Origin of the sequence: Streptomyces sp. NPDC004111 (genome assembly GCF_042874215.1) — a bacterium.
Classification (GTDB): Bacteria; Actinomycetota; Actinomycetes; order Streptomycetales; family Streptomycetaceae; genus Streptomyces.
In genome coordinates, this window is the sequence record NZ_JBIAMU010000011.1 from 280549 (window position 1) to 335926 (window position 55378).

At 72.4% G+C, this 55378-nt stretch carries 38 protein-coding genes (1 of these 38 cut by a window edge); 19 read left to right on the plus strand and 19 right to left on the minus strand.

Translation table 11 applies throughout. The annotated features are described in order from the left end of the window. The 3 genes from prfB to ACFYVL_RS22900 all read right to left on the minus strand — a co-directional run. Positions 1 to 632, minus strand: partial view of a peptide chain release factor 2 gene (prfB, locus tag ACFYVL_RS22890; protein WP_389247594.1) — the 5' portion only. Its footprint begins 475 nt before the window's first position; the window shows 632 of its 1107 coding nt (coding positions 1-632); the start codon lies at positions 630 to 632; its stop codon lies beyond the left edge, outside the window. A gap of 145 nt (positions 633 to 777) precedes the next feature. After that, the gene (locus ACFYVL_RS22895) at positions 778 to 2028 is read right to left on the minus strand and encodes a serine/threonine-protein kinase (protein WP_389247596.1); all 1251 of its coding nucleotides are present in this window, start codon (positions 2026 to 2028) and stop codon (positions 778 to 780) included. 155 nt (positions 2029 to 2183) lie between these two features. Further along, positions 2184 to 3863: a protein kinase gene (locus tag ACFYVL_RS22900; protein WP_389247598.1), complete on the minus strand. Its 1680-nt coding sequence runs from the start codon at positions 3861 to 3863 to the stop codon at positions 2184 to 2186. A gap of 454 nt (positions 3864 to 4317) precedes the next feature. Between ACFYVL_RS22900 and ACFYVL_RS22905 the strand changes: the two genes are divergently transcribed. From ACFYVL_RS22905 to ACFYVL_RS22925, 5 genes are all read left to right on the plus strand, one after another. Then, positions 4318 to 7980 (plus strand): FHA domain-containing protein, encoded by a 3663-nt coding sequence (locus ACFYVL_RS22905; RefSeq protein WP_389247600.1) that lies wholly within the window; start codon positions 4318 to 4320, stop codon positions 7978 to 7980. 239 nt (positions 7981 to 8219) lie between these two features. Continuing rightward, positions 8220 to 9638, plus strand: a complete 1419-nt coding sequence (locus ACFYVL_RS22910) for an ABC transporter substrate-binding protein (RefSeq protein WP_389247602.1) — start codon at positions 8220 to 8222, stop codon at positions 9636 to 9638. A gap of 4 nt (positions 9639 to 9642) precedes the next feature. Then, on the plus strand, positions 9643 to 10998 hold the full coding sequence (locus ACFYVL_RS22915; RefSeq protein WP_389247604.1) for a carbohydrate ABC transporter permease: 1356 nt from the start codon (positions 9643 to 9645) through the stop codon (positions 10996 to 10998). Next, positions 10995 to 11876 carry a carbohydrate ABC transporter permease gene (locus ACFYVL_RS22920; protein ID WP_389247606.1) on the plus strand — a complete coding sequence of 294 codons (882 nt, stop codon included), beginning with the start codon at positions 10995 to 10997 and terminating at the stop codon, positions 11874 to 11876. The genes ACFYVL_RS22915 and ACFYVL_RS22920 overlap by 4 nt, the downstream gene beginning before the upstream one ends. A gap of 303 nt (positions 11877 to 12179) precedes the next feature. Further along, on the plus strand, positions 12180 to 14786 hold the full coding sequence (locus ACFYVL_RS22925) for a CDP-glycerol glycerophosphotransferase family protein (RefSeq protein ID WP_389247608.1): 2607 nt from the start codon (positions 12180 to 12182) through the stop codon (positions 14784 to 14786). Positions 14787 to 14988: 202 nt separating this feature from the next. Here ACFYVL_RS22925 and ACFYVL_RS22930 read toward each other — a convergent pair whose 3' ends face one another. From ACFYVL_RS22930 to ACFYVL_RS22945, 4 genes are all read right to left on the minus strand, one after another. Beyond that, entirely contained in the window at positions 14989 to 15819 is an 831-nt protein-coding gene (locus tag ACFYVL_RS22930) for a TylF/MycF/NovP-related O-methyltransferase (protein WP_389247610.1), read from the minus strand. A gap of 74 nt (positions 15820 to 15893) precedes the next feature. Continuing rightward, on the minus strand, positions 15894 to 17345 hold the full coding sequence (locus ACFYVL_RS22935) for a hypothetical protein (protein ID WP_389247612.1): 1452 nt from the start codon (positions 17343 to 17345) through the stop codon (positions 15894 to 15896). 531 nt (positions 17346 to 17876) lie between these two features. Beyond that, entirely contained in the window at positions 17877 to 18602 is a 726-nt protein-coding gene (locus ACFYVL_RS22940; protein ID WP_389247614.1) for a methyltransferase domain-containing protein, read from the minus strand. Positions 18603 to 18750: 148 nt separating this feature from the next. Next, positions 18751 to 19452, minus strand: coding sequence for a TetR/AcrR family transcriptional regulator (locus ACFYVL_RS22945; protein WP_389247616.1), 702 nt, complete (start codon positions 19450 to 19452; stop codon positions 18751 to 18753). 158 nt (positions 19453 to 19610) lie between these two features. Here ACFYVL_RS22945 and ACFYVL_RS22950 point away from each other — a divergent pair, with 158 nt between their 5' ends. The 5 genes from ACFYVL_RS22950 (at position 19611) to ACFYVL_RS22970 (ending at position 26020) form a co-directional block, all read left to right on the plus strand. Further along, a complete protein-coding gene (locus ACFYVL_RS22950) occupies positions 19611 to 20501 on the plus strand; it encodes an ABC transporter permease (protein ID WP_389247618.1) in 891 nt (296 codons plus the stop codon). Continuing rightward, the gene (locus ACFYVL_RS22955) at positions 20494 to 21282 is read left to right on the plus strand and encodes an ABC transporter ATP-binding protein (RefSeq protein WP_389247620.1); all 789 of its coding nucleotides are present in this window, start codon (positions 20494 to 20496) and stop codon (positions 21280 to 21282) included. The genes ACFYVL_RS22950 and ACFYVL_RS22955 overlap by 8 nt, the downstream gene beginning before the upstream one ends. A 152-nt stretch (positions 21283 to 21434) precedes the next feature. Then, positions 21435 to 22778: a glycosyltransferase 87 family protein gene (locus ACFYVL_RS22960; RefSeq protein WP_389247622.1), complete on the plus strand. Its 1344-nt coding sequence runs from the start codon at positions 21435 to 21437 to the stop codon at positions 22776 to 22778. Positions 22779 to 22821: 43 nt separating this feature from the next. After that, positions 22822 to 23931, plus strand: a complete 1110-nt coding sequence (locus ACFYVL_RS22965) for a serine/threonine-protein kinase (protein ID WP_389247624.1) — start codon at positions 22822 to 22824, stop codon at positions 23929 to 23931. 121 nt (positions 23932 to 24052) lie between these two features. Next, entirely contained in the window at positions 24053 to 26020 is a 1968-nt protein-coding gene (locus ACFYVL_RS22970) for a serine/threonine-protein kinase (RefSeq protein ID WP_389247702.1), read from the plus strand. 77 nt (positions 26021 to 26097) lie between these two features. Here the strand turns inward: ACFYVL_RS22970 and ACFYVL_RS22975 are convergent, their stop codons facing one another. After that, positions 26098 to 31038, minus strand: a complete 4941-nt coding sequence (locus ACFYVL_RS22975) for an NAD-glutamate dehydrogenase (RefSeq protein ID WP_389247626.1) — start codon at positions 31036 to 31038, stop codon at positions 26098 to 26100. 468 nt (positions 31039 to 31506) lie between these two features. Between ACFYVL_RS22975 and ACFYVL_RS22980 the strand changes: the two genes are divergently transcribed. After that, positions 31507 to 32073 carry a DJ-1/PfpI family protein gene (locus tag ACFYVL_RS22980; RefSeq protein WP_389247628.1) on the plus strand — a complete coding sequence of 189 codons (567 nt, stop codon included), beginning with the start codon at positions 31507 to 31509 and terminating at the stop codon, positions 32071 to 32073. Between the two features lie 130 nt (positions 32074 to 32203). On the opposite strand, the gene ACFYVL_RS22985 is transcribed toward ACFYVL_RS22980, so the two are convergent. From ACFYVL_RS22985 to ACFYVL_RS22995, 3 genes are all read right to left on the minus strand, one after another. Beyond that, a complete protein-coding gene (locus ACFYVL_RS22985) occupies positions 32204 to 33022 on the minus strand; it encodes a LuxR C-terminal-related transcriptional regulator (protein ID WP_389247630.1) in 819 nt (272 codons plus the stop codon). A 229-nt stretch (positions 33023 to 33251) separates the two neighbouring features. Further along, positions 33252 to 33905, minus strand: a complete 654-nt coding sequence (locus tag ACFYVL_RS22990) for an HAD family hydrolase (RefSeq protein ID WP_389247632.1) — start codon at positions 33903 to 33905, stop codon at positions 33252 to 33254. A 143-nt stretch (positions 33906 to 34048) separates the two neighbouring features. Continuing rightward, on the minus strand, positions 34049 to 34558 hold the full coding sequence (locus ACFYVL_RS22995) for a DUF6912 family protein (protein ID WP_389247634.1): 510 nt from the start codon (positions 34556 to 34558) through the stop codon (positions 34049 to 34051). A 343-nt stretch (positions 34559 to 34901) separates the two neighbouring features. On the opposite strand from ACFYVL_RS22995, the gene ACFYVL_RS23000 reads away from it, so the two are divergent. After that, a complete protein-coding gene (locus ACFYVL_RS23000) occupies positions 34902 to 35420 on the plus strand; it encodes an Rv3235 family protein (RefSeq protein WP_389247636.1) in 519 nt (172 codons plus the stop codon). A gap of 304 nt (positions 35421 to 35724) precedes the next feature. On the opposite strand, the gene secA is transcribed toward ACFYVL_RS23000, so the two are convergent. Next, complete coding sequence (gene secA / locus ACFYVL_RS23005) at positions 35725 to 38541, minus strand: preprotein translocase subunit SecA (protein WP_389247638.1); 2817 nt, start codon at positions 38539 to 38541, stop codon at positions 35725 to 35727. 256 nt (positions 38542 to 38797) lie between these two features. Between secA and ACFYVL_RS23010 the strand changes: the two genes are divergently transcribed. Together ACFYVL_RS23010 and ACFYVL_RS23015 are read left to right on the plus strand one after the other, a co-directional pair. After that, positions 38798 to 39475: a GNAT family N-acetyltransferase gene (locus ACFYVL_RS23010; RefSeq protein ID WP_389247640.1), complete on the plus strand. Its 678-nt coding sequence runs from the start codon at positions 38798 to 38800 to the stop codon at positions 39473 to 39475. Between the two features lie 9 nt (positions 39476 to 39484). Further along, positions 39485 to 40663, plus strand: a complete 1179-nt coding sequence (locus ACFYVL_RS23015; RefSeq protein ID WP_389247642.1) for a winged helix-turn-helix domain-containing protein — start codon at positions 39485 to 39487, stop codon at positions 40661 to 40663. 15 nt (positions 40664 to 40678) lie between these two features. Here the strand turns inward: ACFYVL_RS23015 and ACFYVL_RS23020 are convergent, their stop codons facing one another. The 7 genes from ACFYVL_RS23020 to mtnA all read right to left on the minus strand — a co-directional run bounded on the left by ACFYVL_RS23020 (position 40679) and on the right by mtnA (position 49577). Next, the gene (locus ACFYVL_RS23020; RefSeq protein WP_389247644.1) at positions 40679 to 41440 is read right to left on the minus strand and encodes a response regulator; all 762 of its coding nucleotides are present in this window, start codon (positions 41438 to 41440) and stop codon (positions 40679 to 40681) included. A gap of 209 nt (positions 41441 to 41649) precedes the next feature. Beyond that, complete coding sequence (gene hpf / locus ACFYVL_RS23025) at positions 41650 to 42345, minus strand: ribosome hibernation-promoting factor, HPF/YfiA family (protein ID WP_389247646.1); 696 nt, start codon at positions 42343 to 42345, stop codon at positions 41650 to 41652. A 312-nt stretch (positions 42346 to 42657) separates the two neighbouring features. After that, a complete protein-coding gene (locus tag ACFYVL_RS23030; RefSeq protein WP_389247648.1) occupies positions 42658 to 43476 on the minus strand; it encodes a ComF family protein in 819 nt (272 codons plus the stop codon). Between the two features lie 219 nt (positions 43477 to 43695). Then, on the minus strand, positions 43696 to 45477 hold the full coding sequence (locus tag ACFYVL_RS23035) for an LpqB family beta-propeller domain-containing protein (protein ID WP_389247704.1): 1782 nt from the start codon (positions 45475 to 45477) through the stop codon (positions 43696 to 43698). 145 nt (positions 45478 to 45622) lie between these two features. Further along, positions 45623 to 47737: an MtrAB system histidine kinase MtrB gene (gene mtrB, locus ACFYVL_RS23040; RefSeq protein ID WP_389247650.1), complete on the minus strand. Its 2115-nt coding sequence runs from the start codon at positions 47735 to 47737 to the stop codon at positions 45623 to 45625. 1 nt (position 47738) lies between these two features. Next, complete coding sequence (gene mtrA, locus ACFYVL_RS23045; protein ID WP_005486885.1) at positions 47739 to 48416, minus strand: two-component system response regulator MtrA; 678 nt, start codon at positions 48414 to 48416, stop codon at positions 47739 to 47741. Between the two features lie 15 nt (positions 48417 to 48431). After that, positions 48432 to 49577 (minus strand): S-methyl-5-thioribose-1-phosphate isomerase, encoded by a 1146-nt coding sequence (mtnA, locus tag ACFYVL_RS23050; RefSeq protein WP_389247652.1) that lies wholly within the window; start codon positions 49575 to 49577, stop codon positions 48432 to 48434. Positions 49578 to 49726: 149 nt separating this feature from the next. Between mtnA and ACFYVL_RS23055 the strand changes: the two genes are divergently transcribed. The 5 genes from ACFYVL_RS23055 to ACFYVL_RS23075 are packed head-to-tail and all read left to right on the plus strand — an operon-like array spanning position 49727 to position 55201. After that, positions 49727 to 50974 carry a glycerophosphoryl diester phosphodiesterase membrane domain-containing protein gene (locus ACFYVL_RS23055; RefSeq protein ID WP_389247654.1) on the plus strand — a complete coding sequence of 416 codons (1248 nt, stop codon included), beginning with the start codon at positions 49727 to 49729 and terminating at the stop codon, positions 50972 to 50974. Between the two features lie 7 nt (positions 50975 to 50981). Beyond that, on the plus strand, positions 50982 to 51677 hold the full coding sequence (locus ACFYVL_RS23060) for a DUF4129 domain-containing protein (RefSeq protein WP_389247656.1): 696 nt from the start codon (positions 50982 to 50984) through the stop codon (positions 51675 to 51677). Then, complete coding sequence (locus ACFYVL_RS23065) at positions 51674 to 52885, plus strand: DUF4350 domain-containing protein (RefSeq protein WP_389247658.1); 1212 nt, start codon at positions 51674 to 51676, stop codon at positions 52883 to 52885. Before ACFYVL_RS23060 ends, ACFYVL_RS23065 begins: the two co-directional genes overlap by 4 nt. Continuing rightward, entirely contained in the window at positions 52882 to 53880 is a 999-nt protein-coding gene (locus tag ACFYVL_RS23070; protein WP_389247660.1) for an AAA family ATPase, read from the plus strand. The genes ACFYVL_RS23065 and ACFYVL_RS23070 overlap by 4 nt, the downstream gene beginning before the upstream one ends. Before the next feature lie 10 nt (positions 53881 to 53890). Further along, on the plus strand, positions 53891 to 55201 hold the full coding sequence (locus tag ACFYVL_RS23075) for a DUF58 domain-containing protein (protein WP_389247662.1): 1311 nt from the start codon (positions 53891 to 53893) through the stop codon (positions 55199 to 55201). Positions 55202 to 55378: the final 177 nt, after the last annotated feature.

A 55378-nucleotide genomic window follows, 5' to 3' on the forward strand; every position in this document is an offset into this window, starting at 1 on the left:
CGGCCCTGGTTGTCGAACGGCGAGATGCGCACGAGGCGGTGGGTGCCCTGCTCGACGGAGAGCGTGCCGTAGGCGTACGGCGCCTTGACGACGAAGGTGGTCGACTTGATGCCGGCCTCCTCCGCGTACGACGTCTCGTAGACCTCGGTGGAGTAGTTGTGCCGCTCGGCCCAGCGCAGGTACATGCGCTGGAGGCGCTCGGCGAAGTCGGAGGCGTCCACGCCGCCGGCCTCGGCGCGGATGTTGACCAGCGCCTCGCGCTCGTCGTACTCGCCGGAGAGGAGGGTGCGGACCTCCATCTCCTCCAGCGCCTTGCGCACGGAGACCAGCTCGGTCTCGGCCTCGGCGAGCGCGTCCTCGTCGTCCTCGTCGGCGGCCAGCTCGAACATCACCGCGACGTCGTCGATCCGGCCGCGGAGCGTCTCGGTCTTGCGGAGCTCGGCCTGGAGGTGCGACAGCTTGCTGGTGATCTTCTGCGCGGCGTCCGGGTCGTCCCACAGGGACGGGGCCGCGGCCTGCTCTTCGAGCACGGCGATGTCGGCCCTCATCTTTTCGAGGTCCAGGACGGCCTCGATCGACCCCATGGTCGAGGAGAGGGACTTCAGCTCTTCGGATACATCGACGACTGCCACGGGACCAGCGTAACCGGTACGGGGTGGGGGCCGGGCCGGGAGGCCTTTTCCACCCGCCGGACGGCCCGGCCGGGCCCGGGGCCCGCCCGGCGCCGGGCGCTCGGGGGCCGGGCGCTCCGGGCCCGGCCCCGCGGGGTGCGGCGGGTCAGGGCCTGACCGGGGACGACTGGCTGGTGTCCGGGGCGGGCGGCTTCTCGTCCTCCGAGGAGGTGGCGGCCAGCCAGCCGCCCACGCCCACCGCGGCCAGCAGGGCGACCCCGGCCGTCGTCATGATCAGCCGGCGCCGGCGCAGCTCGGAGCGGTGGCGGGCGGAGCCGGGCCGCCGGTCCCCGGCGGTGCGGGGCACCCGGGCGGTGCCCAGCGGGCCGCCCGCCAGCTCGTCCGGTGCGGGCACCCGCATCGAGGTGTGCGTGTCCCGGTTGGAGTCGGCGGTGGAGCCGGGCACCAGCGGGACCGCGCCCCGGCGGGGCCGCGCGGGCTCGGCGCCCTGCCCGGCCTCCGTCTCGTACCCCGCCTGCTCGCCTGCGGCCGGGCTCTCGGCCTCGGGCTCGTCGACGTCCAGCGGCGGCATCCCGGCCAGCAGCGGCAGCTGTTCGCGCAGTCCGGCCGCGAGCTCGGAGGCCCGCAGCCGGGAGGCGGGCGCCTTCGCCAGGCATTGCACTATCAGCTGCCAGAGCTCCTCGGGGATCCCGGGCAGCGGGACGACGGTCTCGGTCACGTGGCGCCGCAGCACCGCGCCCGGGTGTCCGCCGCCGAACGGGGTGAAGCCCGCCAGCAGCTCGTACAGGACGGTGGCCAGCGCGTAGATGTCGACGGCGGCGCGCGGCGGCAGGCCCTCGACGATCTCGGGGGCCAGGTAGTCCGGGGTGCCGATGATCTTCGTGGCCTTGGTGCGGCGCGGGGTGTCGATCAGCTTGGCGACGCCGAAGTCGGTGAGCAGGGCGGGGTGCGCGCCGCCGGGGCCGAGCGGGCCCTGCATGTCGAGCAGGACGTTCTCGGGCTTGACGTCGCGGTGCACGATCTGGGCGGCGTGCGCGGCGGCGAGGCCGTCGGCGATGTCGATGGCGATGGCGACGGCCGCCTCGGGGGCCAGGCGGCGCTCGCGGTCGAGGCGGGTGCGCAGGTCGGTGCCCCGGACGAGGTCCATGACGAGCGCGAGGTCGTTGCCGTCGACGACCAGGTCGCGGACGGCGACCACGTGCGGGTGGTCCAGCTTGAGCAGGGCCGCGCGCTCCTGCACGAAGCGGCCGACGAGTTCCTGGTCGGAGGCCAGGTCCTCGCGCAGCATCTTGATGGCGACGGGCCCCTCGGGTCCCTCGCCGAGCCACACCGTGCCCGCGCTGCCGCGCCCCAGGATCTGGTGGGCGGTGTACCGGCTGCCGATTTTCCGTGCCAAGACTGCTCCCTCAGCGGCTGGCGTCGGCCCTCAAAGTACGCCGCCGACGGGGCGTTGCATGCCCAGGATGGCCCGTGCACGGCGTCATTCCGTACTTCTGGGGGCGAAATCCGTGTGGATTTCGCCCCCAGAAGTCGACATGTCTATGTGATCGCCTACGGTTTCGAGCCGCCGAGGTCCGCGAAGAAGTCCTTGATGCTGGTGAACACGTCGCCGATCTGGTCGAAGAAGCCCTTCGTGGTGCCGATCCACTCCTGAAGCGGGGTCAGCTCCCAGATCAGCCACGCTCCGACGAACAGCAGGAGCAGGGTGAACAGGCAGCCCTTGAGGCAGCCGAGGCCGGGGATCCGCATCGGGTTGGCGCTGCGGCGGCGCGGCTCGCGGGGCGGCCTGGGCTCGCGCGGGGCGGGCGCCTGCGGCTGCTGGGGCTGCTGCGGCGGCGGGGGCGCGTACCGCTGCTGGGGCTGGTGCTGCTGGTGCTGCGGCGCGTACTGCTGCTGCGGCGGCTGCTGACGCTGCGGCTGGTACTGCTGGCGCTGCGGCTGCGGGGGCTGCTGCTGACGCTGGGGCTGCTGGCGCTGCGGACGGCGGCGCAGCGGGTCCTGGCTCGGGTCCAGGTACTGCACGGAGGTCTGTTCGTTGCGGTCGCGGGCGGCGCGCAGCTGGTTCTGCCAGGGGTGCGGGTCCTCGGGGCCGGGGCCGGAGGGCGAGCCCGCGGGGGCGCCCGCCGGGTGCGGGGGCACCGGCGGCATCACGGCGGTCGGGTCGGCGGCGCCGCGCGGGCCACCGCCCTGGCCGTGCCCGCCGGGGGCGCCGGTGGAGGGCAGCACGCTGGTCGCGGCGGCCGGGTCGTACGATCCCGCGTTGCTCGGCAGCACCTGGGTCGGGTCGGCCGCGCCGGGGGTGTCGGGCACCGGCGCGGGCGACGGGTCGGGGGCGAGCAGCGCGCCGACCCCGAGCGCGGCCTCGACCTGCGCGGACGAGGAGTGCACGCCGATGCCGGCGGCGACCGTGCGCAGGGCGCGGGCCAGGTTCTCGGCGCTGGGGCGCTCGTCGGGCTCCTTGCGCAGGCAGCGCTCTATGACCGTCCACAGCGGCTCGGGGACGGTGGAGGGGCGGCGCGGCTCCTCGCTGAGGTGGCGGTGCAGCACCTCCAGCGCCGTGCCGCCGGCGAACGGGGGCCGTCCGGTGACAAGTTCGTACAGCAGGATGCCCGCGCCGTAGATGTCGACGGCGGAGGTCTGCGGGCGGCCCTCGGCGGACTCCGGCGCCACGTAGGCGGGCGTGCCGACGAACTCGTGGGTGCGGGTGAGGCCCGGGGAGTCCGCGAGGCGGGCGATGCCGAAGTCGGTGAGCATCGGCTTCATCGCGCCGTCGCGCTCGTCGACGAGTACGTTCGCGGGCTTGAGGTCGCGGTGCACCACGCCGTCCGCGTGGCTGGCCGCGAGCGCGTCGGCGATCTGCGCGGTGAGCAGGGCGGCGGCGACCGGGGTGAAGGGGCCGTTGTCGCGCAGGTAGCGGTGCAGGTCGGGGCCGTCGATCAGGTCCATGACGAGGGCGAGGAGATCGCCCTCGACGACGAGGTCGCGGGTGCGCACGATGTTGGGGTGCGTGAGGCGCAGGAGGACGGAGCGCTCGCGCAGGAAGCGCATCACCACGTCCGCGTCGTTCGCCAGCTCCTCCTTGAGGACCTTGATCGCGACGGTCTCCCCGGGCTGGCCCGCGACGGCCGCCTCGGCCCCCGCCGTCTCCCGCTGGCGGGCACGCCAGACGGTGCCGGTGGCGCCGCGTCCGAGCGGCTGCTCAAGGAGGTACTTACTGCCTACCGGCCGCACGTCATGACTCCCTGCTGGTCGGTGACTGACCCTGATCGGTGGTTCGTGGTTCCGGGTGCCCAACTGTAGTGCCGCCGAACGGGGCACAGGCCGGACGCGCTTCCGGGGGAAGACGCCGTGTTCGGACGGATGGTTGCCGCACGCGCGTGCGTGGTGCGTCACCGTTGTCCGACCATGCCCCAAGCAGGCACTTTTACGCCCACAGCCGACCATTCAAGATCACTTGGCAATGGGTGGCGGGCGGGTTGTCAGTGGCAGGTGCGAGGATGCCATCAGCACAGACCTCTGGGGTGGGCGAGGGCGGGTCAGTCCCTCAACACCCCACGGTGGGTGCCGACCTGTACCGGACGACGCGTCCGCGCCGGGTGGGGGGACATCGCGGGGCGGCAGCAGGACGGCTCCTCCCGGCGGCCCCTCCGCCGGGTTGCCGCGCGCAGAAGGGACCGCTGACGCGATGCAGATCCGGCTGACCGTCCTCGCGCCGCGCGGCGGCCAGAGCCGAGCGACGACACCGGGCGCCCCGGCACCGGGGGCTCCCGGCGCCGCCGCTGCCTGTGACGTGCTCGTCACCGCCCCGGCCGGGACCGCGCTGGCCGCGGTCGCCTCCGGGCTGGCCGCCGCCGTCCAGGGCCCCGGCCCGGAGACCACCGGCGCGGTGGTGGTGTACGCCGGGCGCGAGCGCCTGGACGCGCAGCGGTGCGCCCTCGGCGAGCCGCCGCTGGTGGACGGGGCGGTGCTCTCGCTCCAGTACCCGGCCGACGAGGACGCCCCCGAGCTGTCCGACCTGGCCCAGCTCCAGGTGGTCGCGGGTCCGGACGCGGGCGGGGTGCACCTGTTGCACGGCGGGCAGATCCGGGTCGGCCGCTCCGCCGACGCGGACGTGCCGCTGGACGACCCCGACGTGTCCCGGCTGCACTGCACGGTGACGCTCACCGAGGACGGCCGGGTCACCGTCGCCGACCTCGGCTCGACCAACGGCACCACGCTGGACGGCCGGGAGGTGGGCCCCCGCGAGGTGCGGCTGGCGCCGGGCGCGCTGCTGCGGGTCGGCGAGTCCGCCCTGCGCCTCGCGCAGCCGGGCGCCCAGGAGAGCGCGCTCGCCACCGCCGCGGACGGCGAGGGGCATCTGCGGGTGGCCCGTGCGGCGGCCGTGCCCGCGCCGGGACGCTTCGGGGGCAGCGCACCGCACCACAAGGTGAGCGGCCGGGCGGCGGGCGGCGCCGCGGGCCCGCAGAGCGCGTACGGGACGGTGCCCGCGCAGGGCTCGCCGCCGGACCTCCGCGACGGGACGCCCGCCGCCGGACCCGCGGGGGCCGCCCCGTACACGGGCACGCGGGTCGAGTCCGGCGCGGCTCCCGGGTACGGCGCCACCGGCCACGCCCCGCCCGCGCCGCATCCGGCCGCGCCCGGACCCGGCGCGGACCGGAGCCCCTTCGCCGGGGCCGCGGACCGCACGCACGGGGCGGGCCGGGTCGTCGACACGGGCGGCCGGGGCGCCGGGCCGGACGGCCGGGACGCGGGCGGCGCGCCCGGGACGGCCGGTGGCCGGGACGCCGAGCGCCGGGAGGAGCCCCGGCGGCGCGGCGGCATAGGGGGCTGGGCCCGTCGGCTCACCGGAGGGCGCGGCGAGAGCACCCACGCGTACGCGGGCGAGGACACGACCGCGTCGCCGCACGGCGGACCGGACCACTCCGCTTCCCCGTCCGGGTCCGGGCCTTCCGGCGCGTGGCCCCCGGCGGGCGGGGCAGCCGGTGCCGCGTCCGGGGCAGGCCCGCTGGGCGACATCGCCCGCGGCGCTCCGGCCGGTCCCTCCGACCCCTGGCCCGACGCGGCGGCGCTGCTGCTCACCGCGCTCCAGCCGGGCCCCCGGCTGTGGGAGCGCGGTCCCTCGCACCCCGAGTCGCTGGTGCTGCGGCTGGGCACCGCGGACCGGACCGCGCCCGACGGCGTGGGGCTGCTGCCCGCGGTGCCGGTGACGGTGGGACTGCGCGAGGCGGGTTCGCTGGGGCTCGCCGGGCCGCGCGCCCGGCTGGCCGGACTGGCGCGTTCCGTGGTGGCGCAGCTCGCCGCCCTGCACTCCCCCACCGATCTCGAAATCGTGCTGATCAGCGCGGACCGCGCGCGCCCCGCCGAGGAGCGGACCCGGGAGTGGGGCTGGCTCGGCTGGCTGCCGCACCTGCGGCCCGCGCACGGCCAGGACTGCCGGCTGCTGCTCGCCTACGACCGCGACCAGGCGTCCGCGCGGGTGGCCGAGCTGCTGCGGCGCACCGAGGAGGGGCTGCTGGAGGCGGACGCCCCGCGCACCGTGGTGATCGTCGACGGCGATCCGGGTTCGGCGAGCCTGCGCGAGGCGACCGCCCGGCTCGCCGCGCACGGCTCGGCGCACGGCATCCATCTGCTCGTTCTGGCCGAGACGGCCGCCGCCTCCCCGCTCTCCCCGGTGGAGGCGACGTACGGCGCGGCCTGTTCGGTGGCGCCCGCCTTCCGGGAGTGCGGGGCGGCGGCGCTGCTGAGCGGCGATGTCGCCACGGCGGTGCGGGTGCTGCGCACGGCGGGCGGGCAGAGCGCCGGGCACGGCACGCTGGCCTCGGTGGACGCGGTGTCGGCGGCGTGGGCCGAGCGGTTCGCGCGGGCGCTGGCCCCGCTGCGCACGGACGCCGCCGAGAGCGGGGGCGGCTCGGGCCCCGGTGGTACGCCGCTGGCGGGCCGGCCGGGTCGGCTGTCCGCCGCCGCGCTGCCCACCGTGTCGCGGCTGCTGGACGAGCTGGGGCTGGCCAGGGCGACCCCGGCGTCCCTGATGGCCCGTTGGGCCGCCGCCGCGGACGACGACCAGGCACCCGGCGCCACGCGCGCCTGGGCGGTGCTCGGGGCGGGTCCGCGCGGCCCGGTCTGCGCGGACCTGGCGACCGACGGGCCGCATCTGCTGATCGAGGGCCCCGCGGGCAGCGGTCGTACGGAACTGCTGCGCTCGGCGGCGGCCTCGCTGTCGGCGGCGGCCCGCCCGGACCGGCTCGGCCTGATCCTGCTCGACGGGGCGGGCGGCGAGCGCGGCGAGGGGCTGCGCGCCTGTACCGAGCTGCCGCACGTGTCGACCCATCTGGTGGCCTCGGACCCGGTGCGGATGCGCGAGTTCGCGCAGGCGCTGGGCGCGGAGCTGAAGCGCCGCGACGAACTGCTGGGCACGCTGGACTTCGCGGACTGGCACGCGGGCCGGGCCGGAAGCACCGCAGTCGCGGTGTCCGACGGGCCCGGGTCCGCCGGCTCCGCCGACGAGGTCGCCGAGCGGCTGGTGGCCCAGCGCCGCGCCCCGGCGCCGGAGTCCCGCCGGGCGGACATCCCCGGCAGCCGGAGCGCGAGTGTCCCCACGGGCGGCGGCACCGGCTCGGCGGGTGCCGCGCCCGCCGTGCCCGGCAGCGAGCACGGCGGGTACGCCGGTACCCACGCCACCGTCCCCGGCGCCCGCGGCGAGACCCGCTCCGACGTCGAGGCCCCCGGCACCGGCACCCTGCGGCTGCGCCCCGCCGCGGCCCGGGAGCGGGAGCGGCAGGCGGCGGCCCAGTCGGCCGGCGGGCCCTCGCCGCTGCCCCGGCTGGTGGTCCTCGTGGACGACCTGGACGCCCTGGTCGCCCCCGCGCTCGGCAGCCCGGGGCGGCCCTCGGCGGGTTCCGTCGTACGGGCGCTGGAGGCGGTGGCCCGGCACGGCGAGCGGCTCGGGGTGCATCTGGTGGCGTCCACGGCCCGCCCCGACCGGACCGCCGACACCGAACTGGCGAGGGGGGAGCGGCTGCTGCGGGTGGTGCTGGACCCGCCGCCCGCCGCGCCCGCGCCGGAGGAGCCCGCTCCGGGGCGTGGCCGGCTGCTGCACCCGGACGGTTCGGTGACCCCGTTCCAGGGCGGCCGGGTCACCGGGCGCATCCCGCGCACGGCCACCCAGCGGCCCACCGTGGTGCCGCTGGAGTGGGAGCGGATGGGTGATCCGCCGACCCGCCGCCCGGTGCGCGAGCTGGGCAACGGGCCGACCGACCTCGCCCTGCTGGCGAGCGCCCTCGACCGGGCCGCCCGCACCGTCAACGCCGTACCGCTGACGCCGCTGAACACGCCGCAGGAGGCCCGCTGAGACGGGCCCCCGCCGTGTGCCGGACCGCCGCACACACCCGTACATGTCCTGACTCGACGTCACGAGGCCATCACAAAAGCCGAGTTGACAGCGAAGGCACTATTGCGAGCCTTCAGCGCCGGGCGTAGGACTGACCCCAGTGAGGTCAACGGGCAAGTAGGAAGCGGCGGTCGGGCCGGTCGGTGCGCGCACGGATGGCGGGTCCGTGTCCGTCCGCGCACGGGAGAGACGGGGCAGACATGCACACAACTCTTCGACGGCGGAGGAAGACCGGCCCGGACGGCAGGGGCAGCGGCCGGGCGGCCGCCGGGGGCGGCCGGGTTCTCCTCGCCGTCGCCGCGGCGGGGGCACTGGTCCTCACCGGCTGCGGCGGCAACGACAAGCCGGACGCCAAGACCTCGGGATCGGCCCCGGGCACCCAGTCGCCCGCCGAGTCCCTCCAACTGCCCAAGCTGGACGGTGAGAAGCTCCAGGTCATCGCGGTGTGGACGGGGGCCGAGGCGGAGAACTTCAAGAAGGCGCTCAAGGAGTTCGAGAGCCGTACCGGGGCGACGGTGACGTACGTGCCGACGCAGGACGCCATGCTCACCTACCTCGGCTCGAAGATATCCGGCGGCACTCCCCCGGACGTCGCGCTCCTCCAGCAGCCGGGGGCGCTCAAGCAGGCCGTGGCGAACAAGTGGCTCAAACCGGTCGACGCCGCCACCCAGGCCCAGCTGGACAAGAACTACACCAAGGGCTGGAAGGACATCGCGGCGGTCGGCGGAACCCAGTACGGCGTGTACTACAAGGCCGCCAACAAGTCGCTGGTCTGGTACAACACCAAGATCTTCGAGAACGCGGGCGCGAGCGAGGCGAAGACCTGGAAGGACTTCCTCGGCACCGCCGAACTGATCTCCCAGTCGGGCACCACCCCGGTCTCGGTGGGCGGCGCGGACGGCTGGACGCTCACCGACTGGTTCGAGAACGTCTATCTCTCGCAGGCGGGACCGGAGAAGTACGACAAGCTCGCCAAGCACGAGATCAAGTGGACGGACCCGTCGGTGACGGCCGCCCTGACCACCCTGGCCCAGCTGTTCGGCAAGGAGAACTACCTGGTCGGCGGCACGAAGGGCGCGGTCAGCACCCCGTTCACCAAGTCCGTCGAACAGACCTTCACCGGCGGTGAGTCGGCGAAGGGCGCGATGGTCTTCGAGGGCGACTTCGTGGCGGTCAACATCGAGCAGACGAAGGCGAAGCTGGGCACGGACGCCAAGGTGTTCCCGTTCCCGGTGGTCGGCGCGACGACCCCGGTGGTGACCGGCGGCGACGTCGCGGTGGCGCTGAAGGACACCAAGGCGGCGAAGGCGCTGATGACCTTCCTGGCCTCCACCGACGCCGCGAAGATCTCGGCGGGCGCGGGCGGCTTCATCTCGCCGAACAAGTCCGTGGACTTGTCGGCGTACCCCAACGACACGATGCGCGGCATCGCGAAGGCCCTGATCGGTGCAGGCGACAACTTCCGCTTCGACATGTCGGACCAGGCGCCGCAGTCGTTCGGCGGCACGCCGGGCAAGGGCGAGTGGAAGATCCTTCAGGACTTCGTCCGCAACCCGAAGGACATCGCGGGCACGCAGGCCAAGCTGGAGGCCGCGGCTGCCGCGGCGTACCAGAACTGACGCCGTGAGCCCTGCGACGACGGGGGGTGCGGCCGGCGTGGCGCCGCCCCCCGGCACCCCGGAAAAACACAAGAGCGTGACAGGCACACGCAAAGTCATCGCGATCGGCTTCCTGCTGCCCGCGCTGATCCTGCTGGGCGCGCTCGTGGTCTACCCGATCGGGTTCTCCGTCTACCGGAGTCTGTTCGACAAGGCCGGCACGGGATTCGCCGGCCTCGACAACTACGTCAGCCTCTTCACCAGCGACACCATCCTCACCGCGATCAAGAACAACCTGATCTGGGTGGTGGTCGCACCGACCGTGGCGACCGCGCTCGGCCTGATCTTCGCGGTGCTCACCGAACGCGTCCGCTGGGGCACCGCCTTCAAGCTGATCGTGTTCATGCCGATGGCGATCTCGATGCTCGCCTCGGGCATCATCTTCCGGCTGGTGTACGAGCAGGACCCGGACCGCGGGGTCGCCAACGCCGTGTGGGTCGGGGTGCACGACACCTTCGCCGAGTCCTCCGGCTTCCCGAAGGCCCGCCCGCTGCCGGTCCACCCGCTGAAGGCGGCGGGCGGCGGCGCGTACATCACCAAGCAGCCGGTACGGGCCGGGCAGCAGACGAATCTGCCGCTGATCGGGGTCGCCCCGGCCCAGATGCCCAAGGACGCACAGCCCGCGAAGGCCCCGGCGACCTCGCCGGACAAGGTCACCGGGACGGCGTGGCTGGACTTCACCAAGGGCGGCGGCGGAAAGCCGAACACCATCGACAGCAAGGAACTGGGTCTCAAGGGCCTCCGGATCGAAGCCGTCAAGGACGGCCGGGTCGTCGAATCCACCAACGCCGCGGCGGACGGCTCCTTCGCCCTGTCCTCGAAGGCCGACGGCGCCGAACTGCGGCTGCCCGCGAGCAACTTCCGCGAGCAGTACAACGGCGTCGACTGGCTCGGGCCGAACGTGGTGACCCCCGCCATCATCGGCTCCTACGTGTGGATGTGGGCGGGCTTCGCGATGGTGCTGATCGCGGCGGGCCTGGCCGGACTGCCGAGGGAACTGCTGGAGGCGGCCCGGGTGGACGGGGCCAACGAGTGGCAGGTGTTCCGGCGGATCACGGTGCCGCTGCTCGCACCGGTGCTCGCGGTGGTCGCGGTCACCCTGATGATCAACGTTCTGAAGATCTTCGACCTGGTGTTCATCATCGCGCCCGGCAACTCGCTGGACGACGCGAACGTCCTCGCCCTCCAGCTCTACCAGTCGTCCTTCGGCGACGACGCCAATCTGGGCATCGGCAGCGCCATCGCCGTGTTCCTGCTGCTGCTGGTGATTCCGGTGATGCTCGTCAATATCCGGCGGATGCGGAAGGAGCAGGGCCGATGACACTCTCCGGTGATGTCGTCAAGGCGAAGCGGTCCCTTCCCGCGCGGATCGCGGCCGGGGCGGGCGGCGGGCTGATGCGGGTCTTCCTGATCGTGGTCGCGCTGTTCTGGCTGATGCCGACGATCGGGCTGCTGCTCTCCTCGCTGCGCGACTCCGCGGACATCGCGGCCAGCGGGTGGTGGAAGGTCTTCACCGCCCCCGCCGAGCTGACCGTGAAGAACTACTCGGCGATCCTGGACAACGACACCGTCCTCAACTCCCTGCTCAGCACGGCGCTGATCACCGTGCCGGCGACGGTGCTGGTGGTGGTGATCGGCTCGCTGGCCGGGTACGCCTTCGCGTGGATGGAGTTCCCCGGCCGGGACTGGCTGTTCATCGTGGTCGTGGGGCTGCTGGTGGTGCCGGTGCAGGTGGCGCTGGTGCCGGTGGCGAAGCTGTTCGGCGTCGTCGGGATCTTCGAGACGACGCTGGGCGTGGTGCTCTTCCACGTGGCGTTCGGGCTGCCCTTCGCGATCTTCCTGCTGCGCAACTTCTTCGCGGAGATCCCGCGCGAGCTGCTGGAGGCGGCGCGGCTGGACGGGGCGGGCGAGATCAGGCTGTTCACCCGGGTGGTCATGCCGCTGGGCGGCCCGGCCATCGCCTCGCTGGCCATCTTCCAGTTCCTGTGGGTGTGGAACGACATGCTGATCGCACTGATCTTCGCGGACGCCACCAACCCGCCCATCACGGTGGCGCTCCAGCAGCAGGTCAGGCAGTTCGGCAACAACATCGACGTGCTGGCGCCCGGCGCCTTCGTGTCGATGGTGATCCCGCTGATCGTCTTCTTCGCGTTCCAGAAGCAGTTCGTCTCGGGCGTGATGGCGGGCGCGGTGAAGTAGCGCGCCGGACCGGGACTCCGGGGCCGCCGGGCAGCGGCTCCGGGGGCGCCGAGCAGGGGCTCCGGGGCCGTCGGGCAGGGGCTCCGGGGGTGCCGGGCGGGCTTCACGTCAACTCTGCTTTACGACAAGGGTGGTTCGGTCACTCGCGACCGAACCACCCTTCCGTGTGCGTCACTTGGCGAACTTCCCCCGTATGCCGCATCCCGCGTAACCCGCCCGGCCCGTGGCGCGTTCCCGGGCATACGGACCGCCCGGCTGCCGGGCGCAGGCCGTCACTGCCCGCGTCGACCCCATGGATGTGCCGTGCCCCGGTTCAGCGTGATCGTGCCCGCTTACCAGGTCCAGGAGTACCTGGAGGAGTGCCTTGACTCGGTGCTGACCCAGTCGTACGACGACTTCGAACTGATCGCGGTGGACGACTGCTCGCCGGACGCCTGCGGCGACCTGATCGACGAGTACGCGGCCCGGGACCCCCGGGTGCGCCCGGTGCACCTGACGGAGAACGGCGGTCTGGGCAACGCCCGCAACGTGGGCATCGAGCAGGCCCGCGGCGACTACCTCCTCTTCCTGGACAGCGACGACACCCTGGCCCCCGGCGCCCTCCGGTCGATCTCCGACCGGCTCAAGGAGTCCGACTCGCCGGACGTCCTGGTCTTCGACTACGCCCGTACGTTCTGGAACGGCGAGCTGGAGCGCAACCGGTTCAGCGGCGAGCTGCACGAGGAGGGTCCCGCCTCCTTCACCCTCGCCGACCGCCCCGGGCTGCTGCGGGTCCTGATGGTCGCCTGGAACAAGGCGTACAGCCGGGAGTTCATCGACCGCCAGGGCTTCACCTTCCCGCCCGGGTTCTACGAGGACACCCCCTGGACCTACCCGGTGCTGCTGTCGGCCGACTCGATCTCCACCCTCGACGAGGTCTGCGTCCACTACCGCCAGCGCCGCCAGGGCAACATCCTCTCCACCACCTCCACCCGGCACTTCGACCTGTTCGACCAGTACGACCGGGTCTTCTCCTTCCTGGACTCCCGCCCGGAGCTGTCCGGCTGGCGGCCGGTGCTCTACCGCCGGATGCTCGACCACTTCGGCACCGTCCTCACCCGGCCCGGCCGTCTCCCGCGCGGCAGCCGCGCCGAGTTCTTCCGCCGTGCCCGCGCCCACTGCCGCCGCCACCGCGTCGTGGACCCGACGGTGCGTGACGCTCCCCGCCCGCGCGGCATCGCCGCCCGCAGTGCCGCCGCCCGCAACGCCGCCGCCCACAAGAACGCCGCGGCCCGCGACGCCGCCTCCCGGAGCGGGGCCACCGGCCGGGACGGGGCGAACCCGTCGTCCGCCACCACCGCGGAAGCGGCAGCCGCCGACGCGGCGGCCCTGCGCGCCGGCACCGTCCACGCCCGGATCCTGGACACGCCGGACACCGCCGACGCCCCGGACGGCTCCGCCACCGACTCCCCCGGCCTCGCGGCCGTCCCGCTCGTCCCGCGGATCGGCGCCCCCTCGCTCCGCACCCGGCTGCGGCACGCCCTCGTCCTGCTCGGCAGCCACCGCACGTACCGCACGCTGGCGCTCGTGCAGGCCGTGCGCCGCGGCGTCGCCGGCAGGGTCCGCGCCGTGGCACGCACCGTGCGCGCCGCGGCCATGCAGGTCCACTACCGCGTCCAGCTGCGGCTGCCCGTCCGCAAGGACCAGGCCGTGTTCGCCGCGTACTGGAACCGCGGGTACGGCTGCAACCCGGCGGCCATCGAGGCGAAGGTCCGCGAACTCGCCCCGCACGTACGCACGGCGTGGATCGCCTCCCCCGCCCACCACCACACCGTCCCCGCCGGGACGCGCCGGCTGCGCCCCGGCTCGGCCGCGTACTGGAGCGCGCTGGCCCGTGCCAAGTACCTGGTGAACAACGTCAACTTCGACCACCGGCTGGCCAAGCGCCCCGGTCAGGTCCTCCTGCAGACCCAGCACGGCACTCCGCTCAAGTCGATGGGCCTCGACCTCCAAGACCGCCCCGCCGCGGACATGGACTTCGTGAAGCTGCTCGCGAACACCGACAAGTGGGACTACCTGCTCTCCGCCAACCGCCACTCCTCCCTCGTCTGGGGGCGGGCCTATCCCTCCCCGTACACCACTCTGGAAACCGGCTATCCGCGCAACGACGTCTTCCAGTCCGCCACCGCCGACGACGTCGCCCGCATCCGCGAGTCGCTGCGCATCCCCGAAGGCTCCACCGCCGTCCTCTACGCCCCGACGCACCGCGACTACCGGCGGACCCAGCGCCTGACGCTCGACCTCGAACGCATCGCCCGGTCCCTCGGGCCGCGGCACGTGATCCTCACCCGTGCCCACTACTTCGCCAACGGACCGCTGCACCGGGCCGGTTCCCACAGCAGCGCCCGAATCGTCGATGTGAGCGAACATCACTCGATCGAGTCACTCTGTCTGGCCTCGGACGCCCTGGTCACCGACTACTCGTCGCTGATGTTCGACTACGCCAACCTCGACCGCCCGATCGTCCTGCACATCGACGACTGGGAGGCATACGAGGCGGCCCGCGGCAGCTACTTCGACATCCGGGAGTTCCCGCCCGGCGCGATCGCCCGCAACGAGGACGAGCTGATCGACATCTTCCGCACCGGTCACTGGCGCGGCTCGCGCTCCGCACAGCTGCGCGCGGCCTTCCGGGCCCGGTTCTGCCCGTACGACGACGGGCGGGCCGCCGAGCGGGTGGTGCGCCGGGTCTTCCTCGGCCAGACCGAGGGCCTGCCCCGCTTCGTACCGCTGGAGGAGCGCACGCCCGCCCCGGCCGCGGGGCCCCACCGGGCCGAGACCGCGGACTCCCCCTCCGCAATGCCCACGCAGCAGGACGTGCGGGCGACGCCGCAGCCGGGGTCCGACCTGCTGCCGGCCGAGCTGCGCTGACCCGGCGCCCCGGACGGCAGCCCACGGGCACGCCGAAGGGGCCCGGCGGACAGCCGCCGGACCCCTTCGGACACACACCACCGGGACGCACGCGACCTGCTCAAGGGCGCGCGGTTCCCCGGGCGCCGCTCAAGAACTCACGCGTGCACGGCCCCTCAAGGCTTGATCGCCGTACGTCCTACGGCTTGATCGCCGTCAGTCCCTACGGCTTGATCGCGATACGTCCCTCGTCCATGCGCAGCAGCAGCAGCTGCTCACCGGTCTCCTCCAGGAACTCGTCCACGGCCTGGCGCGAACCCTGCCAGTACCCGTAGTCGTCGATGAGCAGCACGCCGCCGCTCACCAGGCGCGAGTACAGGTGCTCCAGCTCGTGCTTGGTCGACGCGTACCAGTCGGTGTCCAGGCGCAGGATCGAGATCTGCTCCGGGGCCTCGCCGGGGACGGTGTCCTCGACCTTGCCCTGCACGTAGTGGATGCGCTCGGCCGGGTAAGGGACCTTCTCGAAGCCGGACTTGACGTCGTCCAGGGTGGCGACGGCCCAGATCGGCCGGTCCTTGCCCTGGATGTCGAGGAGTTCCTGCGCGGACCTGCCGTCCAGGCGCTTGTCCTCGTCGGTGGGCGGCGTCATGCCCTCGAAGGTGTCGAACAGGTACAGCTCGCGGTCCTCGACCCCTTCGGCGAGCAGGGTCTTCGCACAGGCCTGCATGGAGCCGCCGCGCCAGACGCCGCACTCGACGATCGCGCCGGGAATGTTGTGCTTGACGATGTGCCGGGTGGCGAGGATGAAGGCGTTGAGCCGCTCCGGGGAAGTCATCGAGAACGGCTTGACGGCGCGGATGATGTCCTTGGCGCCGTCGTCGTAGTCGGCGGGGAACTTGATCCCGGGGTTGGGCTTGGGCTTGGGCGCGGGGACGTGCGCCGCAGGAGCGGGCCGGGGCGCCTGACGGGGGCGTTGGCCTGGAACAGGGACGCGTCGCAGCTGGTAACCGGTCAGTTGCTGAAGGACGCCATTCACGGCGTTACGCCATACCATGCGCACGGACAGTACGCGGTAATACGCCTTCCCGCCTATATCTCGTCAACATTCGATGACCCGGTTTAACGAATTCAGCAGCGGAGAGCCACCCGAACGAGGCGAATTTTGTCCCGTTCTGTTGCGATTACCTGGAATCCCGGCCCCCTGGGGGTGGGCTGGTCGGCGTCAAGAATCAGCCAATCCGTTCCCCACTGGCACACCAGTGCGTGCCGCTCCCGGGGCCCGGTCGCCGGACTGACCGCCCGTACCGTGTCACGCCATCTCCGTACCGCCTCCGACCTGGGGATTTCCGGCTGCGGCCAGGCCGGGAACACCGTGTAGACCCCGTACGCGGGAAGCACCCGCTGCCACTTGTAATGAGTGGTCATCACGACCTCCCCGTAGGCCAGATGGGAGGTGAAGGCGCCGAATCCTCCCCACGGTGGCGTGAATTGGACCAGACCCGTGACCGTGGGTCGCTTCCGCAGGTCGGGCAGCACGTACAGCAGTGCACCCGACTGGGCCCACAGGCCGACGCACAGGGCCGCCGCGATCCCCGCCCGCACGGGCCGGCGCAGCCGCGGAGCCAGTTGCGCCCAGGGGCGCGGCGCGGCGAGTTCCACGGCCAGCGCGCACTGCGCGGCGAGCGCCGTGAAGGCGAGCACCCGCCCCCAGGTGTAGTGCCCGGTGAACCAGCCTGCCGCGGCGACCGCCAGGGTGCCCGCGCACAGCAGCACCAGCGGGTCCCGCCGGTCGCGCCGCAGCCTGAGCAGCAGCGCGGGCGCCCCGGCGAGCAGCAGTCCGTAGCGCAACGGCTTGCGGCGGTAGGCGGCCTCGTGGAAGAAGTCCAGGGCGGAGGTGTCCCGGACCGACAGCACGTCGCCGTACGGCCAGCACAGGAGCAGCAGCAGTGCGGCGGCCGTCCCCGTCGCCCAGTGGACGAGGGTGCGGCGGGTGATCCGGGGCGTGGTCGCGGCGAGGACCGCGGCGCAGCCGATCAGCACCCCCAGCGACACGACCGGGTTGATCAGCACGACGCAGCCCAGCAGCAGCCCCGTCAGCACCCAGTGCGCCCCGCCCCGCTCGGCCCCGTGCAGGCGCGCCCAGACGCAGAGCCCGAGGCCGAAGGCGAAGGTGCTCGGGTACGACAGGGACAGGCACAGCCCGGACAGCGACAGGAAGCTGCTCCACAGGAACGGCTCCGGCCCCCACAGGAGTGCCAGGCAGCAGAACGCGAGGAAGGGCGCCCAGGGCCGGTGGGTCAGGGTCCGTACGAAGGCCCGCAGCCCGAGGAGCAGGACCACGGCGTTGACGGCCGCGCAGACGCGCATCACGGTCAGGGTCGCGGTTCCGGTCACGCGCGCGTGGAGCGCCGCGGCGACGGTGTACGGCGTGTAGTACGGGCTGTCGCTGCCGGGGCGGGCGACGAGGGGGCTGCCGGGGTCGGTCAGGTCGTGCCGGAGCCGTTCGACGGCGGCGGCGTGCTGGCCGAGGTCGCCGAGCCAGGGAAGCCGCAGCGCGACGAGCCACAGGAGGCCGAGCACGGCCCAGAGCGCCAGCGCGGGGAGCAGCTCGGAGCGCGGACGGGGGCGTGGACGCAGGCGTGGGCGGACGCGCAGCCGAGGGCGCGGACCGGAAGGCCCCCGTCCACCGCCGTGAGAGGTCCGTGGGGGCGCTTTTACGGGGTTGGTGGGGCTGGTGTGGTCAGTGGGAGTGGTGGGGCTTCTGAGACCGACGAGGCTACTGAGATGAGCGGAGCGGAGGGCACGGACGGCGTGAGGAGCGCGGACGGTGCGGGCGAGGCGGTGGACTGCCATGTCGGTCTGCCTCCGGGACGGGCTGCGATCCGCTGATCGGGTTGCGCTGATCAGATTGCAGTGCCGCTCCCCGCGGACCGCTGCTGCGACCTGCGGGCGTTCGGGTGGGAGGAGACCGGAGGTGCTGCGGGAGGGTACGGGGCCGCAGAGCAACGGCGGCGGCACGGGAGCCTTGGCCCCCGTACCGCCGCCCGGGTCCGACGCCGCGTCGCGGCTGCCGTCGCGTCGCGACGGTGCGTCGTGGTTACTTCGTCATGCCTACTTCTGTGCCGCCGCCGGGGTCGGCACCTGCTTGGGGCGGCCCGCCAGTTCGCGGCCCGCGATCGCGCCGGGCACCGGGATGCCCTCGACGCCGCCGATGTGGTTCGCCCAGCGGATCGTCACCTCGCGGACGACGGCGCGGCTGATGCGGTACGGCAGGTGCGGGGCGCGGCGCGGCTTGCGGAAGACTCCGACCGAGTCGCCCCAGTAGGCGTGCTTGGCGTCGATGGCCTGGTAGTCGTGCCGGATGCCCTTCATGGGCGGGAAGTCGGTGAACGCCTCGCGCAGTTCGAGCCCGCAGTAGGCGGCCATCGCCCGGAAGCCGTCCGGGTAGTAGCGCCAGCAGTCCTGGGCGTCGTGCGCGTTGCCGCGGGAGGGCGCGGTGATGAAGGCGTGCCCGCCGGGGCGCAGCACCCGGCCGATCTCCATGATCGAGGCCCAGAAGAACGGGATGTGCTCGAATGCCTGGCCGGAGAGGACGATGTCGGCGGAGCGCGACTTGAGCGGGATCCGGTACGGGTCGCTCATGACACGGTCCACGTTCGGACCGTCGAGTACGTCCACACCCACGTAGTCGATCTTGTGGTTGGCCAGCAGGGCGCGGTGCGTAAGGCTTTGACCAGGAGAGATGCGCGAACCGAGGTCGACAACGCGGTGTCGCTTCGATACGGGCATGTACTCCTTCACGCAGAGGGCCATCTGGTCGTAAGCGGACTGGTGCATGGTTCCTTCTCCCTGTGACGTCAGCTCAAGGAGGATCTCTCAACACCGCCGCTTTCTCACCCCCCTTGGCAACATTGAAACCCGAGTGGACGGGGTGAAACCGGATCCGCACCGTCCAGACATTTCACTCGGACGGTGCGCCGGCATCTCAAGAGCGCGCGGTGAGGGCGGCGACGGCCGAGGCCGCGAGATCGTCCAGGTAGGCGGCGTGCCCGGCGGGCGGCTCGGTACGGACGACCACCAGCCGCCAGTACAGCGGGCCGACGACCAGGTCCAGGGCACGCTCCGGGTCGGCCCCCGCGGGCAGTTCACCGCGTGCGACGGCATCCCGTACGACCTGGGCGGCGACCCCGTGCTGGGGGTCGAGCAGGGCCGCCCTGATGGCGCCGGCGATCTCCGGGTTGCGCACGGCCTCGACCAGCAGGTCCGGGATGACCTGCGAGGCGACGGGGTGCCGCAGCGCGTGCGAGACGACCTCCAGGAGGGCGCGTACGTCGCCGTGCAGCGAGCCCGTGTCGGGCGCGGGCAGCCCTTCCGCGGCGAAGGCGGAGACCAGGTCGAGCACGAGGTGCAGCTTGGAGCGCCAGCGCCGGTAGACGGCCGTCTTGCCGACGCCCGCGCGGCGGGCGATGCCCTCGATGGACATCCGGGCGTAGCCGACGGCCGCCAGCTCGGCGAAGACGGCGGCACGGATGGCGTCGGTGACGTCCTCCCGGAGCACCGCCGCCCCGGCGGGCGCCCGTCGGGGCGTGGGGGCGGCGGAATCGGCGGGTCCGGCCGATTCGGCGGGGGCGGCGGGGGCCCCGGGCGTCGGGTCGGAAGCGGCCGCGGGCGTCGGGTCGGTCGTCATGCCGGAAATCCTAACGTCACGACGGGACGGTTGCGTTTCGACATCGATGCGTCCTACTGTCGGCGTCACGACGATACGGTTCCGTTCCGACGTGTCGGCGTGAGGCCCGGCATGCCCGCGACCCCGTCCCGCTCCCGCACCCGGCGAAAGCAGCCCGCATGAGCAGCCCCACCGCTCTTCCTCCCGACCTCGGCGCGTACGCCGCCCGGCACGGACTCACCGTGAGCGGCGCCCGGCCGCGGCTCCCCGAGTACGCACGCCGGCTGTGGTCCCGCCGGCACTTCGTCACCGCCTTCGCCACCGCCCGGCTGACCTCGCAGTACAGCGAGGCGAAACTGGGCCAGCTCTGGCAGGTGCTGACGCCGCTGCTGAACGCGGCCGTCTACTACGTGATCTTCGGCGTGCTGATGAACACCAAGGACGGGGTCGCGGACTACCTCCCGTTCCTGGTCACCGGCGTCTTCGTCTGGTCGTTCACGCAGAGCACGCTGATGGCGGGCGCCCGGTCCGTCAGCGGCAACCTCGGCCTGGTGCGCGCGCTGCACTTCCCCCGGGCCGCGCTGCCCGTCTCCTACGCCCTGCTCCAGCTCCAGCAACTGCTGGTCTCGCTCGGCGTGCTGGCCGCGGTGCTGGTCTGCTGCGGGCAGTTCCCGCGGCCCTCCTGGCTGCTCGTCGTGCCCGCGTTCGGTCTCCAGGCGCTGTTCAGCACCGGGCTGGCACTGGTGCTCGCCAGGCTGACTGCCCGCACCCCGGACCTGGCCCAGCTGCTGCCGTTCCTGCTGCGCACCTGGATGTACGCGTCGGGGGTGATGTGGAGCACGGCCCACGTACTGAAGGACGGCAGCGTTCCCGACGCCGTACGCCTGCTCCTCGAATGCAATCCGGCGGCCGTCTACCTCGACCTGGCACGGTTCGCCCTCATCGACAGCTACGGCGCCGCGGGGCTCCCGCCGCACGTGTGGGCCCTGGCCGTCGGCTGGGCGCTCGTCGCGGGCATCGGCGGCTTCGTGTACTTCTGGCAGGCGGAGGAGCGGTACGGACGTGGCTGATCACCGAGAACCGGAGTCCGACTCCCCCACCGTCGTCGTCGATGACCTGCATCTCACCTACCGGGTGCACACCGCGGGCTCGGGGCGTGGCAGCGCCGTCGCCGCGCTCCGCCGGCTCGTCTCCCGCGCCCCGTCGGCCTCGGTGCGGGAGGTGCACGCCGTCAAGGGCGTCAGTTTCGTCGCGCACAAGGGCGAGGCGATCGGCCTGATCGGTTCCAACGGCTCCGGCAAGTCCACGCTGCTGAAGGCGGTGGCGGGGCTTCTTCCGGCGGACCGGGGACGGGTCTTCACGAGGGGGCAGCCCTCGTTGCTCGGGGTGAACGCCGCATTGTTGAACGATCTGACGGGTGAACGAAACGTCGTTCTGGGTGCTCTCGCGATGGGCATGTCCCGTGCGGAGATCAGGGAACGCTACGACTCCATCGTGGACTTCTCCGGAATCAACGAGAAGGACGACTTCGTCTCGCTGCCCATGCGGACGTACTCCTCCGGCATGGCCGCCCGCCTCAAGTTCGCCATCGCCGCGGCGAAGTCCCACGAGGTGCTCCTGATCGACGAGGCCCTCTCCACCGGGGACGCCCGTTTCCAGCGGCGCAGCCAGGAACGCATCGCCGAACTCCGCAAGGAGGCCGGCACCGTCTTCCTGGTCAGTCACCACCACAGGACGATCACCGAGACCTGCGACCGCGCCCTGTGGCTCGAATCGGGAACGCTGCGGATGGACGGTCCCGCCGCCGAAGTGGTGGCGGCGTACGAGGAGTCGACGAAATCGCGCCGCTGAGCACGGGCGGACGCAGGCAGTCGCGGGAGGGCCCGGACTCGGCGCCTTCGCCCCCCGCAGGCCCCGGTGCACGCGTCTGACGTGCCGGAACGCGGAACGCACCGCACGGCGCTCACCCGGAAAAGCGGGGGCGACACCTTAGTATCCGGGCGATGACGCCCCCGCAGCTCGCCCCCCGCTCCCCGGCCGCAGGTACCGCCCCCGTGGCCCCCCGCCGCCCGTTCCTCCGGCGTCCCCCGGTCCACCTCGCCGCCGCCTGGTGCGCCAGCCGGCTCCTCCAGGTCGCGCTGGTCGCCGGAGTTTTCGGAACGGTCGGGGAGGAGATCAACGGGGAGGTCCACCGGATTTACTTCACCTGGTACGAGCAGCTGGTCACCGGTGCCTTCCCGCTCGGCGACGTCATGTGGCAGTACCCGCCCGGCGCCGCCCTGGTGATCCTCTCCCCCGCGCTGCTGCCCGGCCTCAGCTACTTCCAGGCGTTCGTCGCCCTGACCCTCCTGGTCGACGCCGGTGTCACCTGGGCCCTGGCCCGCGCCGCCCGCGGCACCGAAGCGTGCGGCACGAACACCGACACCAGCACCAGCACCAGCACCAGCACCAGCACCACGCGTACGCGCGCGGGCGCGTGGGTGTGGATCGGTGGGCTGCCCCTGCTGCTGCACGTCCCGCTGGTGCGTTACGACGTCCAGGTCACGGCCCTCGCCGTGCTGTCGCTGCTGTCTCTGCTCGCCGCACGCCACCACCCGCGCGCGGCGGTACGGGGCGGCGCGCTCGCCGCGGCCGGTGCCCTGGTGAAGGTGTGGCCGGCGCTGGCCCTGCTCGGCACGCCCCGGGGACGTACCACCCGGGCCGCCTGGGGGTCCGCCGTCGCCACCGCTGCCGTCCTGCTGGGCGTGCTGGCGCTGGCCTTCTCGCACACCTTCGACTTCCTGCGCCAGCAGGGCAACCGGGGGGTGCAGATCGAGTCCCTGGGCGGGACGCTGCTGTCACTGGCGCGGCTCGCGGAACTCCCGAGCAGCGACGCCTACCGGGTCGAATACCGCTACGGAGCCATGGAGTTCGTGGGGCCCTACGTCTCCTCCGTCGCCCACGCCTCGCTGCTGCTGACGGCCGCCGCGTTCTGCTGGCTGCTGATCTGGCGGGTCAGGGCGCGCAGTTGGAACACGGCGACGGTGTGCGACGCGGCACTGTGCGCCGTGCTGCTCTTCGTCGTCACCAGCCGCGTCATCAGCCCGCAGTACATGATCTGGCTGATCGGCCTGGCCGCCGTGTGCGCCAGCGTACGCGCGACCTGCCAACGCCCGGTGATCGTCATGGTGTTGGCCGCGGCGGCCGTCAGCACCCTCGCCTATCCGCTCGCATACGGACAAGTGACCGCCGGTACTCCGTACGGCTGCCTGCTCATGCTGGTCCGCAACGGACTCCTGCTGGCCGCTGCGGTGTTGTCCTGCCGCCGACTTCGGGCCTCCTCGGTAACCCCGTCCGTCACGCGGTAGGCTCCCCACGCGCCGACCACGGGGGCAGCAGGGGGAATTGGGCATGAACGGGGAGAGCGGCAGCGCGGCACGGGCGGCCGACGGCACGGCACTGGCGCCACTGCGCGCGGACGACCCGCGCGAGATCGCCGGATACGCCCTGGAGGCACGCATCGGCGAGGGCGGCATGGGCACCGTCTATCTGACCCGCACCCGCGGCAACCAGCCGGTGGCCCTCAAGCTGATCCGCCGCGAGTACGCCGACAGCGTCCAGTTCCGCCGGCGCTTCGCGCGCGAGGTGGCGGTCTCCCGGCAGGTGCACGGCTACCACATCGTGCCGGTCGTCGACCACGACAGCGGCGACGTCGGTGCGGGCGAGGGCGGTACGCCGCCCTGGCTGGCCACCCGCTTCGTCCCCGGCGTCCCGCTGGACGACGCCCTCGAAGCCCACGGGCCGCTGCCGGTCACGACCGTCCTGCAACTGCTGTGCTGCGCCGCCCGCGCCCTGGACGCGATCCACACCGCGGGGGTCATCCACCGCGACGTGAAGCCGGGCAATCTGCTGCTGGCCTCGGACGGGCCCTGGATGCTCGACTTCGGCATCGCGCGGGCCGCGGGCGCGACCACCCTCACCACGGTGGGGCGCCTGGTCGGCACCCCGAAGTACATGTCGCCGGAACACGCCCTCGGCCGCCCGCTCACCCCCGCCGCCGACGTGTTCGCGCTCGGTCTGATCGGCGCGCTGGCCGCCACCGGGAAGCACCCCTACGGGCGCGGCAACGGCCTGGCCGTCGCGGCCCGGATCGCCGGCACCGACCGCGAGCCGCCGGACCTCACCGCCTGCCCGGAGCCGCTGCGCGACGTCGTGCGCCGGTGCCTGTCCGCCGCGGCCGAGGACCGCCCGTCCGCCGCGGAGCTGGCCGAGCGCTGCCGCTCCGCCGCCGGGCGCGACGTACGGGACTTCACGGGGTGGCTGCCCGCGCCCGTGGCCGCCGACGTACGGGCCCGGGAGGCGGCGGTGTCCCCGGACCGCCGGACCGCCCTCGCGAACGCCCCCACCGTGACCGCGCCCCGGACGGCGCCCCCGCTGCCCGCGCTGCCGCCGACGGCGCCGATGACCGTGCGGGACCCCAAGGCCGGCGAGTGGTCGCGCCGGGTCCGCCGTACGCCCTGAGCCGTCCTACGGCCGGGCCCCCGAACTCGCTCCACGCGCGCGTACCCCGAGCGCGGCACCACCGCTCACGTCCCCACCCTTTCGACCCGGGAGGCTCCCCATCAGCAACTCCGTCGGCGACATCCTCAGTCCGCTCGGGCCCGAGGACCCGCGCGAGACCGCCGGATACCACCTCCTCGCCCGCATCGGCGAGGGCGGCATGGGCACCGTCTACCTCTCGCACACCCGCGGCAACCAGCCCGTCGCCCTCAAGGTCATCCGCCGCGAGTACGGCCAGAACCCTGACTTCCGGCGCCGTTTCGAACAGGAGGTACAGGCCGCCCGCCGGGTGCAGGGCTACCACATCGTGCCCGTGGTCGACCACGACACGAGCGGTACGCAGCCCTGGCTGGCCAGCAGTTTCGTCCCCGGCCTCGCCCTGCACGAGGTACTCGGGCACTTCGGTCCGCTGCCCGAGACCGCGGTGTTCCAGCTGGTCGGCTGCACGGCGCTCGCGCTGTCCTCGATCCATGCCGCGGGCGTCGTGCACCGCGACCTCAAGCCGTCGAACATCCTTATCGGTTCGGGCGGCCCGTTCGTCATCGACTTCGGCATCGCGCGGGCCGCCGACGCCACCCAGTTGACCGCCAGCGGCGGCCTCATCGGCACCCCGCAGTACATGTCGCCGGAACACGCGCTGGGCGAGCAGGTCGGCCCGGCCAGCGACATCTTCTCGCTCGGGCTCATCGCCGCGGTCGCCGCCACCGGACGGCACCCCTTCGGCGACGGCGGGGCCATCACGGTCGCCGCGCAGATCGCCAACACCAGCCACCGGCCGCCGGACCTGAGCGGCTACCCGGACACGCTGCGTCCGCTGCTGGAGCGGTGTCTGACGGCGGACGCGGCGGACCGCGTCACGCCGGGCGAACTGATGGCGCTGTGCGAGCAGTCGGCGGGCCGTTCCCTGCGCGAGTTCACCGGCTGGCTGCCCGAGCCGGTCGCCGAGGAGATCGTCCGCAGGGAGCAGACGGCCCAGTACGCGGCGAAGCAGGCGCAGACGGCACAGGCCGCACAGGCGGCCCAGGCCGCGCAGGCGACCGCGCAGCCGCCGCTCCCGCAGCAGCCCCCGCAGGCCCACCAGGGACCGCCCACCCAGCCGCCGACGCAGCCGCCGTACGCCGCGCCGACGCACACCCAGGCGCCGGGAACGCAGGTGCCGGGGACCCAGGTGCCGGGGACGCAGCTGCCGCCGCAGACCGGCCAGACCGCCGGGTTCGGGGCGGTGGGGCACCCGCCGACGTACCAGAACACCCAGGGGCCGCAGGGCGCCCACCCTCCGCAGGGACCCGCGACCTTCGCGCCGGGCACGCACCAGCCGACGGCGCCCGGCGGCCTGCCCGGCACCCCGCACCCCGCCCCGCCGGCCGGGAAGAAGCCGGGGAAGGCGAAGAAGATCGTGCTCGCCGCCGCCTTGGTGGTCGCGGTCGGGGCGGGCGCGGGCGCCGCCGTGTACTTCCTCGGCGGGAAGGACAAGGACGACAGGTCGAACACGGCGAACGCCGCGAACGCCAAGCCGTCCGGCTCGCCCGGCACCAGCGCGCCGACCCCCGTGCAGGACCCCACCACGCCCGCCGCGCAAGAGCCCACCGCCGACCCCAACGGCACGCCCACCCCGGCGCCGCCGGAGACGGCCACGTACACCGAGATCTTCAAGAACAAGCCGCTGACGCTGCGCACGCCGAACTCGCTGTCCAGCACCTATGTGGACTTCGACCTGCCCAAGACCGTCGTGGAGGGCGACATGACGTCCGACGTGCGGGACCTGACGGTCAGCGACTCGGACTGGGACTTCGGGGCCACCATGGGCAAGAGCGCGGGGATCACCCCGCAGGAGTGCCGCACCGGGGCGGAGACGAACGCGCTGCCCGACTCGGTGGGCCCGCGCGCGTTCGGCGAGCGCGGCTCGATCCCCAAGGGCACCCGGCTGTGCATGGTCACCGGGGACGGCAACCTCGCCATGTACGAGATCACCCAGATCACCGCCGCCAGCAGCGCCTCCGACGTGCCGAGCGTGGTCGGCGACCTGACCCTCTGGAAGATCAGCCAGTAGCGCGGGGCCCCGGGGTCCCGGCAGCGCGAAGGGGCGCCCGCCGCACGTGCGGCGGGCGCCCCTTCGGGGTCCGGGTGTCAGACCCGGTTGCGCAGCAGGGTGCGCATCGTCCGCATCGCGACCGACAGGTTCGCCAGGTCGAAGTCGTCCGAGCCCTGGATCTCCTCCAGGGTGGTGCGGGCACGGCCGAGGAGAGCCGCGTTCTTCTCCTCCCACGCCTTGTAGCGCTGCTCCGGGGTGGAGCTGCCGTTCCCGGCGGACAGCACGTCCTGGGTCAGACCGGCGTGGGCGGCGTACAGGTCCTCGCGGATCGAGGCACGCGCCATGGACTGCCAGCGGTCGGCGCGCGGCAGGTCGATGATGCGGTCCATCAGCTGCGTGATGCCGAGCCGGTCACCGAGGTCGTAGTACACCTCGGCGACGTCCATCGGCTCCTTGTCGATGCGGTCCGCGATGGCGACCACGTCGAGGATCGGGAAGGCCGACGAGAAGCCCGCCACCCGCAGTGCCAGGTCCTCGGGGACGCCCGCCGCGCCCAGCTCGTCCAGGATGCCCTGGTACCACTCCAGGTCGGCGCCGCGCAGCAGCCTCGGCAGGTCCTGCCAGACCGTCGCCACGCCCGCGCTGAAGAACTCGACGGTCTCGCCGATCTCCAGCGGCTGCGGACGGTTGCCGAGCAGCCAGCGGGTGCCGCGCTCGACCAGCCGGCGCGAGTGCAGCCGGATGCGGGTCTGGACGTCCGCGGCGACCTTGTTGTCGAGAGCCTCGACCGCGTCCCAGACCTCGCTGAGGCCGAAGATCGCGCGGGCCGCGAACTGGGCCCGTACGACTTCCTCGATGGACGCCCCGGTCTCCTCGCGCAGCCGGTGCAGGAAGGTCGAGCCGCCGGTGTTCACGGTGTCGTTGACCAGCACGGTCGTGACGATCTCGCGGCGCAGCGCGTGTGCGTCGATCTGCTCGCCGAACTTCTCCCGCAGGGCCTGCGGGAAGTAGTCGTGCAGCAGCGTCCGCAGGTGCGGGTCGTCGGGGAGGCCGGTGGAGATCAGCTCGTCGGCGACGGTGATCTTCGTGTAGGCCAGGAGGACGGCCAGCTCGGGCTGCGAAAGTCCCTTGGAATTGTTCAACAATTCCCTGATCTGACGATCGTTGGGCAGGAACTCCAGCGCCCTGTCCAGGTGCCCGTCACGGCCGAGCCTGCGCATGAAGCGCTGGTGCGCGTGGAGCAGCGAGGACGACTGGGCGACCGCGTTGGCCAGGGCGGTGTTCTGCGCGTAGTTGTTGCGCAGCACCAGCGTGCCGACCTCGTCGGTCATCTCCGCCAGCAGCTTGTTGCGCTGCTTGACGGTCATGTCCCCGTCGGACACCAGGGCGTTGAGCAGGATCTTGATGTTCACCTCGTGGTCGGAGGTGTCCACACCGGCGCTGTTGTCGATGGCGTCGGTGTTGATCCGGCCGCCCGTGCGGGCGAACTCGATGCGGCCGAGCTGGGTGGCGCCCAGGTTGCCGCCCTCGCCGACGACCTTGACCCGCAGGTCCTCGCCGTTGACACGGATCGCGTCGTTGGCCTTGTCGCCGACGTCCGCGTTGGTCTCGGCGGTCGACTTCACGTAGGTGCCGATGCCGCCGTTCCACAGCAGGTCGACGGGCGACTTGAGGATGGCCTGCATCAGGTCGGCGGGCGTCATCTTGGAGACACCGGCCGCCAGCCCGAGCGCCTCGCGCATCGCGGCGTTCACCGGGATGGACTTGGCGCTGCGCGGGTGGATGCCGCCACCGCTGGACAGCAGGTCCTTGTTGTAGTCGGCCCACGAGCTGCGCGGCAGCTCGAAGAGGCGGCGGCGCTCGGCGTAGGAGAGGGCCGCGTCCGGGTTCGGGTCGATGAAGATGTGCCGGTGGTCGAAGGCGGCGACCAGCCGGATGTGCTCGGAGAGCAGCATGCCGTTGCCGAAGACGTCACCGGACATGTCGCCGACGCCGACGACCGTGAAGTCCTCGGTCTGGGTGTCGTGGCCGAGCTCCCGGAAGTGCCGCTTCACGGACTCCCAGGCGCCGCGGGCGGTGATGCCCATGCCCTTGTGGTCGTACCCGACGGAGCCGCCGGACGCGAAGGCGTCGCCGAGCCAGAAGCCGTAGGCGACGGCGATCTCGTTGGCGATGTCGGAGAAGGTCGCGGTGCCCTTGTCGGCGGCGACCACGAGGTACGTGTCGTCCTCGTCGTGCCGTACGACGTCCTTGGGCGGCACGACCTCGCCCGCCACCATGTTGTCGGTGATGTCGAGCAGCGCCGAGATGAAGGTGCGGTACGAGGCGATGCCCTCGGCCAGCCACGCGTCGCGGTCCACCGACGGGTCGGGGAGGTTCTTCGCGACGAAGCCGCCCTTGGCGCCCACCGGCACGATGACGGTGTTCTTCACCATCTGCGCCTTGACCAGGCCGAGCACCTCGGTGCGGAAGTCCTCGCGCCGGTCCGACCAGCGCAGACCGCCGCGCGCGACCTTGCCGAAGCGCAGGTGCACGCCCTCGACCCGGGGCGAGTACACCCAGATCTCGAACGCCGGGCGCGGTGCGGGCAGGTCCGGGATCGCCTGCGGGTCGAACTTCATCGACACGTAGGTGTGCGGCTCGCCGCTCCCGGCCTTCTGGAAGAAGTTGGTCCGCAGCGTGGCCTTGATGACGGTGAGGAAGGAACGCAGGATGCGGTCCTCGTCGAGCGAGGCGACCTGGTCGAGCGCCCCGTCGAGCTCTTCGAGCAGCCCGTCGATGAGTTCGGTGCCGGCCTTCTGCCGCTCGGGCGACATGCGCGCCTCGAACAGCGAGACCAGCAGCCGGGTGGTGTGGACGTTGGTGCGGAGGGTCTCCTCCATGTAGTCCTGGCTGAACATCGCGCCGGCCTGGCGCAGGTACTTGGCGTACGCGCGCAGGACGACGGCCTGCCGCCAGGTGAGTCCGGCGCCGAGCACCAGGGAGTTGAAGCCGTCGTTCTCGGCGGCGCCCGTCCAGACCGCGGCGAAGGCGTCCTGGAAGCGCTCGCGGGCGTCGTCACCGAGGTAGTCGGAGCCGTTGCCGCCGGCGCCCTGCGGCATGCGCAGGCCGAAGTCGTAGATCCAGGCGTGCGTGCGGTCGGCGCAGCGCAGCTCGTAGGGCCGCTCGTCGACGACCTCCACGCCGAGCCGCTGGAGGACCGGCAGCACCGCGGACAGCGAGACCTGCTCGCCGGTCCGGTAGATCTTGAAGCGGCGCTCGCCGGGGCCCGCGCCGACCGGCTCGTACAGGCTGAGCGCGAACTCCTTGCCGCCCTTGCCGAGCTGCTCCAGGTGGACCAGGTCGGCCACGGCGGAGCGCGGCGAGTGGTCGGCCTTGTAGCCCTCGGGGAAGGCGTGCGCGTAGCGGCGCTGGAGTTCGGCGGCGCGCTCCTCGCCGAGTTCGGCGTTGAGAGCCTCGCCGAAGCCGTCGGCCCAGGAGCGGGCGGCCTCGGCCAGGCGCGCCTCGATGCGCTCGACGTCGCCCTCGGTGAGGGCGGTCAGTACGGTGCCGGGCTCGACCCGGACCACGAAGTGCAGCCGGGAGAGGATCGACTCGGTGTTCCACGCGGTGAAGTCGACGCTGGTGCCGCCGAGCTCCTCCTTGAGGATGTCGATCAGGCGCAGCCGGACGGCCGTGGTGTAGCGGTCTCGGGGCAGGTAGACGATCGCCGAGTAGTAGCGGCCGTACTCGTCCTGGCGCAGGTACAGCCGCAGCCGGCGGCGCTCCTGGAGGTACAGGACGGAGGTGACGACCGAGCGCAGCTGGTCGACCGGCGTCTGGAACAGCTCGTCGCGCGGGTACGTCTCCAGGATCTGCAGGAGGTCGCGGCCGTCGTGGCTGTTGGGGGTGAAGCCGGCGCCCTGGAGGACCTCGGCGACCTTGCGGCGGATGACCGGGACGCGGCGCACGGACTCGGTGTACGCGGCGGAGGAGAACAGGCCGAGGAAGCGGCGCTCGCCCACCACGTTGCCGTCGGCGTCGAACTTCTTCACGCCGACGTAGTCGAGGTAGGAGGGGCGGTGCACGGTGGCGCGGCTGTTGGCCTTCGTCAGGACCAGGAGCTTGTGCTCGCGCGCCTTTGCGCGGGCGTCGGCGGGCAGCCTGCTGAACGAGGGCGAGACGGGGTGCGTCTCGTCGTCCTCGTGGTGCTGCGGGTCGGAGCGCAGGACACCGAGACCGGTGCCGGGGACGGCCGCCAGGGAGTCGTCGCCGGTCAGCTCGTACTCGCGGTAGCCGAGGAAGGTGAAGTGGTCGGCGGCCAGCCACTGGAGCAGCTCGCGGGCCTCGTCCACCTCCTGCTCGGCGAGGTCGGCGGCCCTGGGCTCGCCGGGCAGCTCGTCGGCGATGCGCAGCGCGCTGTCGCGCATCTTCTCCCAGTCCTCGACGGCCTCGCGGACGTCGGACAGGACGCGCAGCAGGTCGGCGGTGATCTGCTTGAGGTCGGCGCGGTCGGTCTCGCGGTCCATCTCGACGTGGATCCACGACTCCACGATCGCGTCGTGGGGCAGCTCACCGGTGATCTGCTTGGAGAGCACCTCGATGAGCTTGCCGGTCACATCACGGCGCACCAGCACCTGCGGGTGGATCACCACGTGGATGCCACGGCCCTGCCGGGACAGCTCGTTGGTGACCGAGTCCACGAGGAAGGGCATGTCGTCGGTGACGACCTCGACGACGGAGTGGCTGCACGTCCAGCCGTTCTCCTCGACCGTCGGGGTGTGCACCCGTACGTTCGCCGTTCCCTGCGGGCGGTTCGCCGCGAGCCGGTAGTGCGAAAGCGCCGCACCGTAGACGTCGACCGGGTCGCGGTCGCCGAGGTCTTCCGGGGCGGTGTGCAGGTAGTAGCGCTGGAGGTACGCGAGTAGGGCGTCCGGGTCCGGTGCCCCTCCGCTGTCGGACCCAGTCGGAAGTTGTCCCCCCGCCGGGCTGTTCTCAGCTACCCGGGCGGCCCGTGCGAGCAGCTCGGCCTTGGCTTCGTCCAGCTTGGTCTGCATGTCCTCTGGCTCCTGTCGCGCGCCGTTGCGTGACGTAGGTGGTGAAGAAAGTGACACAACGCCACGACGCGGTGTTTCCGGTCGAGGTCGACGTTATGCCGCGATGCGGGATGCCCGTGACTTTATTGGCCATGTTCGGCGGCAGGTCCGGGTTCGGAAAACCAGCGTGGGCCCGGGCACGGTAGTGCGCCGGGCGAAGGCCGGGGGCTGCACCGCCCCCGAGGCGTATCGCGCTGATCACGGCACCAGGCTATCCCCCCTGGCCCGGGAGGCGTTATTCGCGGGTCGTTGGACAAAGCGCGGAGAAGTTCGACGGTTTGTCCAGTGCGACCTGTGAGGCTGCTGCGACACCGGGCCCGCCACGGCCTCCGCCCAAGGGGCCCCGCCGGTTGCCGCACGCCCTCTTGGCAAATCACGTGCCCGGGGGCACGTTGACCGGACCACCGTCCACTCCCCCGGGGAGCAGCAATGTCAGCGAAGATCCTGATCGTGACGGGCGACGCTGCCGAGTCCCTCGAAGTGCTCTACCCGTACCAGCGACTGCGCGAAGAGGGGTACGACGTCCACATCGCGGCGCCGTCCCGCAAGCAGTTGCGCTTCGTCGTGCACGACTTCGAGACCGGTTACGACACCTACACCGAGAAGCCCGGATACACCTGGCCCGCCGACCTCGCCTTCTCGGAGGTGGACCCCGGCAACTACGTCGCGCTGGTGGTCCCCGGCGGGCGGGCCCCGGAGTACCTGCGCAACGACCCGGAGCTGCGCAAGATCCTCAAGGCGTTCTTCGACACGGACCGGCCGGTGGCGCAGATCTGCCACGGGCCGCTGCTCACGGCGGCGATCGGCGCGCTGAGCGGGCGCCGGGTCACCGCGTACCCGGCGCTGGAGCTGGACATGCAGCACGCGGGCGCCACCTTCCAGGACGCGGAGGCGGTCGTCGACGGCACCCTGGTGTCGGCCCGCGCCTGGCCGGACCACTCGCGATGGATGCGCGAGTTCCTGACCGTGCTGCGGGCGAAGGCACCGGTGACGTAACCGGACAGGGGCTGCCGGGGCGCCTGCCTGCGGACCTGGCCGTCCGTAGCCTGCCGGGTTGCCCGAGGTGACCGTCGTACGGGGCGGCCGTCGCCGGGCGCGGCAGTCGCGCCTCCCGCCGGGGCGCCCCTCACCCGAGCACGGCGGCCACCTCCGTCCGGGACGCGGCGCCGAGCTTCGCCAGGATGTGCTCGACGTGGGCGTCCGCGGTGCGCTTGGAGATCACCAGACGCTCGGCGATCTCCCGGTTGGACAGCCCCTCGACGACGAGCAGCGCGACCTCCCGCTCCCGGCGCGTGAGGGCGTGCTGCGCCTGCTGGTCGGCCCGGAACCCGCGGTACCGGGCCGCCGCGGGCCCCCGCGGGTACTCCGCGTCGCCGAGCGCGTACCGCACCGCCTCCTCGACACTGAGCCGGGCCCCGCGCGCGAACGCCTTCGCGTACTCCGCCGTGCCGAGCGCGCAGCCGATGCCGATCTCGGCGGCGGGCGTGCCCCGGCCGTCGCCGACCGACCTGGCCGTCGGCAGCGCCTCGCGGAAGTGCTCCAGGGCCCGGTCGTACGCGCCCTGCCAGCTGGCGAGCATGCCGGCCTGCTGGAGGCCGCGGACCCGCTCGGCGCTGGGTGCGGGGTTGCGGTCCAGGGCCCGCGCGGTCCAGTACCTGCCCTCCGCGAGAAGGCCGGAAGTCACCCAGAACTGTCCGAGCGCCCCGACCATGCGCAGCCCGCACAGGGCGTCGTGCGCCGCGGTCTCCGCGTCCGCGTCCGGATCCGGGCCGCTCCCGGGTCCGGTGGCGTCCCCCAGCGAGAACTCCAGGGCCCTGCGGAGGTTCGCGGCGTCCTCGCACAGGGCGAGGTAGGGCTGAAACCGAGTTCCATGACGCCCCCGCCTGGTCCGTGCCGCGTCCGCATCCGCCCCAGGGTAAGCGAACGCGCACGCACGGTGAGCCAAGTGGGCGGGGCCACCCGTCAGGGGCGCCGGGGAACATCCGCCCGGTCGCCACCCACCCTCGACGCGCTCGGGCAGGCCCCGTCCGCTCGGCGCACTCCGGCCGGCACCCACCCCGTCCGTCGGCCGCTCGGGCCCGCGCCCTCCGTCAGCCGTCAGCCGTCAGCCGTCAGCCGTCAGCCGTCAGCCGTCAGCCGTCAGCCGTCAGCCGTCAGCCGTCAGCCGTCAGCCGTCAGCCGGACATCTCCTCCGCGAGCCGCACCGCGTCCGCCAGCGAGTCGACCACCGGCACCCCGGCGGCCTCCAGGGCCGTCCTGCTGTGCGAGCCGCCGGTGTAGAGGATCGCGCCCGCCCCGACGTGCGCCGCCGCGAGCGCGTCGTCGACGGCGTCGCCGATGACCACGGTCCGGGCGGGATCGACACCGTCGAGGGCGGCGAGGTGGCGGACCATGTGCGCGGCCTTGGTACCGCCGGAGGGACCGGTCCGGCCGTCGACCCGCACGAAGTGGCGCTCGATGCCGTACTCCCGCACCACCGGAACCAGTTCGTCGTGTCCGTACATGCTGAGGAGGGACTGGCTGCGGCCGGCCGCACCCCAGCCGGTGAGCAGTTCCTCGACGCCGTCGGTCAGGCCGCAGGCGGCGCGCAGCTCGACGTAGTGCCGGTGGAAGGCGTTGTCCATGACGAGCCATTCCGCGTCCGTGGGAGCACGGCCCATCAGGCGCTCGTAGAAGCGCGGGATCGGTATGCAGTACAGCTCGCGGTACTTCTCCAGCGTGATCGGGGGCAGGCCGATCTCCGCGAAGGCGGCGTTGCTCGCCCCGATGACCGCGTTGATGTCGTCGAGCAGGGTGCCGTTCCAGTCCCAGACCAGGTGCGTCCTCATGCAAGAACGGTACCCACGGGGTCTGACAACGCCGCAGGCCGGGCGGTACCGGCCACCGGTGCCCCGGGCTCCGCCGGGAGGGGCCGACCGCCCCGGTCCGGGCCCGGGGCTCGGGGTACGAGGCGCGGGGTACGGGGCGCGGGTCAGCCGATCAGCCCGGGGATCTCCTGCACCCCGAACCACAGCAGCTCGTGGTCCTCCGCACCGTCCACCGTGAACTGCGCGTCGTCGTCCCCGAGGTCCGCCGCTCCCAGCGCCGCCGCCGCGGCCGTCACGTCCGCACGGGCGTCGTCCGCGTCCGCGTGCACCGCCGCCGCCCGCTTCAGCGGTACGGAGCCCTCGACGCGCACCTCGCCGATCGCCCCGGCGTCCATCCCCCGGCCGTCCGGGTCCGCGGTCACCGCGCCGTCGGCCACGTCTGCCGCGAGCACCACCCGGCGCCGCTCGGCGGAGGGATCGCCCGCGACCAGCCGCAGCGAGGCGGCCGCCGCCCGGCCCAGGGCCGCGTACTCCAGCTCCTCCAGGTCGTCCGAGACGTACCACTCGCGCAGGCCGGGCGTCACGGCGTACGCGACCAGGGGGCCGGGGGCCAGCTCGCCGGCCTTGTACGCCGCTGCGAGACCGGGAAGGGTCAGGGGTACGTAGACGCGCATGGCCGTCGCTTTCCTCGTCGGGTGTCGGGCACGGGGTGTGGAGTGGCGGCGCCGGGCCCTGGACATGGGCTTTCCGGGCCGAAAACGCTTCCCGACAGGGCCTCAAGGATACGTTCCGGGTCCCCCTTCGGGGTGGCGGTCCCCCCTTCGCCCCCGTCCACTTCGCGCCGCGCGCCCCCCGCGTCCGTACTCCCCGCCGGGCCCCGGGCCACTCTGATAGGTGATTCCGGGACCCTCGCCCGGCCGCCCCGCGCGCCCCTTGCGGCCGCTCGCCCCCGCCCCGTACAAGATCCCCAACAGAAAGTTACCGCCCGGTAAATCACGGGCCCGGCAGAGCGGGGCGATGAGCATGTACAGGACGCAGACCCGGCCCGGCACCACCCGTCGCGACCCCCGGACGCCCGGTGCGGGCCGCCCGGGAACCGTCGGCCCGCGCACCACGGGGACCGGCGCCGCGCCGGGCGCCCTCGGCACCGGCGCGGGCACCGCCGTCCGCCGCCCGCCGCGGGCCCCCGCGCCCCTGCACCACCAGTTCGCCGTGCGGCTGCTGGCCGTGCTCAGTGGCGAGCGGCCGGTGATCAGCATGCTCCACCAGGTCATCGGGGACGCGTACGACCAGCTGGTGGAGCTGGCTCCGCGGACCCCGTTCCGCACCCGGGGCGTGCGTCCCGTCGTGCGCAAGTGCGGCAGCTTCAGCCCGCGGCCCGACGTGATCGAGGCCTTCGCCATGATCGGCGCGGGCGCACAGCTGCGCGCCATGGCCTTCCGCCTGGAACAGCACGCCGACCGGCGCTGGCGCTGCACCGCCGTCGACCTCGGCGGCGAACGCATCGCCCCGGGCCGCACCGGAGCGGGCGTCTGAACGGCCCGGGGGCCGGGCTGAGCTGCACCGTAGCGGGCGTCAGAACGGCGCGAGGGCCGGGCTGCACCGTCGCAGAGCCCCGACGGGAAAGCAACCGGCGCCCGAACAGCACCGCAGCCAGGCCCTGAGCCGCATCGGGACCCACCGGGCCCCACCCGGCCCCACCCGGCCCACCGGGCCCGGGACAGAACACCCCCGCACCCCCGCCCACCCCCGAAAACGCCCCGGGCGCGCACCCCCGCAGGGATGCGCGCCCGGACCGTCTGACGGCCCCGGAGCCACCGGCCCCGGATACAGTCGCCGCCTACTTCTTGCGACGGCGCCCCGCCGTCTTCTGCGCCTTGCGCCGCTCGGCCCGGGTCAGCCCGTCCGACTCGGAGCGGGTCGGCCCGTCGGCCGAGGTCTCGAAGTCGCCCTCGACGACACCGCCCTCGCCGTCCACGGTGGGCGCCGAGAAGTGCAGCCGGTCCGGCCGCTGCGGCGCCTCCAGGCCCTTGGCGTGGATCTCCGGACGGGCGGCGCCCGCGGGCACCGCGTCCTCCTTGGTCATGGACAGGCCCGAGTCCTGCACCGGGACCTCCTCGACCTGCTGCTCGACCTGGACCTCCAGGTTGAACAGGTAGCCGACGGACTCCTCCTTGATGCCGTCCATCATGGCGTTGAACATGTCGAAGCCCTCGCGCTGGTACTCCACCAGCGGGTCCTTCTGCGCCATGGCGCGCAGGCCGATGCCCTCCTGGAGGTAGTCCATCTCGTAGAGGTGCTCGCGCCACTTGCGGTCCAGCACCGAGAGCACCACGCGCCGCTCCAGCTCACGCATGATCTCCGAGCCGAGCTGCTTCTCGCGGGCCTCGTACTGGGCGTAGATGTCGTCCTTGACGGACTCGGAGATGAACTCGGCGGTGATGCCGGCCCGGTCCCCGGCCGCGTCCTCCAGGTCCTCGATCGTGATCTTCACCGGGTAGAGCTGCTTGAACGCGCCCCACAGGCGGTCCAGGTCCCACTCCTCGGAGAAGCCCTCGACGGTCTCCGCCTGGATGTAGGCGTCGATCGTGTCGTCCATGAAGTGCTTGATCTGCTCGTGCAGGTCCTCGCCCTTCAGGACGCGGCGGCGCTCGCCGTAGATGACCTCGCGCTGCCGGTTGAGTACCTCGTCGTACTTCAGGACGTTCTTGCGGGTCTCGAAGTTCTGCTGCTCGACCTGCGACTGCGCGGAGGCGATGGCACGGGTCACCATCTTGTTCTCGATCGGTACGTCGTCGGGAACGTTGGCCATCGCCATGACGCGCTCGACCATGGCCGCCTTGAACAGGCGCATCAGGTCGTCGCCCAGCGACAGGTAGAAGCGGGACTCGCCCGGGTCGCCCTGACGGCCGGAACGGCCGCGCAGCTGGTTGTCGATGCGGCGCGACTCGTGCCGCTCGGTGCCCAGCACGTACAGCCCGCCGAGCGCCTTGACCTCGTCGTGCTCGGCCTTGACCGCGAGCTCGGCCTTCTCCAGGGCGGCCGGCAGCGCCGCCGCCCACTCCGCGATGTGCTCCTCCGGGTCCAGGCCCTGCTGGCGCAGGTCGGCCTCGGCGAGGTCGTCGGGGTTGCCGCCGAGCTTGATGTCGGTGCCTCGTCCGGCCATGTTGGTGGCGACGGTGACGGCGCCCTTGCGGCCGGCCTGGGCGATGATCGGCGCCTCACGGTCGTGCTGCTTGGCGTTGAGCACCTCGTGCTGCACACCGCGCTTGGCGAGCTGCTGCGAGAGGTACTCGGACTTCTCGACCGAGGTGGTGCCGACCAGGATCGGCTGGCCCTTCTCGTGCTTCTCGGCGATGTCGTCGACGACCGCGGCGAACTTGGCGACCTCGGTGCGGTAGATCAGGTCCGACTGGTCGATGCGGACCATGTCCCGGTTGGTCGGGATCGGCACGACGCCCAGCTTGTAGATCTGGTGGAACTCCGCGGCCTCGGTCATCGCCGTACCGGTCATGCCGGACAGGCCGTCGTACAGGCGGAAGAAGTTCTGCAGGGTGATCGTGGCGAGGGTCTGGTTCTCGTCCTTGATGTCCACCCCTTCCTTCGCCTCGATCGCCTGGTGCATGCCCTCGTTGTAGCGGCGCCCGGCCAGCACACGGCCGGTGTGCTCGTCGACGATCATGACTTCGCCGTCGATGACGACGTAGTCCTTGTCCTTCTTGAAGAGTTCCTTGGCCTTGATGGCGTTGTTCAGGTAACCCACGAGCGGCGTGTTCACCGACTCGTAGAGGTTGTCGATGCCCAGCCAGTCCTCGACCTTGGCGACACCGGGCTCGTGGATGCCGACGGTGCGCTTCTTCTCGTCGACCTCGTAGTCGCCGGTCTCCTCGATGCCCTTGAGCGGGTTGCCGGGCTCGCCCTTCTTCAGGCGGGTGACCAGCTTGGCGAAGTCGCCGTACCACTTGGTGGCCTGGTCGGCCGGACCCGAGATGATCAGCGGCGTACGGGCCTCGTCGACCAGGATCGAGTCGACCTCGTCGACGATCGCGAAGTTGTGCCCGCGCTGGACGAGCTCGTCCTGCGACCAGGCCATGTTGTCGCGCAGGTAGTCGAAGCCGAACTCGTTGTTCGTGCCGTACGTGATGTCGCAGGCGTACTGCGCGCGGCGCTCGGCGGGCGACATGTTGGCGATGATGCAGCCGACCTCCAGGCCGAGGAACTTGTGCACCCGGCCCATCAGCTCGGAGTCGCGCTCGGCGAGGTAGTCGTTGGTGGTGATCAGGTGCACGCCCTTGCCGGACAGCGCGTTGAGGTAGGCGGGGAGCGTGCCGACGAGGGTCTTGCCCTCACCGGTCTTCATCTCCGCGACGTACCCGAGGTGCAGGGCGGCGCCACCCATCAGCTGCACGTCGTAGTGACGCTGGCCCAGGACGCGCTTGGCCGCCTCGCGGACGGTCGCGAAGGCCTCGGGCATCAGGTCGTCGAGGCTCTCGCCGTCGGCGTGACGCTGCTTGTACTCGTCGGTCAGGGCGCGCAACTCGGCGTCGGAGAGGGGGACGAAGTCCTCTTCGATGGAGTTGACCTGGTCCGCGATGCGGTGCAGTTTGCGCAGGATCTTGCCTTCGCCTGCACGCATGAGCTTGTTGAAGACGGACACTGAGGCTGGTCTCCTTGCCGGTCGGGCCTGTGCACTGGGTCGGTGTGACTTCTGGTCGGTACTGACTTTGGCGCGGGCACGGCAGGCGGGCCCCACCGCAACGGCCATCGTAAGCGAGGACCCAGCCGCCACGGGAGGTCCGTCCTCACGAAGCCGCACCGTCCTGCACAAGGTGAACGCACGGCGCGCACCGAAGGTGCCGGGCGGCACTCGAAATGTGTTCGCCCGCCGTGTCCGGCCCGAGGACAATTCGGCCATGGAACCCTTTGTGCTGACCACCGACCGTCTGGAACTGCGCCCTTTCGCCCCGGCCGACACCGACGAGGTGTTCCGGACCGTCCAGGACCCCGACATTCTGCGCTGGACGACAATCCCCTCGCCCTATGCGCGCGAGGACGCCGTCCATTTCGTCGAACAGATCTCGGGTGCCGGTCTGCGCGACGGCACCGGTTTCCATTTCGCGGTACGCGCGCGTGGCGGCGGTCCGCTGCTCGCCGCGGTCGGCGTGGGCGTGCACGTCCCGCCGGGCGTCTGGGAGCTCGGTTACTGGACCGCCGCCGCGCACCGGCGGCGCGGTTACGTCACCGAGGCCGCGACGGAGGTGATCCGCTGGACGCTCACCACCCTGCCGGTGCACCGGCTGATCTGGCGGGCCGAGGTCGGCAACGGTCCCTCGCGCGCCGTCGCCCTGCGGCTCGGCTTCACCATGGAGGGCGTCGAGCGCGCGGGCACCGTCCACCAGGGCACCGCCCGCGACACCTGGACGGGCTCGCTGCTCCCCTCGGACGTGGGCCTGCCCGCCCCGTTCCCCTACCTCCCGGCCAGGGACGTCCGGGCCCCGAACCCCGCGGCCGACGGCCCCGGCGCGGGCGGCCACCCGGCGGCGCCCGGGGGCCGGGAGCCTCGGAGCGGGGATGTCAGTGCCGCCCTCTAGTCTTTCGTCATGACCCTCCAGCCGTCCCCCGCCGTCGCACTCTCCGCCGACGAAGCACGCCGCATCGCCCTGCGCGCCCAGGGATTCATGGGCGCGCCGGACCGCCGCGCCGGGGTGCGCGGGGTACTGCGGAGCCTGGGCGCCGTGCAGTTGGACACCATCTCCGTACTGGCCCGCTCGCACGAGCTGATTCCGTACGCACGCCTGGGCGCGGTGGACCGCAGGACGGTCGAGTCCGCCTACTGGGCCGCCGACGGCGAGGAGGCGCACGCCTTCGAGTACTGGTCGCACGCGGCGTGCATCCTCCCGGTCGAGGAGTGGCCGCACTTCGCCTTCCGCCGCCGTGCCTACCGCGCCCGCCCCCAGTGGCACCACGAGCTGACGGACGGCGCCTACGAGCGCGTCATCAAGCAGCTGCGCGCCGAAGGCCCCCTGACGGCAACGGAGTTGGGCGGCGCGAAGAACGGCGGGGAGTGGTGGGACTGGTCGGAGTCCAAGGTCGCCGTGGAGCGCGCCCTGATGTACGGCGACGTGGTCTGCACCGGCCGGCGCAGCTGGAAGCGGGTGTACGACCTGGCGGAGCGGGCCGTCCCGGCCGAACTCCAGCACGAGAGCCTCTCCGACACCGAGTGCGTACGCCGGCTGGTGGCGCTCGCGGGCCGCTCCCTGGGGGTGGGCACGCGTGAGGACATCGCCGACTATCACCGGCTGAAAAACGCCCAGGTGGACGAGGTGATCGCGGACTCCGGGCTGGTTCCGGCCGAGGTCGAGGGCTGGGGGAAGCCCGCCTGGGCCGATCCCGAGGCCCTTGCCACGACCCCGCGCGGACGCCACCGCACGACGCTGCTCTCGCCGTTCGACTCCCTGATCTGGGACCGGCCGCGCACCGAGCGCGTCTTCGGCTTCACCCACCGCCTGGAGGCCTACGTCCCCAAGCCGAAGCGCGTCCACGGGTACTTCGCGATGCCGCTGCTGTCGGGCGGCCGGCTGCTCGGCCGGGCGGACCCGGCCCGCGAGGGCAGCACGCTGGTGGCCCGCCAGGTGTCGCTGGAGTCGCCGAAGGCGGTGCCCGCGATGGCGAAGGCGCTGTGGGAGGCGGCGTCCTGGGTCGGCTGCACGGAGGTGCGGGTGGACCGCAGCACCCCCGCCGACCTGCACAAACCGCTGGTGAAGGCGCTCGCCGGATAGTCCGGCGCCACCGGCTCAGCGGATTTCGAGGATCTTCTCCCGCATCGCGTAGACCACGGCTTCCATCCGGGAGTGCAGTTGGAGCTTCTCCAGGATGTTGCGCACGTGGTTCTTCACGGTGTTCTCCGAGATGAACAACTCCTTGGCGATGTCCCGGTTGTTCATGCCGGTGGCGACCAGCTTGAGCACTTCCAGCTCCCGGTCGGTGAGCCGGGGCGCGGGCACCAGCCTGCGCTCGTCGGACCGCTGGATCATCGACTTGAACTCGGTGAGCAGCTTGGACGCCATGGAGGGGCTGATCTGCGACTGTCCGTCGGCCACCGCCCGGATCGCCGTGGACACCTCGTCCGTCGAGATCTCCTTCAGCAGGTATCCGGTCGCGCCCGCCTTGATCGCGTCGTAGAGGTCGGCCTCCTCGTCGCTGATCGTCAGCATGATGATCTTCGCGCTGGGGGCGACCTCCTTGATGGCGGTGCACGCCTCGATCCCGCCCCGCTTCGGCATCCGTACGTCCATCAGCACGATGTCCGGCAGCAGGTCGGCCGCCTTGTCCACGGCCTCCGCCCCGTCCCCGGCCTCGCCGACGACCTGGATGTCCTCCTCCTGGGCCAGGACGATCTCCAGGCCGCGGCGGAAGAGCGCGTGGTCGTCGACCACGAGAACCCTGATGGGCTCGTCGCGGGACCCGCCCGTGTCGGTGTCCACGTCCGTGCCGGCCACCCGGCCGGCGCTACGGGCGTAGTTTCCGCCGTGCACCGGACCGAAGCTGTCCGCCATCGTTCCTCCCCCTGAGGCCATGGCCCGAAGTTCATGTGCTGCGCCAACCACAGTCCGCAGAGCACCTCTTGACTTGCGGTGACATGATTCCATGCCCCGACGTCGGAGCGTTCGCTTCAGGACGCATGTGGTGGTGCCCCCGGAGGCGCGAAACCTCCGGGGGCACCACCCTCAGGTGGTGCGGCGCGCCGGGCGCCGCCCTTCGGCGGCTACCCGCCGAGTGCTCCGCCCGCCCCGCCGGCCTCCGACTCGGCCAGTGGGTCGGTGTTCAGGTGGATGACTCCGTAGTCGTACGCGTGCCGCCGGTAGACGACACTGGGCTCCTTCGTCTCGGCGTCGACGAAGAGATAGAAGTCGTGCCCGACCAACTCCATCTCGTAGAGCGCCTGATCGAGGGACATGGGTGCGGCGACGTGGGTCTTCTCGCGGACCACCAGCGGACCGTCGCCCTGCACCTCGAGCGAGCCGATCTTCTTGGTGGGGACCGACGTGTCCGACTCGGCGCGGTCCACGACGAGTTGACCGTCGCCGTCGATGACCGCCGCGTCGTGGACCCTCGATCCGACCTCGGCCGCGGACAGCCTGCCGTTGCCGCGACGCGTGTGGCGCTTGTCGTGCTGCTTGCGCAGCCGCGCCTCCAGCTTTCCGGTTGCCAGGTCGAGCGCCGCATACGGGTCGCCCGCCGATGCCTCTGCCCGAATGACGGGGCCCCGTCCGTGGACCGTGATCTCCACCCGGTCCGAACGGTCGGCCTGCCGCGGGTTGGGCTCCTTGGACACCTCCACGTCGAGGCTGATCACCTTGCCGTCGAGCTTCTGGATCCTCTCCAGCTTGAGCTTCTCCGCCACGTGCTTGCGGAACCGCTCGGGTACCTCTGTCTTGCGGCCCTTGACGACGATGTCCACGCAGAACTCCGTTCCCGGATTGCTCCGCTCATTGGCGGAGCGACTCCCTCTTGCACCAGACTCCGGCTCGTCCCGAAGTCTCGGACTTGGTGACTTCACCTCCTCCTCCCCCGTCGGGAAGATCCACACCCCCTTTTTCAGGGGTGCGAGGGAAAACCTGAAGCACGGCAGTGCAATAAGTGAGGCACAGCAACCGCTTTTCCTCACTTCCGAACATAGCTCGCTCGGACGGGTGTCGGCACCCGCTACCGCCGCGTACCTCCGTTCAGGTCTATTTTCCCTCTCACTACCTGCAACGATGCAAGTTCCCGTTCAGTTCCAGTTTATTTCGAAAGATTTCGGTGGTGCCGCGACAACGGCTGCGACGGTGCCGGGGAATCCGGTATTTCCGGTGCCGGCCCGTCCGGCCGCCCCGGCCTCCTCGGCCTCCGTGATTTCCCCGATCGCCCGCGCCGCCTCCTTCAGCGAGGCCCCGGTGGTCATGAGGTCGTCCACCAGCACCACCCGGCGGCCCGCCAGCAGCTTCCGGCCACCGGCCACCACTCCCAGGGCGCCGGACAGGTTCGCAAGCCGCTCACGGGCGCCCAGGCCCGCCTGGTCGCCGACCGGACGCCGCTGTCTCAGCACCGGCGCGACCCGCGCCCGGGTCCCGCCCCGGCGCAGCTCGCCGGCCGCCGCGAGGGCGATCCGCCGTGCCGGGTCGTGCCCCCGGGCGCCGACCGAACGGCGCGCGGACGGCACAGGCACCAGCACGAGCTCCCGCATGTCCTCCACTGCGGGATCACTTACCCGCCCGCCCCGCGGATACGCCCCTCGCGCCCCAGTGGTCACCGCGCCGCGCACCGCCCTGGCCAGTGCCACCCCCAGCGGACGGGCGAGCCCCAGCGCACCCCGCTCCTTGTGCGCGAGCAGCACCGCGCGCGGGGCGTCCTCGTACCGTGCCGCCGCGTGCACGGCGGGCAGCCCCAGCGGCTCCGGATCGGGCCGGACCCGGCCCGCCGCACCGCCGTACAGCGCCACGGCGCACTCCTCGCACACCCCCGAAGGCACCCGCCCCCTGCCGCACCCGCCGCAGGCAACCGGCAGCACCAGACCGGCGAATTCCCGCCACCATCCGCGTAGTTCGCGCATGTCCCCACTGTGCGCGCGGCAAAGACGACCGCGCCACCCCTGTGGAAAGCGTGCGGCGGCGCCCGGAATCCTGTGGAAAACCCACGGTCGGCCCAGCTCGGACACCCTGCATCCACCCGGCCAGATCCCTCACCCGCGGCGCGGCCGTGAGCCAACCACTTCCGAAACTTCACCCGGGAGCCGCACCCGGAATGCCTCACACCGGATAGCCGGAACCACTCACCCCGGATAGAACGGCAGCGATCCCTCGCCCTCCTTGACGACCGTCTTCCAATTGGATCCCGGAGGAAGCCGCACGATCCCGTCGTCCTTCGACTGCGCCAGCAGCGGCAGTTGCTCCGAGTCGGAGGCGGCGACCGCCGTCACCTGGTTGGCGCCCGGCAGCAGCCCCTCGGCCGAAGTGGAGCCGTCCGTCTGGACGTACCGCATCTGCTGCACCCCGCCGGCCTCCCGGCCGACCACGACCAGCTTGCTGTGCCCGGCCCAGGAGATGGCCGTCACTTCCTCCATCTGCGGTGCTGCGGCCCGCAGTCCGGCGACCACGATCTCCGGGTTCTCCTTGGTGCCGCGGCGCTCCACCCGGCCGATCCTGAGGGTGCGGTGCCCCTTCTCGTCCACCACGATCAGCGCGATCCGCACACCGTCGGCCGCCACCCGCAGCGAGTCCACATAGCCGTCGCCAAGTCCCTCGACGGCGACCTCCTGCGGTTTGCCCTTGCCGTCCACCATCCGCAACAGCCTCGGCCTGCTCGGGTCGCGGTCCGCGACCCACAGGTCGCCCCGGCCGTCCCAGCTCGGCGTGGACAGCGCGTCCTTGCCCTTGGACGTGCTGGTGTACAGCGTCTCGTACCTGCTGCCGGTCGCGATCTGTGCGACGTACAGGTGGTGGCCGTCGACGGAGACGCCCGCCGCGTAGTCCTCGCTGTGCGACACGGCCGCCGACCTCAGCCGCTGCTGGCTGACGCCGAGCGCGCCGGGCACCGGCTGCGCGTCGTCGCGCTCGGTGTTGCTGAGCATCTGCACGAGCCGCTGCTGGCCGTTCAGGAAGTACTGGTGGTCGGGGGGCCGCACGGTGCTCCTGGGCAGATAGCCGCCTGCCTGGTCACCGTTGAGCACGCACAGCGAGGAGAGGTCGTCGCTCTGGATCTCCACCTGGTCGATCCGCGAAGCGGCCGTCAGGTCCCGCAGCGTGTAGAAGAGCTGGATGGCCATGTCCTGGCAGCGCTTCTGGGTGACGTTCGCCCCGTTGGCGTTGAGCGGCACCTTGAGCGAGTTGTGGTCGCCGAAGGTCAGCGTCCTGATGCCGTCCTTGAGCGTGGCCTTGGTCGGGAAGCTCGAATCGACCACGTGGCTCAGCCACTTGGAGGGCCCGTCCATCAGCGCCTTCACCGCCTGCGCCACCGGGTCGAGCCTGGTCTGCGGGTCCGTCCGCTTGCGCACGTACACCGGGTCGGCGACCAGCCAGCGCTCCCCGGGCTGGTCGGTCGCCGCCTCGGGCCCGAAGTAGTACTTGTTGACGGGGCGGAAGATGCGCTGGAAGTCCGACTCTCCCAGCACCAGCCCCTTGGGCGGCGAGTCGATCCGCCACTCGCCGGGGTCCTGCTTGTTGTCCGGGTTCTTCTCCCTGACCAGGCGCAGCGGCTGGTTGTAGTCCTTCACCTCGGCGCGGAAGGCGCTCTGCGCGTCGAGGTAGGCGATCTGCCGTCCCTCCAGCGAGTAGGCGGGGGTGCCGCCGTTGTTCTTGGAGGAGGTGGCCTCGCGGGTCGGCGCGACGGCGAGGACCGTGGCGACCGACCCCGGATTCCACTTCTTCGAGGCGTTCCTGGTCAGGTACTTGCGCGCGGTGTCGAACCCGGGGTCGTCACTGGTCATCGCCTCCAGGAACCCGTCGACGATCTCCTCGGGCCGGGCCGAGGGACGCGGCGGCACGCTGTAGACCCGTACCTGCGAGTCGACCCGCTGCGACGCCTTCACCGCGCGTACGTCGCCGTGGTCGGGCATCGCGCCGCAGCCGGCCACGGCCAGCAGCAGCCCGCTCGCGGCGAGCGCGGCGGCCCGGCGTCCGCGTCGGAACAGGCTCAGGCCCGCCCTGCCGACCGGACGCCCCGGCGCCCCGCTGTTTCCGCTGTTTCCGCTGTCACGACCCTCAACGCCCACGGGGGGTGTCCTCCCGGTCCCTGTCCTGCGGCGTTCGACCGCTGCCACTGCCGCCGCGGGCGGCCCCGTCACCGTTGCCCTCGCCCTTGCCGGCCGTCCGGCCGCCGGTTCCGTCCTCGCTGTCGAAATCCCTGCCGTCACCGTCGCCGCCCGGAGGCTCGTCCCCGGTCCGGCGGGACACCACTCGGGACCCGTTGCCCGGAAGCGCCGTCGGGTCCGCGGGCACGGCCGTGGCCGCCCGTAGCTGCGGTATCGGCCCGGTCCCCCGCTCCCCCGCCTGCTGCACGGGAACGGTGGCCAGCCGCGTACTGCCGCCGCCCGTGCCACCGGCCGCCGCCTCGGCCACGCGCGCGCGTGCCCGTCGCGAGTCCTCCGGCTCCAGCGGTATCGGCGAACCGCGCAAAGGCTCGTCGACCGTACGCGGCAGGGTCAGCCGGAACTGCGATCCGCCGCCCGGCTCGCCCCACGCCTGGAGCCAGCCGCCGTGCAGCCGTGCGTCCTCGACGGCGATCGACAGGCCGAGGCCGGTACCGCCGGTCGTCCTGGCGCGGGCCGGATCGGCCCGCCAGAACCGGCTGAAGACGCGGGTCGCCTCGCCCGGCTTGAGCCCGACGCCGTAGTCCCGCACGGCCACCGCGACCGCGCCCTTGGCGGCCCCGAGCCGCACCACCACGTCGCGCCCCTCGCCGTGCTCCACGGCGTTGACCACGAGGTTGCGCAGCACCCGCTCGACCCGCCGGGCGTCCGCCTCGACGACCACGGACTGTTCGTCGCCGACGACCCGGATCACGGTGCCCTTGCGCTCGGCCAGCGGCTCCGCCGCGTCGATCACCCGTCGTACGACCTCGCGCAGATCTATCGGCTCGGCCTCCAGGGCCGCCGCTCCCGCGTCGAACCTGCTGATCTCCAGCAGGTCGGCGAGCAGCGACTCGAAGCGGTCGATCTGTCCGACCAGCAGCTCCGCGGAGCGCTCGGTGACCGGGTCGAAGTCGCCCTTGGCGTCGTGGATGACGTCGGCGGCCATCCGCACGGTCGTCAGCGGTGTCCGCAGCTCGTGCGACACGTCGGAGACGAACCGGCGCTGCATCCGCGACAGGTCCTCCAGCTGCTGGATCTTGAGCTGGAGGTTCTGCGCCATCTTGTTGAAGGCCTCGCCGAGGCGCGCGATGTCGTCCTCGCCGGTGACCTTCATCCGCTCCTGGAGGCGCCCCGCGGACAGCCGCTCGGCGACCCCCGCCGCCATCCGTACCGGCGTGACGACCTGCCGCACCACCAGCCACGCGATCGCGCCGAGCAGCACCACCACGAACAGTCCGGCGGTCGTCAGCGTGTTGGTGACGACCTTGAGCGAGGCCTCCTCCTGCGCGAGCGGGAAGAGGTAGTAGAGCTGGTACGGCTGCCCGCTCACGTCGTTGAGCCGCTTGCCCACGATCAGGCCGGGCTCGGACGGCTGGGCGTCGTTGCTGTACGTGATGCGTACGTACGTCTGGTGTGCCTCGGCCCCCTTGTCCACCGCGTCCCGCAGCTCCTGGGGAACGCTGGTGAGGGGGTCGACGCCGCCGGAGGCACGGGGTCCGGGCTGGCTGGTCTCCTCGTCCGACGAGGAACTGAGCGCGACCACGTTGAAGGCCTTCTGGCCACCGCTGGCGAGCAGCTCCACCAGGTCGGAGCGCCAGTTCGCGGCGTTGCGGGCGGCCCTCGTGTCGGCGGTGTCGCCGTCCTGGCCGCCCGAGGGGACGGGGGTACTGGCCCGCTCCTGGGCCACCGAGAAACCGCCGCGGGCCTGGTTCTGGGCGGCCTCCATCTTGGAGTTCAGCAGCCCGTTGCGCACGGCGCTGATGACGACGAAGCCGAGCAGCAGCACCACGCCGAGGGACATCAGCAGGGTGGCCGCGACCACCCGCAGCTGGATGTTGCGCCGCCACAGCCGCACGGCGGGCAGCAGCGGACGCCGCACCAGCCGTACGACCAGGCGGAGCACCGGGCCGCCGGGCGCTCCGTCCTGGAGCAGCCGGCCGAGCCGGGACGTACCGCGCTCCGCTCCGGCAGGGCGCTCCGTACGGCTTCCCGGCTCCCCGGGCCTCGGAGCAGCACTGCCTCGCATGTCAGCTCGGTCCGGCCTTGTAGCCGACACCGCGCACGGTCACGACGATCTCCGGACGCTCCGGGTCCTTCTCGACCTTGGAACGCAGCCGCTGGACGTGCACATTGACCAGCCGGGTGTCCGCGGCATGGCGGTAGCCCCAGACCTGCTCCAGCAGTACCTCGCGGGTGAACACCTGCCAGGGCTTGCGGGCGAGCGCGACCAGCAGGTCGAACTCCAGCGGGGTCAGCGCGATCGACTGCCCCTCCCGCTTCACCGAGTGACCGGCCACGTCGATGACCAGGTCACCGATGGCCAGCTGCTCGGGCGCGGGCTCCTCCGACCTCCTCAGCCTCGCCCGGATCCGGGCGACGAGCTCCTTGGGCTTGAACGGCTTGACGATGTAGTCGTCGGCGCCGGACTCCAGCCCGACCACCACATCGACGGTGTCGCTCTTCGCCGTGAGCATGACGATCGGCACTCCGGACTCGGCCCGGATCAGCCGGCACACTTCGATGCCGTCCCGTCCGGGCAGCATGAGGTCCAGCAGCACCAGGTCCGGCTTGGCCTCCCTGAATGCCGCAAGTGCCTTGTCGCCGTCCGCTACGAACGACGGCTCAAAACCTTCTCCACGCAACACAATGCCGAGCATCTCGGCCAGTGCGGTGTCGTCGTCGACGACAAGGACGCGTCCTTTCATTGGGCCATCATCCCATTAGCTCATCGTTGCCCGTCGTGACCTGGCACACAGCTCCGCGAGCGCGGGCCCCGTCACCGGCGAAACGACGCCCTCCTCGGTGACGATCGCCGTCACCAGTTCGGGCGGCGTCACATCGAAGGCGGGGTTGTACGCCTGCGTCCCCAGCGGTGCGACCGGCAGCCCGCCGCACCCGTCGGCGCCCCGCACCGCGAGCCCTCCGGTGAATTCCGTCACTTCGAGCCCGGAGCGCTGCTCGACCTCGATGGACGCCCCGTCCGCGGTGTCGAGATCCACCGTCGTCAGCGGCGCCACCACGACGAACGGGACGTGGTGGTACTTGGCCAGCACCGCCAGCGGATAGCTGCCCACCTTGTTCGCCACCGAGCCGTCGGCCGCGATCCGGTCCGCCCCGATGAGCACGGCGTCCACTTCGCCCGCCGCGAACAGGGAACCCGCCGCGTTGTCGGTGAGCAGCGTGTACGCCATCCCGTTGCGCGCCGCCTCGTACGCGGTGAGCCGCGCCCCCTGCATCAGCGGACGCGTCTCGTCCACCCACAGCCGCCGCAGCCGCCCCGTGCGGTGTGCCGACAGGGCCACGGCGAACGCGGTGCCCTCGCCGCCGGACACCAGCGCCCCCGTGTTGCAGTGGGTCAGGATGCGGTGGCCGCCGCCGGGCAGCAGCTCGTCGAGCAGGGCCAGCCCGTGCCGGGCCATCGCCGCGCTGGCCGCGGCGTCCGCCCGGTGCAGCTCCCTGGCGGCGTCCAGCGCGGCGCCCGCCGCCCCCTGGTGACCGGCGCCCTTCTCCAGCGCGGCCCGGTACGCCTCGGTGGCCCACCGCACTCCGTACCCGAGGTTGACCGCGGTGGGGCGCGCCCCCGCCAGCTGGGCCGCCGCCCCCTCGACGTCGAAACCGCGTCTGGCGGCGAGCGCCACCCCGTACGCCCCGGCGATGCCGAGCAGCGGGGCTCCGCGCACCGCGAGCGTCTGGATCGCCTGCACCAGGGCGGGCACGTCCGTACAGACCAGCTCGATCTCTTCCGTGGGCAGCCGGGTCTGGTCGAGGAGCACCAGCACCGGTCCTTCGGGCGGCTCCTCCCATCGCAGCGAGGGCCGCGCGGGCGGTTCTGCGCCCACCGTGCTGTGTGCGTCCTGATCAGCCATCCGCCCAGTCTGCCCCGTACCGCCCCGACAATTGAAGGTGCCAAGAGCGACGAGGAGCCACGGGGGCAGGTCCGCTTGCGGGCGCCCCATGACACGATGGCTGGCAACCTGCCGCCGTACCCGCGGCAGGGCACCGTGAAGGAGCGACGATGAACGACTCTCCGGGCTGGGCCTCGCCCGGATCCGCCCCCTCCGACGGCCGTCCCCCGGAGAACTCCGGGTCCGCCGAGCCCTCCGACCAGGCTCCCGCCTCGAAGTGGTCGAAGGAACAGCCACCCGCGGGCCAGTGGTCCGCGCCGGGCAGCACTCCCCCGCGCAGTCACGCCCAGACCCCGCCCAGGCCGCCCGGCCAGGTCCCGCAGCAGGGCGGCTGGGGCGCCCCGGGCCCCGGCGGCTGGGGCGGCGCGCCCCAGGCGGCCAAGCCCGGTGTGATCCCGCTGCGCCCGCTGGGCGTCGGCGACATCCTGGACGGCGCCGTCTCCACCATGCGCGCCCACTGGCGCACGGTGCTGGGCATCACGGTCACCGTCGCCGTGCTCATGCAGATCGCCGACATCGTGGTCCAGCGCTACGTGCTGCCCGAGCCGGTCACCGTCGACCCGAACGCGGACCCCTCCGAGCTCATGCGGCAGACCGCCGAGTCGATGCAGAGCAGCCTGCTCAGCATGGGCCCGACCACGCTGATCACCCTGATCGGCACCCTCTTCACCACCGCGCTGCTCACCATGGTGGTCAGCCGCTCGGTGCTCGGCCGCCCGGTGACCCTGGGCGACGCCTGGCGCGAGGCCAAGCCCCAGCTGGCGCGGCTGCTCGGGCTCACCCTGCTGCTGGCCCTCGGCGCCGCCGCGATCATGGTCGTCGGCCTGCTGCCCGGTCTGCTGCTGGGCTCCGCCGGGGGCGCGGCCCTCGCGGCACTCGGCGCGCTCGCCGCGTTCGTCGTCATCGCCTGGCTGCTGGTCCGGTTCTCGCTCGCCTCCCCGGCCCTGATGCTGGAGCGGCAGTCCATCGGCCAGGCCCTGCGCCGCTCGGCGAAGCTGGTGCAGGGCGCCTGGTGGCGGGTCTTCGGCATCACGCTGCTGACCATGGTGCTGACCACCGTCGTGTCGCTGGTCATCGGCATGCTCTTCTCCTTCATCGCCCTCCTCGTGGACGGCGACGGCGTCAGCAGCCTCCTCAACGGCTCCACCCCGGAGTTCGGCTGGGGCTTCCTGATCGTGGGCGGCATCGGCGCGGTGATCGCGGCGTCCATCACCTACCCGATCTCCGCCGGCGTGACGGTCCTCCTCTACATCGACCAGCGCATCCGCCGCGAGGCACTCGACCTGGACCTCGCCCGCGCCGCCGGTCTCCCCGGCTACGGCACAGACGGGCCCACCGAACACACTCCAGGGAGCTGACGCGTCAGTGACAGTGACGGGGGACACTGCCACCACCTGGCTACGGGCGCGCGGCGACGGCGACGTACCCGTGGACACGTCGCGCGTCCCGGCCCGCGAGGCCGCCGAACGCGAGCTGTCCGACCCGAGGTACCACGAGAACGACCCCAACCTCCTCCAGCGCGCCTTCGACCGCTTCTGGGACTGGCTCGGCGGCCTCTTCGACTCCGCCGCCGGTGCCACCCCCGGCGGCACACTCGGCCTGGTCGTCATCGGGGTCGTCGTCGTCCTGCTCGTACTCGGCCTGTGGTGGCGCCTCGGCACCCCGCGCCGCTCCCCCGTTTCCGCACCCGCCCTGTTCGACGACCGTCCCCAAAGCGCCGCCGAACACCGCACCACCGCCGAGGCCCACGCCGCCGCCCGCCGCTGGAACCCAGCAGTGCAGGAACGCATGCGCGCCATCGTCCGCGCCCTCGAAGAGCGCGCCCTTCTGGACCCGCGCCCCGGCCGCACCGCCGACGAGGCAGCCGCCGAGGCCGGCCGCTCCCTCCCCGGCCACGCCGACCGCCTGCGCGCCGCCGCCCGCTCCTTCGACGACGTCACGTACGGCGACCGCACCGCCGACGAGGCCGCGTACCTGACGCTGCGCACCCTCGATCTCGACCTCGACGCCACGAAGCCGTCCCTGGCCAACGCCCCCTCGCCCGGCGGAGCCGCTTCATGACCACCACGGCCGACAGCCCGACCACGGTCTCCCCCTCCCCCCGCCAGCTGTGGCACCGCGCCCGCGGCATCCTGCTGGTCCTCGGCATCCTCCTCGTCGCGGGCCTGGTCATCGGCGCTCTCCGGTCCGGCGACCAGCACGGTCATCTCGACCCCCGCTCCTACGACCGCAACGGCAGCCGCGCCACCGCCGAACTCCTCAAGGACCGCGGTGTCGACACCCGCGTCGTCAGCACTCTCGCCGAGGCCACCACCGCCACCGGCCCGGACACCACCCTCCTCGTCGCCTCCCCGAACCTCCTCACCCCTGCGCAGCAGCGCCAACTCCGCGCCGCCACTGCCGAGTCCGGCGGCCGCACGGTCCTGGTCGCCCCAGGCCCTCCTTCCGTCCCCACCCTCGCCCCCGGCGTACGGACCGAGGCCCCCAGCGCCCCTGTCGCCACCCGGGAGCCCCGCTGCGCCCTGCCCGCAGCGACAACCGCCGGCACCGCCGAACTCGGCGGCATCCGCTACTCCACCGACGCCGCCCACGACGCCTGTTACCCCGTGGACGGCCGCCCCTCCCTGCTCCGCCTCACCGCCCCCGGGAACGGTGACACCGTCCTCCTCGGCGCCCCCGACCTCCTTCACAACGAGCGCCTCGCCCAGCAGGGCAACGCCTCGCTCGCCCTCCAACTCCTCGGCTCCCGGCCTCATCTCGTCTGGTACCTCCCCTCCCTCTCCGACGCGTCCGCAGCCGACGGCAGCGGCTCCGACGGCGACTCGTCCGACGCCGCAGGCGGCTTCCTCTCCCACATCCCGCAGGGCTGGCTCTGGGGAGCCCTCCAACTCGCCCTCGCCGCGGTGCTCGCCGCCCTGTGGCGCGCCCGCCGCCTGGGCCCGCTGGTGACCGAACGCCTCCCGGTCGCCATCCGCGCCTCCGAGACCACCGAGGGCCGCGCCCGCCTGTACCTGAAGTCCAACGCCCGCGACCGCGCCGCCGCCACTCTCCGCTCCGCGTCCCGAGCCCGCCTGTCCTCCCTGCTCAGCCTCCCCACCGCCCAGTCCGACTCCTCCGACGCCCTTCTCCCCGCCGTGGCCGCCCGTCTCCCCGGCACCAGCAGGGACCTCGTGTCCCTCCTCTTCGGTCCCACTCCGTCCGACGACGCCGGCCTCATCCGCCTGGCAGACGAACTCGACGCCCTCGAAAGAGAGGTCCGCGCCTCATGAGCGCCCAGCCCGCAGAGACTCCCTCCGAGCCCTCGGCCGAGACCCCCGACAGCGCCCGCGCCTCGCTCGAAGCCCTGCGCTCCGAGATCGCCAAGGCCGTGGTCGGCCAGGACCCGGCGGTCACCGGCCTCGTCGTCGCTCTCCTCTGCCGCGGCCACGTCCTCCTCGAAGGAGTCCCCGGCGTCGCCAAGACCCTTCTGGTCCGCGCTCTGGCCGCCTCACTCGAACTCGACACCAAGCGCGTCCAGTTCACTCCTGACCTCATGCCGAGCGATGTCACGGGCTCCCTGGTCTACGACTCCCGTACCTCGGAGTTCTCTTTCCAGCCCGGCCCCGTCTTCACCAACCTCCTTCTCGCCGACGAGATCAACCGCACCCCTCCCAAGACCCAGTCCTCCCTCCTCGAAGCGATGGAGGAACGCCAGGTCACCGTGGACGGGGTCCCGCGCCTCCTTCCCGACCCCTTCCTGGTCGCGGCCACCCAGAACCCGGTCGAGTACGAGGGCACCTATCCCCTCCCGGAAGCCCAGCTGGACCGCTTCCTCCTCAAGCTGACCGTCCCCCTCCCCGGCCGCCAGGACGAGATCGACGTCCTGACCCGCCACGCGGAAGGCTTCAACCCACGGGACCTGAAGGCGGCGGGCGTGCGCCCCGTCGCCGGCCCCGCAGACCTGGAAGCCGCCCGGTCCGCCGTCGCCAAGACCTCGGTGTCTCCCGAGATCACCGGCTATGTCGTCGATATCTGTCGTGCCACCCGCGAATCCCCCTCACTGACTCTCGGCGTCTCCCCACGAGGCGCCACCGCCCTGCTGTCCACCGCCCGCGCCTGGGCCTGGCTCACCGGCAGGGACTACGTCATCCCCGACGATGTGAAGGCCCTCGCGCTGCCCACGCTCCGTCACCGCATCCAGCTCCGGCCAGAGGCCGAGATGGAAGGAGTCACTGCCGACTCCGTCATCACCGCGGTCCTCGCCCACGTCCCCGTCCCCCGCTGAGACGGCGGCCATGGCCCTCACCGGACGAGCCGCGCTGCTCGCCGCCCTCGGTTCCCTCCCCGTCGGCATCCTCGCGCCGAGCTGGTCGGGAATCCTCGCGATCAACGCGCCCCTCACACTCGCAATCATGTGCGACTACGCACTGGCAGCACCAGTGCGAAAGCTCCAATTCACTCGAAGCGGTGACACATCCGTTCGACTCGGTGAAACCGCCTCTGTCTCCCTGACCGTCACCAACCCCACTCCGCGCCCTCTGCGTGCCGACCTGCGCGACGCATGGCCTCCGAGCAGCTGGCTGCCCGGCAGCGACTTCGTCGCCTCGCGCCACAAGGTGACGGTCCCCTCGGGCGAACGGCGCCGCCTCACCACCCTGTTGCAGCCGACCCGCCGCGGCGACCGCCACGCGCACCGCGTCACCGTCCGCTCGTACGGGCCCCTGGGCCTGGCCGCGCGTCAGGCCGGCCACGAGGTTCCTTGGCGGGTCCGCGTGCTGCCGCCCTTCAGCAGCCGCAAGCACCTGCCGTCGAAGCTGGCCCGGCTGCGCGAACTCGACGGCCGCACCAGCGTGTTGACGCGGGGCGAGGGCACCGAGTTCGACAGTCTCCGCGACTACGTGCCCGGCGACGACACTCGTTCCATCGACTGGCGTGCCACCGCCCGCCAGAACTCGGTCGCGGTACGCACCTGGCGGCCCGAGCGCGACCGCCACATCCTGCTGGTCCTGGACACAGGCCGCACGTCCGCGGGCCGCGTGGGCGACGTACCCAGACTCGACGCGTCCATGGACGCGGCCCTGCTCCTCGCCGCACTCGCCTCGCGCGCCGGCGACCGGGTCGATCTCCTGGCGTACGACCGTCGCGCCCGAGCCCAGGTCCAGGGCCGTTCCGCGGGCGAACTCCTGCCGGCCATGGTCAACGCGATGGCTCCGCTCGAACCCGAGCTCATCGAAACCGACGCCCGAGGCATGGCGTCCACCGCGTTGAAGAACGCTCCGCGCCGCTCTCTCGTCGTTCTGCTCACAAGCCTGGAAACAGCACCCGTGGAAGAGGGCCTCATCCCGGTTCTTCCGCAGCTCACCCAACGCCACACGGTTCTTGTCGCCTCGGTGGCCGACCCGCACGTAGCGGAAATGGCGAACGCACGAGGCTCGGTCCAGTCCGTGCACGAGGCCGCGGCAGGCACTCAGGCCCAGATCCAGCGCCGCCGCACGGCCGAGAAACTGCAGCGCCACGGAGTCACAGTCGTGGACGCGACCCCGGACAGTCTCGCCCCCGCCCTGGCCGACGCCTACCTCGCGCTGAAGGCCTCCGGCCGTCTCTGACCAAAGCTTCCGTGACCTCACGGAAAAGCCGACACGAAAAGGGCCGCCCCACTCGGGGTCAATCGGCCCGTAAACGCAGAAAAGCCCCGTACCGGTATCCCCGGCACGGGGCTCTTCGCAATGATTGTTCGGCGGCGTCCTACTCTCCCACAGGGTCCCCCCTGCAGTACCATCGGC

Bases quoted from the DNA above. Each gene is read 5' to 3' on its own strand.
- ACFYVL_RS22905 (WP_389247600.1), top strand. From the start codon at position 4,318: ATGCAGATCCGGCTGACCGTCCTCGCGCCGCGCGGCGGCCAGAGCCGA.
- ACFYVL_RS22910 (WP_389247602.1), top strand. From the start codon at position 8,220: ATGCACACAACTCTTCGACGGCGGAGGAAGACCGGCCCGGACGGCAGG.
- ACFYVL_RS22920 (WP_389247606.1), top strand. From the start codon at position 10,995: ATGACACTCTCCGGTGATGTCGTCAAGGCGAAGCGGTCCCTTCCCGCG.
- ACFYVL_RS22930 (WP_389247610.1), bottom strand. From the start codon at position 15,819: ATGGTATGGCGTAACGCCGTGAATGGCGTCCTTCAGCAACTGACCGGT.
- ACFYVL_RS22940 (WP_389247614.1), bottom strand. From the start codon at position 18,602: ATGCACCAGTCCGCTTACGACCAGATGGCCCTCTGCGTGAAGGAGTAC.
- ACFYVL_RS22945 (WP_389247616.1), bottom strand. From the start codon at position 19,452: ATGACGACCGACCCGACGCCCGCGGCCGCTTCCGACCCGACGCCCGGG.
- ACFYVL_RS22950 (WP_389247618.1), top strand. From the start codon at position 19,611: ATGAGCAGCCCCACCGCTCTTCCTCCCGACCTCGGCGCGTACGCCGCC.
- ACFYVL_RS22960 (WP_389247622.1), top strand. From the start codon at position 21,435: ATGACGCCCCCGCAGCTCGCCCCCCGCTCCCCGGCCGCAGGTACCGCC.
- ACFYVL_RS22965 (WP_389247624.1), top strand. From the start codon at position 22,822: ATGAACGGGGAGAGCGGCAGCGCGGCACGGGCGGCCGACGGCACGGCA.
- ACFYVL_RS22975 (WP_389247626.1), bottom strand. From the start codon at position 31,038: ATGCAGACCAAGCTGGACGAAGCCAAGGCCGAGCTGCTCGCACGGGCC.
- ACFYVL_RS22980 (WP_389247628.1), top strand. From the start codon at position 31,507: ATGTCAGCGAAGATCCTGATCGTGACGGGCGACGCTGCCGAGTCCCTC.
- ACFYVL_RS22990 (WP_389247632.1), bottom strand. From the start codon at position 33,905: ATGAGGACGCACCTGGTCTGGGACTGGAACGGCACCCTGCTCGACGAC.
- ACFYVL_RS22995 (WP_389247634.1), bottom strand. From the start codon at position 34,558: ATGCGCGTCTACGTACCCCTGACCCTTCCCGGTCTCGCAGCGGCGTAC.
- ACFYVL_RS23000 (WP_389247636.1), top strand. From the start codon at position 34,902: ATGAGCATGTACAGGACGCAGACCCGGCCCGGCACCACCCGTCGCGAC.
- ACFYVL_RS23010 (WP_389247640.1), top strand. From the start codon at position 38,798: ATGGAACCCTTTGTGCTGACCACCGACCGTCTGGAACTGCGCCCTTTC.
- ACFYVL_RS23015 (WP_389247642.1), top strand. From the start codon at position 39,485: ATGACCCTCCAGCCGTCCCCCGCCGTCGCACTCTCCGCCGACGAAGCA.
- ACFYVL_RS23020 (WP_389247644.1), bottom strand. From the start codon at position 41,440: ATGGCGGACAGCTTCGGTCCGGTGCACGGCGGAAACTACGCCCGTAGC.
- ACFYVL_RS23030 (WP_389247648.1), bottom strand. From the start codon at position 43,476: ATGCGCGAACTACGCGGATGGTGGCGGGAATTCGCCGGTCTGGTGCTG.
- ACFYVL_RS23035 (WP_389247704.1), bottom strand. From the start codon at position 45,477: ATGCCCGACCACGGCGACGTACGCGCGGTGAAGGCGTCGCAGCGGGTC.
- mtrB (WP_389247650.1), bottom strand. From the start codon at position 47,737: ATGCGAGGCAGTGCTGCTCCGAGGCCCGGGGAGCCGGGAAGCCGTACG.
- mtrA (WP_005486885.1), bottom strand. From the start codon at position 48,416: ATGAAAGGACGCGTCCTTGTCGTCGACGACGACACCGCACTGGCCGAG.
- mtnA (WP_389247652.1), bottom strand. From the start codon at position 49,577: ATGGCTGATCAGGACGCACACAGCACGGTGGGCGCAGAACCGCCCGCG.
- ACFYVL_RS23055 (WP_389247654.1), top strand. From the start codon at position 49,727: ATGAACGACTCTCCGGGCTGGGCCTCGCCCGGATCCGCCCCCTCCGAC.
- ACFYVL_RS23065 (WP_389247658.1), top strand. From the start codon at position 51,674: ATGACCACCACGGCCGACAGCCCGACCACGGTCTCCCCCTCCCCCCGC.
- ACFYVL_RS23070 (WP_389247660.1), top strand. From the start codon at position 52,882: ATGAGCGCCCAGCCCGCAGAGACTCCCTCCGAGCCCTCGGCCGAGACC.
- ACFYVL_RS23075 (WP_389247662.1), top strand. From the start codon at position 53,891: ATGGCCCTCACCGGACGAGCCGCGCTGCTCGCCGCCCTCGGTTCCCTC.